Below are 55,294 nucleotides of genomic sequence, written 5' to 3'. Positions count from 1 at the left end.
GATCGCCTCGTGGTCCTCGGCGGTGACGGCCCGCTCCTGGACGCGGAGGATCTGCGGCGCGCGGGCCTTCGCGTTCTCGACGGTCTCGCCGTCCACGCCGCCGCGCGCCGCCTCGCGGTTGTCGACCCCGGCGACGTACGGGACGGAGCTGCGCAGGACCCGGATCGCGCCGCGCGCCACGTTGCCGGCGGCGCCGCCGCCCGTGCGGTAGCGGGCGAGGCGGATGTGGGCGCCCTTCGGCGGCACCGCCCCGTACGCCCGCATGGTGCCGTCCGCCTCGCGCACCTCGGGCGGGAAGGCGAACCGGCCCCCGACGGCGTCGATCCGCACGTGCCGGTCGCCCGGACCGGAGGCGCCGAAGTGCTCGACCGGGGTCCAGGTCTGCCAGCCGCCGTCCGACGACACCTCCACGAGCGGCGGTTCCCCGTCGAGCAGGACGGGCGTCCGGGGCGCGGCGAACGTCTGGCCCGCCACCCCCTCGGAGGTCCCGAGCGGCACGTCGTGCACGGTCTCCGCGTGCTCGACGCCGGCCGTGCCGCCGACGGTGAAGACCTCGGCCTCGCGGATCGTCGGGGACTCGGAGTAGAAGGGCTGGCCGGGGGCGGCCTCGGTGACCCGGCAGCGCAGCCAGCCCGCGCGGATGCCGGCGGTGACGGACTCGGTGTGCCCGGCGGGCACGAACACCGTGATCTCACCGGGCTTGTTGAGCCCGCCGGTGGAGTCGACGCCGGTCGCGCACGGCACCCAGCGGGCGCCGTCCCACGCCTCCCAGAGCAGCGGCGGCTGCCGGGGGTCGACGCCGACGCCCTCGACCCGGCTGTCCAGGCGTACGGCGACGATGCAGCGGGGCACGGCGGTGGGCAGCCCGAAGAGGAGGGCGTCGCCGGGCTGGGGCCGGGCCTGGAAGCAGGGGATGTCCCGGCCCTCGGCGAGCGGCGCGGTGCGGTCGGTCTGCTCGCCGGACGCCGGGACCGTGACCAGCCGGACGAGGGAGCTCGGCACGATCGCCAGGTCCTCGCCGGTCGAGAAGACGACCGCCTCCTCCGTCTCGCCGCGCGCGGTCGCCACCTCCGTGCCGGCCGGGAGGCGCACGGTGTCCGGCTGCGGCGCGGACAGCCAGAAGTCGACGTCGGCGCGGGCGGCCGTCGGCGGGAACAGCTGCACGCCGAGCAGGTCCAGGAACGCGAAGTAGTTGCGGTCCGGCACCCGGTTCAGCCGGTACAGGAGCTGGTCGACCATGTACGCGAACGTCTCGATCAGGGTGACGCCGGGGTCCGACACGTTGTGGTCGGTCCACTCGGGCGAGCGCTGCTGGACGTACCGCTTGGCCTCGTCCACGAGCTGCTGGAAGCGGCGGTCGTCCAGATTGGGCGGGGTCAGGGACATCAGCGGGCTCCCGCCTCGGGGATCGTGTAGAAGGGGAAGACGAGGTTGCGCAGGTCGTTGGTGGACCGGACGGTGTAGTGCACGTCGATGTAGAGCGTGCCTTCCTCGACGGTGTCGTACGCGACGACCACGTCCCGGACCTCGATGCGCGGCTCCCAGCGTTCCAGGGACGTGCGCACCTCATGGGCGATGCGCCCGGCGGTCGCGCCGTCACCGGGGGCGAAGACGTACTCGTGGATGCCGCAGCCGAACTCCGGGCGCATGGGGCGTTCGCCGGGTGCGGTGCCGAGGATCAGGCCGATCGACTCCTCGATCTCCTGCTCGCGCTCGACCATGCCGATGCCGCCCGTGGCGCCGACGCGCAGCGGGAAGCCCCAGCCGCGCCCGATGAACCCGTGCTCGCTCATATCGGGCCCCCGATCAGGACGTTGGGCGCGCCCATGGCGATCTTCGCGCCGCAGCTGGTGGTGTCGCCCATGCGGGCGGCGGGCAGCCCGCCGATCAGGACCGCGCCGCCGACGGCCGCCGCCGGGTTCGGCATGACGACGTTCCCGGGGCCGAGCAGGGCGTGCGGGGGCACGGCGCACACGTGCAGGCTTCCGGTGACGGCGGCCGGCTTGCCGCCGATCAGCACGGTGGCGACGGCGACCGCGCCCGGGGGCGGGGTGCCGATGACGCCACCGTGGACGGTGGGGTCGCCCGTACGGGCTGCCTGGGGCATGGCTGTTGGTCTCCTCGGTGGGGCGGGGCGTCAGTTGATGCGGACGAGTGCGGCCTTCAGGACGGCGAGCAGACCGCCGTCGACGGTGACGCCGGTCTTGCCGTTGATGGTCACCTGCTTCCCCTTCACATGGACATCGCCGACGCCCGCGTCGAGCGTGATCCCGGTGCGGCCGAGCGAGACGGAGCTGAGCACCCGGGAGGTGCCGCGCGCGTACACCTTCAGCGCGATCTCGCCGCGCCGCTCGTCGAGCACGACCTCCAGCTGCTCGTCACCGGTGGCCAGCCGGACGCCGGACGGGCCGCGCGGGGTGTCGAGCAGTTCGATCCGGTTGCCCGAACGGGAGACCAGCGAACGGCGGTTGACCTTGCCGCTGGTCGGGTCCACGAGCGGGACGTCGTGCGGGGACGGCTTGTCGACGCCGTTGTAGAGGCCGCCGAGCACGTACGGGCTGTCGATCAGGCCCTGTTCGAAGCCGACCAGCACCTCGTCGTTGACCTCGGGGCTGAACACCCCGCCGCCGCCCTGCCCGCCCCACTGCACCGTACGGACCCAGTCGGTGACGTAGGTGTCGTCCAGCCAGGGGAACTTCAGCCGCACCGAGCCGCGTTCCTTGCCCCGGCCCTCGCGGATGTCGGTGACGACGCCGATCGCCAGGCCCGGCATGCGGGGGCCGGGCAGGGGTGCGCCCTGGCCGCCGGTGAGGCCGGTCAGCGAGCGGTCCGGGTCGGTGCTGACCAGGACGGTCGTACGGTAGCCGTCCTGCGGGTCCAGGGTGTGGTGGGCGGCGGTCGCGGTGTAGCGCCCGGCGAACGCGGGGCCGACGTTGCCGAGGGCGACCGGTTCGCCCGCCCGCAGCTTCGGGTTGCCCTCGGCGACCGCCTCGATCTCGCCGAAGCCGGAGGCGACCCGTCCGGCCACGGCACCGGCGACCGCGCGGGCCTCGGCCTGCGTGCGGTACGGGGTGTCGGCGACGGTCATCCGGGCGTTCTTCCCGAACAGGGCGGCGGCCGACGACGGGTTGGTGCCCGGGGTCACGGTGGTGGACCGCACGGACTGCTCCCGGGCGACCAGCCGGACCTTGTTCTCCACGTCCCAGCCGCGCACCTCCACGCTGTCCGCCCCGTCCGCCCCGGTCAGCACGGCCCGGAGCGCCAACAGGTTGCGGCCGTATTCCAGGACCATCGGGTGTTTCGCGGCGGAGGTGGACGGGGACGGCGCCGAGGCGGCGGGCTTCGGCTTCACGAACTGGAGCACGCCCTTCTCGTCCACCAGGACGTGTGCCCCGCACTCCCCCGCGAGGTACTGGAGGAAGTCCCAGTCCGAGATGTTCGGCTGGGTCAGCTGCTTGTACATGACCGGGGCGGCCTCGACCTTCCCGCACGGCAGCCCGGCCCCGGCGGCGACCTTGCGGACGATGTCGGCGGCCTTCATGTTCCGGTACGCGACCACCTTGCGGCCGCGCTTCAGCCGGTGCGCCTTGGAGAACGCGCGGACGACGGTGAACGAGCCCGTGGTGTCGCTGTCGAGCTCCAGCGCGGTCACCTCGCCCGTGAACAGCCGCTCGCGCGCCCGTTCCTGGACGGTGACCACGGAGATCTTCAGCTCGGTGCCGATTGTGATCCCGGTGGCGGTGAGCAGCGTGTGGTACGGGTCGCGGTACGTCAGGACGGCACTGGCGGGCAGCCCGATGTTCTCGTCCACCGCGCAGCTCACCAGCTGGGCGGCCCACGCCTGGGGCAGCTCGGCGGGCGCCTCCACGATGGGGTCGGCGGCGAAGGAGCGGGCGGGGCCGGTCATCGGGCCGCCTCCGGTACGCCTTCCTCCGCCGCGCCGTCCTCCAGCGCGGGCACCAGGAGTTCGCTGCCCGGGGGCAGGTGCATGGGGTCGTCGATGCCGTTGGCCTCGGCGATCGTGCGCCAGGCCGTGGCGTCGCCGTACTCGCGCCAGGCGAGCAGCGGCAGGCTGTCCCCGGCGACGACCGTGTGGGTGCGCCGCGCCTCCCGTGAGCCGGACGTCGGGTTCTGCCCGGCCGGGTCGACGCTCGCCTCCTCGATGGACAGCGAGCAGGTGGCGCGCAGCGGCTTCCCGTCCACGTCGAAGAGCGTGTACGACACGGAGAGGCTGGACAGCACCCCGTCGAACGAGGTCGTCGTGGACGTCCCCCAGTCGAACCGCACCCAGGGGCTCGACGGCTTCTTCCGGCCCAGGCTGCTCGGGGTCGGCACGCAGGCCGTCATCAGCTGCTCGACCGCCTTCTCCACGGAGTTGTCGTGGGTGGCGGTGGCGTCCAGGAACACGTCGAGCGACAGCGAGCGGGGCCCGCTGCCCACGAACTCGGGCAGCGCGGACTCGCCCGCCGTGCGGGACGGGGTGCGGCGCCACTCGGTGGACTTGCGGAGGGAGAGCGTCGCCGGGTTGAACTGGAGCGTGAGCTGGGCGAGGGTCCCGCCCGGCTTGGCGCCGACGTCGGACGGCGGCTCCATGATGGTCAGCTGTGCGCGGGTACGGCTCGTGCGGGCTGCGGCTGGCACGGGGTCCCTCCTTCCACGACGTGTTCCCGACGGTTCATCAGGAGGTCACCAGACCCTCGTGCGCGATCTCCAGCGTCTCGACCGCCGCCTGGGAGCTGGCCGGGTCGAAGGACGGCCCCTGCCAGCGGACCGGCACGATCCCCTGGATCTGCCAGCTGACGATCCGGGTGAGGTTGGGGCGCAGGGCGACGATCTCACCGTCCTTCCGCTCGACGCGCTGCGTCGTCTCGTTCAGCCAGCGCGCGATCTTGAGCGTGTCGGCGGTGACCGGGCGGGTCAGGGTGATGTTGGTCCAGGTGATCCGCCCCGGCAGCTGCCAGGTGTACCCGTTGTTGCCGCCCTCGGCGTACTGCTCGATCTCCACCTCGGCGCCCAGGCCGGAACAGGTGTGGAACGCGCCGAGGTCGCTCCCGCCGATGGTGAGCTTGAAGAACACGCTCGTCGCGAAGATGTTGTCCGTCATCCGTTGCTTTCCTTCTCCAGCGCTTCCCTGTCAGCGGCGGCCGTCGTACGGACGTCCGGAACGTTCGCGGCCCCGCCGCAGATCGGCCCTGAGCAGCCGGGCGACGGGGTCGATGAGGCGTCGGGCGAGGTCTTCGACGTCCACGTCCGGGGCGGGCTCGGCGGGCCGTTCGGGCGCGGGACCCCGGGCGGGCTGCCGCTGCACGACGGTCACCGGCACGCCGGCGAGACCGGCCTGGGCCACGGCACGCTGCACCGCCTGCGTGTCCGCCTGCGTGTTCCCCTGCGTGGGCGGTGACTGGCCGGTCCGGGGAGCGGACGGCCGTACGGCGAGGGGCTGCGGTACGCCGGCGGGGGCGCCCGCCTCCGGCTCGGGCCCCGGGGCGGGGGCCCCGGTCTCCGCCACGACCGGCATCGCGAGGCGCTGCACGGGGGCGGCGGAGCCGCCGGGGCGGGGGGTGCCGGGCGGGTGCGGGCGGACGACCGGGGCCCGGTGGGCGGACTCCGGTGCGAGGGCGGCCGGCACGGCGGGTTCCTGCGGCGCGGCGGACCGGGCGGCCGGGAGCGGCGCGTGCGGGCGCGGCGCGGCGACCGGGTCGGCGGCGACCCGCTGGACGACGGGCTGCGCCGCCGCCTCCGGGCGCGGCGTGTCACGGCGCCAGGTGGCCGGTACGACGGGCCTGGTCGCGGCGGCGGACTCGGGGGCGGTGAACCCGTCGGCGGCGCCGGTACGCACGGTGAGGGTGCGCGCCGCGAGGAGCGCGCGGGCGCGCTGGACGGGGGCGGGCCCGGGCCCGTGGCGGGAGGGGACGCGCTGGACCCGGACGGGCGCGGTGCCGGCGGCGCGGTGCGCGGAGGGCGCGGCGGGGCCGGGCCGCGGGGCGGCCGGCTGGGCCCGGGGCGGACCGTCGTCGGCGGTGGCGCGGTGCGCGGGAGGCGTGGCGCGCAGGGGCATCGCGGAGGGCGCGGCGGGGCCGGACTGCGGGGCGGCCGGCTGGGCCCGGTGCGGGCCGTCGTCGGCGGTGCCGGCGGTCGGCGGGAGGGCGGCGAGCGGTGCGCCGAGACCGCCCCGGGTGCGGGCCTGGGAGCCGGGGCCGGTGGGCGGGGTGGCGGCGCCGTCGGACGTCTGCCGCTGGACGACGGGCAGCGCGCCCGGTCCGCCCGCGTCACGGGCGGTGGACGGGGCGAACGGGGCCGCGTCTGCGGGGAGTTCGCGGAGCGGCTTGCCCAGGGTGGGACGCGTGCCGCGCACGGGGGCCGGGGAGGCGGACGACCGCCGCACCACGGACGGGCCGGCCGGTCCCTCCGGGGCCGCGGCGGAGTCGCCCGCCAGTCGCTGGACCACGGGAAGGCCGGGCCCGGCGGGGACACCCGGCGCGGGCCGCCCGGGGTCGGCGGAGTCGTCGGCCTGACGCTGGACGACGGGAAGCCCGGCCCCGGCCCGGGCGCCCGTGTCCCCGGCCGACGCCGACTGCCCGCCCAGGGTGGGCCGTACGGACTGCGGGGTGGACGCGGGCGCGTCCGCCTCGCGCTGCACCACCGGCAGGGCGGGCCCGGCCTGGGCGCCCGTGGTTCCGGCGGGAACGGCCAGGGACGACCGCCCACCCGACGCCGGAGGCACGGAGCCCCCGGCCGCCGCCCCGCTGGACGCGTCCGCCTGCCGCTGCACCACCGGCAGAGCGGGGGCGCCTCGCACGGGCGGCTCCGGCGCGGCGGGCTCCTCCGCCTCACGCTGCACCACCGGCAGGGCAGACCCGCCCGGCGCGGTCACGGGCGGCTGCCCGTCCAGGGTCGGACGTACGGGGGAACCCGCCCCCGGGCCGGTGGACGCGGACACGTCCGATTGCCGCTGCACCACCGGCAAGGCGGGGGCGCCCGACACGGGCTGCTCCGACGCGGCGGACTCCTCCGCCTCACGCTGCACCACCGGCAGGGCAGACCCGCCCGGCGCGGTCACGGGCGGCTGCCCGTCCAGGGTCGGACGTACGGGGGAACCCGCCGCCGATCCGGTGGACGCGGGCGCGTCCGCCCGACGCTGAATCACCGGCCCACCGGGCGCGGTCACGGGCGGCTGCCCGTCCGGGGTCGGACGTGCGGAGGACCCCGCCGCCGGACCGGAGGACACAGGCACGTCCGCCTGACGGTGCACCACCGGCAAGTCGGGGGCCCCCGGCGCGGCGGGCTCCTCCGCCTGACGCTGCACCGCCGGCAAGACCGGCCCACCCGGCACCGCCACGGGCGGCTGCCCGTCCAACGTCGGACGTACGGGGGACCCCGCCGCCGGACCGGTGGGCGCAGACACGTCCGCCTGGCGCTGCACCACCGGCAGGCCCGGTGCGGACCGGGGTTCGGCCGAGGGCTCGTCCGGGCCGGGGCGCCCGGGCGTGGCGGACGCGTCCGCCCGGCGCTGGACCACCGGTAGCTCCGGTCCGCCGGCGGAAGGCCGTCGCACCTCCGCGTCCGCCCCGGGCGGCAGCGCGCCCAGGGGGTCGCCGAGCCCACGGCGTACCGGAGGTGTCCCCGCGTCCGGCGCGGGCACCGCCGTGGAGGCGAGGGTGGACAGGGTGCGCGGGGTCGTCGACGGGCGGCGCGCCACGATCAGCGAGGGCGCGGTGCGGCGGGCGCGTACCGGTGCGGGGGACGCCTGCGGGGGCGCGGGCGGCGTACCGGCCCCGGACGGGCGGGACGCCGATCCGGGGACGGCCGGGACCACGCGCCTGGGCGCGGCCGGGCGCGGCGGGGCCTCCCCCTCACCCGCCAGCGGCGCCAGCGGCGCCAAGGGCGCGTCCGCCGCGCGCAACACCAGCGGCGCCTCCGCGGGGCGGTTGCGGGGCGTGCTCGGCGTCCGGGTCACCCCGTGGATGCGCCCCACCGGGGCGGACGGGAGGACCGCGTGGCCCAGGTCGTTGTCGCTGTAGGCCACGTTCTGCCAGGACGCCAGGCGGGACCGGAAGCGCAGGCCGTCGCTGACGCCGATCGAGGAGCGGGCGACGGTCACCGTCGGCGGCGCGACGCGGCGCCAGCCGCCGTCCCAGTCCGAGCCGGGACCAGCTGAGCCGGGACCGGCCGGACCGGAACCCGCCGGGCCGGGACTCGCCGTGCCGGGACCAGCCGTGCCGGGACTCGCCGGGCCGGGGCCAGGGGAGGCGGCCGCCTCGGACCCCGCGCCGGGACCCGGCGCCCGGTCCGCCGCGGGGGCGCCCGCCGCCGGACGCTTCCGGAACCAGCCCCTCAACTCCACGCCCTCACCCGCTCTCGTTCACGCGGGTGTTGATCCGCGCAATCTCCCTCACCCATTCCTGCCGCTCACCATGGGTGAGGTCGAGGATCTCCTCGCGCTGCCAGTGGAAGTGGTAGGCGATGTACGCGATCTCCTCCCGCAGCCGGGAAGGCGCGTACGTCACGATTCCCCCAGGCGCTCACCCGACAGGTCCACCTCGAACGAGCCCTGGCACAGCGGACAGGTGACCGCCGCGTGGGTGTGCCCCTCGCTGTTGATGCGGCGGTAGAAGTCCTGGAGGAACGCCACGTCGGTCGCGTACATCCGCTCGACCACCCCCGCGTGCACGTCGGTGATCGTGCCGAGGCGGGTGATGACCTGGCTCAGGAGCACCACGCTCAGGTACGCGGGGTTCTCCTTGACCCGGAGGTCGATCTGCGGACGCAGCTCGTCGCGGGCGGTGGCGAGCCGCATGGTCCCGGTCCGGTGGGTCCGGCCCTCGTCGTCCATGTAACCGCGCGGCAGCTCGAAGTCGAACTCGTCGGGCCGGCGCGCGGCCGGGGGCGGCGCGGGCGCGGGGGCCGGGGCGGCCTCGGGCTGCGCCGGCGCGGCGGCGGCGAGGCTGTCCAGGACCTCCTCCAGACCGCCGCCGGAAACGGTCCTGCGCCTCATTCGACCACGATCTCCTCGAAGGTGATGGTGACCGTCTCGGTCGCCGCGCTGGACTCGCCGGCCTTCAGCGAGGGGCCCTCCCAGCGGCTGGCCCAGCCCTGCATCAGCTGGATGCGGCGGACGGTGTCGCCCTTGGAGTCCTTGATCTCGATGGTGAGGTTCTGCCGCGCGGTGTCGACGGCGCCGTTGTTCAGCGTCTCCTTGATCCACTTGGTGAACTCGCTGCTCTTGTCGAGTCCCCGGGTGATCGTCACCTCGCCCGCCTGCCGCGCGCCGGGCTGCTTGCGGATGATCTGCTTGCCGGTGGAGGTCACCTGCCGGACCTCGACCACCTCTTCCTCGACGGTCAGGCCGCTGATCTCCTGGATGGACTCCACGAGATAGCCGCCGAGCTGCACGCCGAAGACGTGGGTGGAAAGAGCGTCGCCCTCTGCCATGACTGTGTGTCACCTGTTCCGTTCGTTGTCGTCTGCTGAGTTACTGCGGGAGAGGGACTGCGGTCACTCGTCCACGAGACTCGTGCTGTCCGAGAACTGCGAGAGCCGGAAGACGACGAACTCCGCCGGCTTCACCGGCGCGACGCCGATCTCGCAGACGACCTGGCCGAGGTCGATGGACTCCTGCGGGTTGTTGTCCCGGTCGCACTTGACGTAGAACGCCTCCTCCGCCGTACGGCCGAAGAGCGCGCCCCGGCGCCACTCCTCGGAGAGGAACGCGGTGACGTTGCGCCGGATGCTCGACCAGAGGCGGTCGTCGTTCGGCTCGAAGACGACCCACTGGGTGCCCAGGAGGATCGACTCCTCCAGGTAGTTGAAGAGCCGGCGGACGTTGAGGTAGCGCCAGGCCGGGTCCGAGGAGAGGGTACGGGCGCCCCAGATGCGGATGCCCCGGCCGGGGAACGCACGCACGCAGTTGACGCCGATCGGGTTGAGCAGGTCCTGCTCGCCCCGGCTCAGGCGGAGTTCGAGGTCGAGCGCGCCCCGGATGACCTCGTTGGCGGGGGCCTTGTGCACACCGCGTTCGCCGTCGCTGCGGGCCCAGACGCCCGCCACGTGGCCGCTCGGCGGCATGAGGGTCTGGCGGCCGGTGGCCGGGTCGAGGACCTTCAGCCAGGGGTAGTACACGGTCGCGTAGCGCGAGTCGTAGCCGGCGTCGTCGTTGCGCCAGGTGCGGACCCGCTGGGCGTTCATGCCGGGCGGGGTGTCCAGGACGGCGACCCGGTCGCCCATCTGCTCGCAGTGCGCGATGAGGGCGAGCTGTACGGCCCTGACCCCCTCGTCGTCGATGTCGCCGCGCTGGTGGGCGCTCATCAGGTCGGGGACGGCGACCATGGTGATCTCGTCGATCGCCTCGAGGGCCGCGATGCCCGTACGCGCCGACGCGTCGCCCACGTACTCGGTGGGGCCGGTCCGGCCGGTGGTGCTCGCGTCCGGGGCGGCGGGCGCGAGGGTGAGGCTCTGCTTCTCGGGGCGGGACTGCGCCGCGCCGGGCTGCTCGGTGACCTCGATGAGCTTGGACTGACGGGCCTGGGTGACGAGGTAGCCCTTGACGTTCTTGCGTACGGAGGTGTCGAAGGTCTCGACCACCTTGCCGCCCTGACGGACCAGCAGGCGGAAGCGGTCCTCCGGCGGGTTCTCGCCCTCGGCGTCGGCGACCTCGATGGAGATGCCGTCGCCGGCGCCCTGGCGGGCCGAGACGAGGAAGCCGCCGATGGCCACGGAGGGGGCCGTGGCGGGCGCGTCGTCCCGCGGGGCGTCCTCGGCGGGGCCGCCGATCCGGACGATGTACGCGGCGCCGCCGCCGTTGCTGAAGAAGCCGTGGACGGCGAGCGTCAGATACGTGTCCGGGGTGAAGGTGCCGAACGTCGAAACGTACTGGTCCCAGCTGGTCACCAGCGTCGGCCGGTGGAAGGGGCCGGTCTCCGCGAAGCCGACGAAGGCGGCGACCGCGGTGCCGACACCCTCGATGGGCCGTGCTCCGGACTGCACCTCCTCCACGTAAACACCTGGGGTGAGGTACGACGGCATGCTCGCTCCTTCGGCTGGTCAGTCGTTCGCCCGCCCAGTCTTGCCAGGGCGTACGCGGGGGCAGTAGGTCTCAAAGTCCTGGCCGGGGGGCAGGGCGGCTGCCTTTCCGGGGCGGTGCGTCCGCACACCGGGCGCGAGGGATTGGTTTCAGCCAGAAAGTACCGGGCCGGCCCGCGAGATCGGCTGGATTTCTTCGGTCGCTCCGGGGAACCGATGGAGTCCCGATCCGCTCCACCGAGCGCACGGCCGGGTGGTCCAGTCCATTTACCGCACACGGAAATGACCTGGAATCACCCGGGAAACGCCGGAATTGGCCCGCTGCCCGCGCTCCGCGCATTTGCGCGTCCAGTCGTTCCAGGTGTGTCCGGGTGTGTGAAGGGCCACATCCGGATGAACGCCGGGTGGCGCATCCTCGCAGGTGAGAAACCCGTCTGTTCATACAGGCGGAACAGAAGGCCAGTAATCCGGCGCTATCGTTCCTCTCGCGAAACATCGCTCAGCACACCGCTGACATTGAGCACTTGGTGACATCCGGAAGCCTGCTTACCGGTGGCCGGTGTCCCAGGCTTTGCGCAGGTCACGGAAACGGTGACCGCCGCCTTCTCCGGTATCTGAATGGGGGTGACCCAGTGATAGTCCTGGTTCCTGAACGTCTCCAGGGCAATGGTGGTGATCTTCCGCTGCCCGAAGGAGATCGTCAGCAGCCCTTCGTCGCCCTGGAAATTGGCCACGACGATGTCCGTGACACCGAAAGTCTTGCCTTCCGGGACCACATAGGTGCCGGTCTTCCGGCCACCCGCGCCCGTCTGCACGTCGATGGTCTGGGAGCTCTGCTGGCCGCCGGTCCCGCCGGTCCCGCCGGAGCCGCCCGTCCCACCCGTGGAGCCGGCCGGGCCGGAGCCGCCCGTGGCACCGCCGGACCCGTCGGCGCCGCCCGCACCCTGCCCCTTGCCCTGGGGCTCCTGCTGCCCGCCGCCGGAGGCCGAACCCTCCTGCCGGGGCTGCCGGTTCTCCTCCTGCGCGGCCTTGGCGCCCGCCTCCTTGGCGGTGCTGCGGACGGCCGGGCGCACCAGCGCGAACCAGGCGAGCAGCAGGGCGATGATCGCGGCGAGCAGGATCAGCAACCACTTCGGGAACAGCGGGAGTTGGGCGAACTCACCCGGCAGCGGCTCCGGCCGCCCCACCCGGGCCTCCTCGGCCCCGGCGTCCTCCGGCTCCCCGGCCACGACCTCGAACGGCCAGGCGGCCGGCGCGCCGAACCAGATCAGCTTCCGGGCCCGGACCCGGAGGGCCGCCTCGGCGGACTCGCCCGGCTCCAGCTTCCGGCGCTCCGGCGTGAACGCGAGGCGCAACTCCTCGCCGGGCTGCCGGGCACTCAGCGACACCTCCGTGGGAGCGTTCCCACGGTTCTGTACGACGGTACGGAAGCGGGCCCCCAGCCAGCCCCGGCGGCGCCCCGGCTCCAGGCGCGCGCGCAGCTCGTGGAACGGCTCGACCACCACCGTCATCTCCGGGACGGCCACCGACTCGGGGTGCTCGGCGGGCAGGACCCGTATGCCCAGGGGCTTCTCACCGGCCAGGACCTCGTGGGACCGGGGCGGCGCGAACCGCACCGTGACGGTCTCGGAGGTGCCGGGGTAGAGGGAGACCCGGGCCGGTTCCACCGTGGTCCACGCCGCACAGTCGCCGACCACGTCGAGGGTGTACGCCTCGACGATGTCCCCGTCGTTGCGCACGGTCAGCGTGGTCGTCGCTTCGGCGCCGGGCGACACCGTCACCGTGGGCATTGCGAGTTCGGCAGATGTGGTCACCCTGCGACGCTAGGCCGCACCGCACCCCCGGCAGCAGGGGCGCGAGGGCAATGTGCGGGCAGGGGCGGTGCCCCGGGGGCACACCCGCGCCGGGTGCCCGCACCGCATCCCCGCGCCAGGTCGCCCTGCGCCGCCCGGACGAGCGCGTACCCGACCTCACGCATCGGAAACCGGCGGAAGCGGCCCAGAAGGACGAGAGCATGACCACGATCACGACAGACATGACGACGACGGGGGCGGCGGGCCCGCGCGGCCTCGCCCCGCCCGAGCAGCCCGCGCCCGGCATACCCGCCCCGGCGTCCGGCCGGGTCTCGGTGGCGGTGTACGCGGAGGACCTGATCCTCCGGACCGGGGTGGTGCAACAGCTGCGCCGGCGCCCGGAGATCGAGCTGGTCCCGGACGAGGAGGCGGACCGGGCCCAGGTGTCCCTGGTGGTGGTGGACGTGGTGAACGAGCCCGCCGTCCAGCTCCTGCACCGCCTCCAGCGCAACACCGCGACCCGGACGGGCCTGGTCGTCGGGTACTTCGAGGCGGGCGCCCTCCAGACGCTGATCGAGTACGGGGTGGCCGCCGTGCTGCGGCGCGGGGAGGCCGACCAGGACCGGCTGGTCCACCTCGTGACGGCCATCGCGAAGGGCGAGGGGGTCCTTCCCGGAGACCTCCTCGGCAAGCTCATCGACCACGTCAGCAGCCTGCACCGCTCGGTCCTGGACCCGAGGGGCCTCTCCCTGTCCACGCTCACGACACGGGAGGCGGAGATGATCCGGCTGGTGTCGGAGGGCTACGGCACGGCGGAGATCGCGCAGAAGACCTCGTACTCCGAACGCACCGTCAAGAACGTGCTGCACGAGGTCGCGACCCGGCTCAACCTGCGCAACCGGGCGCACGCGGTGGGGTACGCGATGCGGCACGGGCTCATCTGACGCGCACCCGGGCCGACCGCGCACCGGGCACCGGGAGGGCAGCCGCCGTTGCCCCCTCGGTGCCTCCGCCCGCCCTCCGGCGGGCGGACCGAACTCCGCGGGGGCCGGGGCGCCTTGACGAGAGAACGGTCCGGGGCGGGCCGCCGGGGCCGCGGCAGCCGCAAAGGGCACCCGCTCTTCCCCCGCCCCGGGTACTCCCGGCCCTGTTCCACCGGCCCCATGGACGGGATGCTCGTCGTGGAGAACCATCGATTCAGACTGCGAGGTGGACTGTGGGCGGTCCGAAGGGTCCCCGGCTGCGCCGGCTCGGCGGGGCGGCGGTGCTGCTGGCGCCGTTGCTGGTGGCGGGTTCCGTGTCCGCTCCGCAGGGCGCCCAGCCGGCCGCCGCGGCGTCGAAGGCGGTGGCCGACACCGGGCGGATCGCCTTCGCCGGTACGGGGCACCGCAGCCTCGGCACGGTCGCGTCCGAGAAGACCACCGAGGACCTGTTCGAGAGCGACGACCCCGCCCACTACGACCAGGACGCGTACGGGCGCGGCGACGCGCTCGTCTTCACCAGCCTGCGGGACGAGACGCGCCCCCAGGTCTACCTGCGCCGCGCGGACGGCGGCGTACTGCGCCTGACCCACGGTGTGGACGCCGCGCATCCCGAACTCTCCTACGACGGGAAGACCGTCGTCTTCGACTCGCCCGGGAACGGCGGCAGCCGGGACCTGTGGTCGGTGCCCACCGACGGCTCCGGGAAGCTGCGGCAGCTGACGGACACCCCGGACGAGGAGACGTCCCCGACGCTCTCCCCGGACGGCACCCGCATCGCGTACGCGAGCGACGGCGGCCCGGAGCCGGGCACCCAGATCTACGCACGCGACCTCGACGGCGGCACGGTGACGTGCCTGAGCGACAGCACCGAGGGCGACGCGGACGAGCCCGAGTGGAACCCGGTGAAGGACGGCACCCACGGCTCGCTCGTCGCCTACACGCTGCACGTCGAGCCCACCTCCGACACGGACACCGGCCACCGGCTGCGGGTCACCACCGACGGGTCCGGGACCGCCCGGCCCGTGCTCACCGGTCTCGGCAAGGACTGGGGCTCCCGGTCACCGGCCTGGCTGCCCGACGGCGAGGGCCTGCTCTTCCTCAGCCCCAACACGGACTGCGGCTGCTCCGTCTACGACCACGTCTACCGGATCGGGTCCCTCGGCGACCCCACCCCCCGCATGGTGCTCGACGAGGACCGCGAGGTGGGGACCCCGGCGGCACTCGGGCCCCGGGACTCCTGGTCCGCGGTCGTCACCCGCAGGACCACCGAGGACGCCGCCCTCGTCACGCTCCAGGACATGCGGCAGGACGGCTCGGACCCCCGTGACCTCCGGGTCGGCGTGCTGCGCGAGGACCCCGCGGCCCGGACCAACACCAGCGACGACCCGGCCGACGACCCGCTGTTCCACCCGGCCGACGGGCACGACCCCTGGACCGAGCGGCAGACGTACACCCCCGACGGGCGCCGGATCGCCGTGACCCGCTTCGAGGAGCTCGACGGGCAGCGGGTCCAGCGGATCTGGCTCGTCGACACGGACGGGAAGCACCCGTCGCCGATGGAGCTGGACGGGCGCGGCCCCGGGGACCGCGACACCGACCCCTCGTTCTCACCGGACGGCACCCGGCTCGCCTTCACCCGGTCCACGCCCGGCGCGGACGGTGCCTGGACCAGCCGGGTGCTCGTCGCGGAGGTGGCCTCCGGGCGCATCACCGGCGAGGTCGTGGCGCCCGCCGGCGAGGTCACCGGCGCCGACGCGCAGCCCGCCTGGTCGTCGGACGGCACCGTGCTGGCGTTCACCCGCGCCGAGGTCGTCCGGGGCCTCGGCGGCATCAAGCACGTCTGGACCGCCCCGGTGGAGGACCTGAAGCAGCAGCAGGACCTCAGTCGCCTCGGCGGCTGCCCCGGCGAGTGCAAGGTCATCGACGACAGCCCCGCGTTCTCGCCGGACGGGAAGTCCGTCGCCTTCAACCGCAAGGACCGCGCGGACCAGATCAACCAGCGCGCCAGCGTCGTCGTCGTCTCGCCGGACGGGAAGAACTGCCGGGTCGTCCTGCCGGCCGGCCGCAGCAACGACCCCGCCGCGTGCGCGGCGAAGATCCCGGACGTGGAGACGACCGGCCCGTACCAGCCGCGGGACGTGGCCTGGTCGCCGGACGGCTCCCGGCTGGTGCTCAGCCACCGCCGGGGCCGGGCGCCCAGCTCCCCCGAGCAGCTGTCGGAACTCGACCTGGCCACCGGCGCCCTGACCCCGCTCACCGCGGAGCTGCCCGGCCGTCAGAAGGAGCCCGCGTTCCAGCAGAAGGTGGACCTGACCGTCACCGCGCCGCCCACCGCGCCGACCGTGGAGACCGGGTCCTCGGTGTCCGTCACGGTCACCGTCACCAACAACGGCCCGGCCCCCTCCCCCGGGACCACGCTGGTCGCCGACCTCCCGCCGGGCGTCCGGCTGGAGGGCATGACCACCCCCGACGGCCCCTGCGCCACCACGTCGCCGAGCTGCGACCTCGGCGTGCTGGCGCCCGGCGCCGAGGTACCGGTCACCGTGCGGCTCATCGGCGTCACCAACGGGCCCTGGCAGCTGGGCTGGTCGGTCAACGGAGCGGTGGTCGACCCGAACCCCACGGACAACGCCACCGGAACCTCCGTACGCGTCCGCACCACGCCCGACGTGCCCAGCCCGCCGCCCTCCGGACCGGCGACCCCGCCCAAGCTGCCGCCCCCGGCCGCGCAGCCGCCCGCACAGCCGCCGGCGCCCGCGCCGGAGGCCGGTCCCGGGGTCGTCGTCCGCGCACAGCCCAGCCCCGGCTACGTCGGCGGCCGGGTCGTGGTGACGTACACCGTCCGCAACGGCGAGAACGCCCTGGCCACCGGTCTGCGGCTGCGGCTCGGGCTGCCCTCCCGCATCCCCGTGGCCACGCTCCCGGCGGGCTGCACCGGCGGGGTGTGCGCCCTGCCCGACCTGGCGCCGGGCGCCTCCTCGGTGCTGCGGGTCGTCCTCGCCCCGGACCGCGCCGTCACGACCCGGATCACCGGCACGCTGACGACCACCGGCACCGACGCGGACCGGGGCGACAACGTCTCGCGCATCCCGCTGCGCATCCTCCAGCCCCGGATCGTCTCGGTGCCGGAGATCGGCAAGCCCGGGTTCGTCACCTCGGTGCGCGGCAAGGACTTCCCGCCCGGCGTGCCCGTGAAGCTGACCTGGAAGCCCGGGATCACGGTCGCCGCCGCGCCCACCCTGCCCGGCCGGGACGGCACGTTCATCGCCCAGCTCCTGATCGTGGTCAAGGACCGGACCGGGCCGCGCACGATCACCGCCTCCGGCCCCGGTTTCTCGCCGGTGAAGACGGACTTCCTCGTGGTGACGGGCAACCTGGTGCCGCCGGACGAGATGGGGCGCCGGTGATCCACGAGGTGGACGAGGCGCTGCGGCTGCTGCTGGTGGACGCGGGCCTTGAGGACAGCGGCGTCGATCTGGTCTTCGACGCCCCGACGAGGGACTGGTCCGCCCGCCGCAACGCGCCCACGGTGAGCGTCTTCCTCTACGGCATCCGCGAGGACGCGACGCGCCGCCGCAGCGGCACGTCCGAGGAGTACGACGCCGAGGGCCTGGTCACCGGCCGCCGCACCCCCGCGCGCTGGTTCGAGCTGACCTACCTGGTGACGGCCTGGACCAACCGCCCCCAGGACGAGCACCGGCTGCTCTCCGAGGTGTTGCGCTGCCTGATCCGCACCCGCGCGCTGCCGGCCGGCACCCTCACGGGCAGCCTCGCCGAGCTGGGGCTGACGGTCGAGATGGAGGCCGCCTCGGCCGGCTCGGGCGACCGCCCGTCCACGGTGGACGTCTGGTCCGCGCTGGGCGGCGAGCTGAAGGCCGCGATCGACGTACGCGTATGGGCCCCGCTGTCCGGCGAGGTGGAGCCGGCCGGCCCGCCGGTCACGGAGGGGCTGCTCGTACGCACGGCCGCCGCCGTGGACGGCGCGGCCACGGAACCGGGCCGCCGGCTGCGGTACGGGGACGGCGCGACGGACCCGGCGGGCGAGGGCTTCGCGGCCGAGCGCGAACGGCAGCTGCCGCCGGGGCGGCGGCGGCGCGGGGGCGGTGCGGCCCGGTGACCACCGCACAGCGGCTTCCGGCGGCGGCCGACACCGCCGTCGCCGAGCTCTGGGAACGGCTCGGGCACGTCGAGCGGCGCGTCCGGGCCGCCGTCGCACTGCGGCACGAGGGCGATCCCACGCCGGACGACCCGTTCCGGGGGCAGTACCTCACGCCCGCCGCGGCCGAACGCGTCCTGGACTCGCGCGACGCGTTCCTGCCCGTGCCGGACCTCGGGCCCGGCGCGGCGCCCGGCGCGCCGTCCGGCAGCGGGCGGATCGCGGAGCTGGCCGGGCGGTTCGGGCTGACCGGCCCGGACCTCGACCTGCTGCTCGTCGCCATGGCGCCGGACATCGACGCACGGTTCGAACGGCTGTACGGGTATCTCAACGACGACCTGACCCGGCGCCGCGCCACGATCGGCCTGGCGCTCGAACTGTGCGGGCTGCCCGGCGCGGGCCCGGGACGGTTCCGGTTCGCGCCGTCCGCGCCGCTCGTCGCGGCCGGCCTGGTGGAGGTGCTGGAGCCCGAACGCCCCCTGCTCTCCAGGGTGCTGCGCGTCCCGGACCGGATCACCGCGCATCTGCTCGGCGACGACGAGGTGGACGCCCGGGTGCACGGCCTGGTCCGGGTGGCGGAGCCGGACGGGGAGCCGGACATCGGGCCGGTCACCCGGCGCGTCGCGGCGGCGGCCTCCACCGGGAGCGGGTTCACGCACCTGCTGGACCGGGGCGGCGACCCGGCCCGGCTCGCCGTCGGGGCGCTCGCCGCGTCCGGGCTGCGCCCGCTCGTGGTGGACCCGGCGGCCCTGGCGGCGGCGCCCGAGCCGGAGCGGGCCGTCCGGATGCTGGCCACCGAGGCCCGGCTGAGCGGCGGCGGTCTCGTCCTCGGCCCGCTGGAGGCCCTGGCCCCGGAACAGCCCAAGGGCGCCGCCCTGGTCGGGGCGCTGTGCGCGGCGGTCGGCGGCGGCTCGCCGCTGGTCGTGTACGGGCGGAAGCACTGGGACCCGTTGTGGGCCGGGGAGAGCCCGGTGACGCTCGCGGTCCCGCCGCCGGACCCGGCGGACGCGGTACGGCGGTGGCGCGGCGCGCTCGCCCGGGCCGGTGCCGCCGACGGGCTGGCCGCCGGGACGGAGGAGGCCGACGCCCGCCTCGCGGACGCCACCCGGGCGTACCGGCTGGACTCCGGCCAGATCCGCCGGGCCGCCGATGTGGCCGCCCGGCTGGCCGCGCAGCAGGACCGCCCGGTGGACGCCGCCGACCTGCGGACCGCCGTCCGGGCGCAGAACGGCGCGGGGCTCGCCCGGCTGGCCCGGCGCATCGAGCCGACCGTCGGCTGGGACGACCTCGTGCTCCCCCCGGCGACCCGCCGCCAGCTCTCCGACCTGGCCCTGCGCGCCCGCCACCGCGACCAGGTGCTCGGGCGGTGGCGGATGCGGCCGGGCGGCGGCCGGGGGCGGGGCATCGTCGCGCTGTTCGCCGGGGAGTCCGGGACGGGCAAGACCATGTCGGCCGAGGTCGTCGCGGCGGACCTGGGCATGGAGCTGTACGTGGTCGACCTGTCGTCCGTGGTCGACAAGTACGTCGGTGAGACCGAGAAGAACCTGGAACGGATCTTCGTGGAGGCGTCCGAGGTCAACGCGGTGCTGCTGTTCGACGAGGCGGACGCCGTCTTCGGGAAGCGCTCGCAGGTCAAGGACGCGCAGGACCGGCACGCGAACGTGGAGTCGGCGTACCTCCTCCAGCGCGTCGAGTCGTTCGACGGCATCGCCGTGCTCACGACCAACCTGCGGGCCAACCTGGACGAGGCGTTCACCCGCCGCCTGGACGTGGTCGCCGACTTCCCCGTACCGGACGCGCAGCAGCGCCTCGCGCTGTGGGAACGCTGCCTGGGTACGGAGGTCCCGCGCGCCCCGGACCTCGACCTGCCCACGTGCGCGGAGCGGTTCGAGCTGACCGGCGGCTCGATCCGGGCGTGCGCGGTGACCGCCGCGTACCAGGCGGCGGAGTCGGGCCGTCCGCTGGACACGGAGCAACTGGTCGGGGCGGTGCTGGCGGAGTACCGGAAGCTCGGACGGCTGGTCCTGGAGAGCGAGTTCGGGCCGTGGCTGGAGCGTACGAGGCGGCGCGGATAGCCGTACCGGGCTCCGTATCATCAGGTGCATGACTGCCGAGCCCGCCCGTTCCGCCGCCCGTATGCGCGCATCCGACGCCGACCGCGAGGCGGTGGTCGAGCGGCTGCGTGAGGCGGCGGCGGAGGGGCGGATCGACCTGGACGAGCTGGACGAACGCCTCAACCTCGCCCTCACGGCCAGGACGTACGGCGAACTCGCGCCGATCACCGAGGACCTGGGCGGGCCGGCCGCGCGGGACACGGGCGAGCCGCTGACGGTGCGGGGCGGCATGCACAAGGTGCGGCGGACCGGCGGCTGGAAGGTCCCCGCGCGCATCGTCGTGTCGGGCGGCCTCGGCGGCGCCCTCCTCGACTTCAGCGGCGCCGAGTGCCGGGTGCCCGTGGTCGAGCTGGAAGTGGACGCGCAGATGGGCGGGGTCCGCATCGTGGTGCCGGACGGCTGGGGCGTGGACACCGACGCGCTGGACCTGGCCTTCGGGGGCCTGAAGTCGAAGGTCAAGGGCGAGCGGGCACCGGGCGCGCCCCTGCTGAGGATCACCGGCTCCTGCGGCGCGGGCGGCGTCCGCATCCGCCGCCCGGGCCTGCGCGAGCGCCGCGCGAAGCGCTGAGGCCGGTCAGAGCGGGCGGACCGTGAGGATCTGCTCCGCCCGGCCGACCGGTCCGTCGACGTCGTGCAGGACCGTGCTGGTAAGCCCCTGGCCGGTGGGGCCGAAGACGACCGTGGTGTCGAGGCCGGTCCAGCGGCCCCGGGGCTGGCGGTGCAGATGGATCGTCAGGTCCACGTTGGGGAACATCCACTCCGTGGGCTGCTCGCGTACGGCGATGCCGTTGGCGGTGTCCACGAGCGCCACGTACGAGGCCAGCGGGCCGGCGGTCTCGCCCGCGACCAGGTCGAGCGGGGTGGAGATCCAGGCGGTGGTGCGGCCGGGCAGCGGCGGGGCGAGCGGGCGCACGTCGAGCGACGCGATGTAGCCGCCGGGCCAGAGGTCGGCCATCGGCCACGGGGCGAGCGCCTCGGGCGGGGTGAGGCGGGCGTCCTCGCCGTCGGCGACCCCGGTCGTGTCCACGGGGGCGAGCGACCAGGCCCTGGCCCGTACGACCGGGCGGCCCGCGATGAGGGCGACGGCCTCCACCAGCTCGATGGTGCGGCCGGGGCGGACGGTCTCCACCCGGATCTCGCACTCGTCCAGGGCGAGCCGGCCGAGGATGTCGAAGCTGATCCGGGACAACAGCAGCCGCTCGCCGGGCCGTTCCGCCAGATGGCGCTCGACGGCGTGGACGAGGAGCCCGCCGAACGGGCTGAAGTGCACCTCGTCCGTGCTCCACGCGCCGCTCGCGTGGGCGGTCGGCTTGTAGCGGTGGGCGTCGATGCGCTCGTAGTAGCTGCCGGTGTTCAACGGATCGCTTCCCTCACGGCCGTACGGATCGGGCACCGACAGCCTGCCACCGGGGGTGTTCCGGCCGGCGCGCGGGTACCGCGCTCCGCACCCGCGTTCGAGCGTGATCAATTCGCAATCGATTCCGGTCTTGACCGAGACCCATCAAGGAGTCACGCGATTACGCTCCGAAGCATGTCCGACAGCGCACCCACCGCCGGTAGCACGTCCCCGGCCCCCACCGACCTCACCGAGGACCGCCCCGTCTACGTCATCGGCGGCGGCCCGGGCGGACTGGCCGCGGCGGCCGCCCTGCGCGCGCGGGGCGTCCGGGCGGTCGTGCTGGAGAAGTCCGGGGACGTGGGCGCCTCCTGGCGCGGCCACTACGACCGGCTGCACCTGCACACCACCCGGCGCTGGTCCGCGCTGCCCGGCCTGCCGATGCCGAGGAGGTTCGGCCGCTGGGTCGCCCGGGACGACGTGGTGCGGTACCTGGAGAAGTACGCCGAGCACCACGAGCTGGAAGTGATCACCGGCGTCGAGGTCTCCCGGATCGACCGGGCGGCGGACGGCACCGGCTGGCGGCTGAGCGCGAGCGGGGGCCGCGAGCTGACCGGGCGCGCCGTCGTCGTCGCCACCGGCTTCAACCACACCCCGCGGCTGCCGGACTGGCCCGGCCGCGAGACGTTCACCGGGGACCTCCTGCACGCCTCGGACTACCGCTCCCCGGCCCCGTACGCGGGCAAGGACGTCCTGGTCGTCGGCGTCGGCAACACGGGCGCGGAGATCGCCGTGGACCTCGTGGAGGGCGGCGCCGCACGGGTACGGCTCGCGGTGCGCACCGCCCCGCACATCGTGCGCCGCTCCACGGCGGGCTGGCCCGCGCAGGCGACCGGCATCCTGGTCCGCCGGCTGCCCGTCGCCCTGGTGGACCGGGCCGGCCGCCTGATGGCGCGCGCGGCCGTGCCGGACCTGTCGGCGCACGGGCTGCCCCGCCCCGATACGGGCCTGTACTCCCGCGTCAAGGAGGGCGCGATCCCGGTCCAGGACGTCGGTCTGATCGACGCGGTGAAGCGCGGCCGGGTACAGCCCGTGGCGGCCGTCGAGTCGTTCGACGAGGACGCGGTGGTCCTCGCGGACGGCACCCGGGCCACCCCGGAGGCCGTGATCGCCGCGACCGGCTACCACCGCGCCCTCGAACCGCTGGTCGGCCACCTCGGCGTGCTGGACGGCCGGGGCCGCCCGGTGGTCCACGGCCCCCGCACCCCCAAGCAGGCCCCCGGCCTCTACTTCACCGGCTTCACCAACCCCATCAGCGGCATGCTCCGCGAACTGGCCCGCGACGCGGAGCGGATCGCCAAGCGGGTCGCCCGGCGGGCGCGGCGCTGACGGACCCCGTGCGTCCCGCCGGACCATGACTTTCGGCAGTGCCGCCGCCGCGCCGGGGTGCGTACGGTCGCGGGATGGAGAGAGCGATCGTCAGCGGCGCGGTCCGGCGGGCCGCCGCGCCGGGGAACCTGCTGACCGTGGCGGCGGCGGCCTGCGTCGCGCTGAGCGCGGTCAGTCCGTGGTGGGCGCTGCCCGCCGCCGTGACCGCGTTCCTCGCCGGGCGGGTGCCGGGCAGGACCGGGCCGACCCTGCTGGTGCTCGTCGCGGTCGTCGCGGGCGGGGTCGTGGCGGTCGCCCTCGTGCCGTCCTGGGTGCTGATGGCGGGGCGGTTCGTCGCGGTCGTGGCGGTGGCCGCGATGCTGCCGTGGTGCGCGGGGCGGTTCTGGTGGCAGTACCAGGAGCTCGTACGGGCCGGCTGGGAGCGGGCGGAGCGGCTGGAGCGGGAGCAGCGGCTCGTCGCCGAGCAGGCCAGGGCGCGGGAACGGGCCCGGATCGCCCAGGACATGCACGACCTCATCGGCCACGATCTGAGCCTCATCGCCCTGTCGGCGGGCGCGCTCAAGCTGGCGCCCGGCCTGGACGGGGCGCACCGGGAGGCGGCCGGGGAGATCCGGGCCCGGGCGGCGGCCTCGGTCGAACGGCTCGGCGAGGTCATCGGCCTGCTCCGCGAGGACGGCGGCGGCCGGGCGGACGAGGAGCCGCCGGGCCCGCCCGGCACCGGCATCCGCCGGCTGGTCGCGGAGGCCGCCGCCACCGGCCTCCCGGTCACCCTGCACACCGAGGGCGACCCGGCCGCGATGCCGCCGCAGGCCGCGCGGGCCGCCCACCGCGTCGTCCAGGAGGCCCTGACCAACGCCGCCAAGCACGCCCCGGGCGCCCGGGTGGACGTCCGGCTGACCCACACGGCCGGGACGACGACGGTCCGGGTCGGGAACGGCCCCGCACCGGCCGGGCGGCAGGGCGTCCCCGGCACCGGGCGGGGCCTGCCCGGCCTGGACGAGCGGGTGCGCCTGGCGGGCGGCACCCTCACCCACGGCCCGTACGAGGACGGCTTCGCGGTGACCGCGCACCTCCCGCACACCCCGCCCGCCCGGCTGCCGGCCGCCGCGCCCGCGCCCGCGCCCGGAGCGCTCCCCCCGGAGCACCGGCACGCGCGCGGGCGCGCCCGGCGGGCGCTGGCCCTCGCCGTGGTCCTGCCGCTGGCGGCGTGGGCCGGGCTGAGCGCGGCGCTCCTGGGCTGGGACATCCACTCGGCCCGGCAGTCCGTCCTGGACCCCGGCGACTTCGCCCGGCTCCGGGTGGGCCAGGACCGGGCGTCGGTCGAGCGGCTGCTGCCCGCGCGCGAGACCACCCAGCGGCCGGTGGCCGGTGAGCCGCGCGGTCCGGGCGTCAGCTGCGCGTACTACGCGATGACGGCGGACCGTTTCGACGACCGCTCCGGAGACGCCTACCGGCTGTGCTTCCGGGACGGCAGGCTGATGTCCAAGGAAGCGCTCACCCCGGGCGCGGAATGACCATGACGGAGGGACCACCCATGATCCGCGTCCTCGTCGCCGACGACGAACCGATGATCCGGGCGGGCGTGCGGGCCGTCCTCACCACCGACCCGGGCATCGAGGTCGTCGCGGAGGCGCCCGACGGGCACGAGGCGGTGGAGCGGGTGCGGCTCCACCGCCCGGACGTGGCCGTGCTCGACATCCGGATGCCCGGCACCGACGGCATCGAGGCGGCTGCCGAGATCCGGCGCGCCGTGCCGGGGACGGGCGTCGTGATGCTGACGACGTTCGGCGAGGACGACTACATCCTGCGGGCCCTCGGGGGCGGCGCCGCCGGCTTCCTGATCAAGTCCGGCGAGCCGGAGGAGCTGATCGCCGGGGTCCGGGCGGTCGCGGACGGCGCCGCCTATCTCTCACCGAAGGTCGCGGCCCGGGTCGTCGCCCATCTCTCGGCGACCGGCGCCGGTGCCCTGGCCGGCCGCCGCACCGCCGCCCGGGAACGGGTGGGCGCGCTCACCGCCCGGGAACGCGAGGTGCTGGCCCTGCTGGGCGCCGGGCTGCCCAACGCCCGGATCGCCCGCCGGCTCCACCTGGTCGAGGGCACGGTCAAGGCGCACGTCAGCTCGATCCTGGCCCGGCTCGGGGTGGAGAACCGGGCCGCGGCGGCGGTCGTCGCCCACGAGGCGGGCATCGTTCCGGCCGCCGGACCGGCCGAGGAGCGCTGACACCGCCGCCCCGGACAGGGGCAGGAGCGCCAGGAGCAGGGCCGCGACGAGCGCCCCGCCGAGGACCGCCCCGGCCAGCACGTCGTGCGGGTAGTGCGCGCCGACCAGCACCCGGGACACCGCCGCCACGACGGCCACGGGGAGCGCGAGGGCGGCGAGCCCGGGCCGGAGCAGCGCCAGGCCCACCGCGAGGCCGGCGGCGAGGGTGGCGTGGTTGCTGGGGAAGGACCAGTCGCCGGGCGCCGGGCACTCGGCGATCCCCGCCGCGCCGCGGAGCAGGACCCGGCAGGGGCGCTCCTCGTCCACCACCAGCTTCAGGGCCTCGCTGACCGCGTACGCGAGAACGGTGCCCGCTCCGGTGAGCACCGCTCCGGCGACGGTGCGGTGGTCCGCCCTGCGCACGGCGCTCCAGCAGACCCAGGCCAGCAGCAGCCCGAGCACCACGAGCGTCCCGTCGCACACCACCTCCAGCAACGACCCGGCCCAGGAGGGCGCGCCGGCCAGCGCGTCGGCCACCGACCGGTAGGCGTCCGCCGATACCCCGTCCGTGACCTCCACGGCCCGCTCCGCCCCCAGCCCGCCGGGCGCGAGGCCCACGACGGCGGCCCCTCCGCCTGCCAGCACGGCGCAGGCGAGCCAGGGCCGTGCGGTCGGGGTGCTGGGTGCGGTGTCTCGTGCTCTGCGTCTCATGGGACCCGAACCTAGGGGCGGGGCACGCCCGGAACCCGAGGCGAACGGCAGGACCCACCCCTGACGAAGGTAGGGGGCCCGCCCGCCCCCGGGTCAGCGGGTGAGGGTGTACCACTCCGGGGCGTCGAGGTCGCCGTACTGCCGGTTCAGCTTCGGGTGCTCCGGGGTCCCGCCCACACGCCAGCCGGAGTCGTCGAACGCGTCGAAGTCCTCGAAGCGGCAGCGTTCGATGCGCACCTTGAGGCGCTGACCCCAGGTGGAGGAGTCACCCGGCTCGTACGCCCACCGGCCCGTACCGGTGCAGCGGTATGCGGCGGAGTCCGCGTCGGCGTGGTCCTCGTACGCGGAGTCATGGTCCGTCAGCCGCTCGGCACGGGCGGTGCCGTCGGCGGACAGCCGCAGCGTGCCGCCGTGCCCGTCGCTCCAGGTCCCGGCGAGCTGCGCGGCGGTCACCTCCGGGGGGCTGTACTCGGTGACCAGCCCGGCCGCGAACACCCCGGCGCCCACGAGGGGCACGGCCACCGCCGCCAGCGCGCCGTACCCGAGGGTCCGCAGGAGCCGTCGGCCGTGCAGCGCCGAGTCCCGGGCGATCAGGGCGGCCCCGGTCAGCAGCGCGGCACTGGTCAGCCAGGTGAGGGCCAGGGTGCCGGTCCCGGTGGTCCAGATCCCGACGACGGCGGTGACCGCGACCGCCGCCAGCGCCGCGACGGCCGGCACCCACCACCAGACGTCCCGCCCGGTCACGCGCCCGCTCAGCCGGCGGGCCGCCCACACCAGGGGCAGGACGACCGCGAGGCTTCCCCACAGCGCGGCCGGGCCGCCGACGCAGACCATGAACGGCACGGCGAGCAGGGCCCCGCCGGGCCCGTCGGGCTGGGCGGGCGACTCGACGGTGGTGTCCACCATGCCGGAGACCTCCATGACGAGGAACGCCCCCATGAACAGGGCACCCGCCCCCGCCACGATCGACCGCCCCGACCACACGGGCGGCGGCCCGTCCGGCACCTCGGCCGGTCGCCGGTCCGCCCACGGCCTGCTCGTGTCCCACGCGGTTCTGCTCGACATGAGAACCCCCCTCCCACGCCGCATTCTCGCCCTACGCCACCAGCGCCGCCCCCTCGGGGCCCCTCACCCGCCGGATCACCAGGACCATCAGCGCCGCCACCGCGCACAGCGCCCCCGCCGCGTACCAGACGACGTTGTATGTGCCGAAGTAGTCGCGCGCCACGCCGCCGAGGAAGGCGACCAGCGCGGCGCCCACCTGGTGCGAGGCGAGGACCCAGCCGAAGACGATCGCGCTGTCCTCCCCGTACTGCTCCCGGCACAGGGCCAGGGTCGGCGGGACCGTGGCGACCCAGTCCAGGCCGTAGAACACGATGAAGAAGACCATCGGCGGCTCCACGGTGGCCTGCATGAGGAGCGGCAGGAAGAGCAGCGAGACGCCGCGCAGCGCGTAGTACACCGCGAGCAGCCGGCGCGCGTCGAAGCGGTCGGTGAGCCAGCCGGAGAAGACCGTGCCGATGATGTCGAAGATCCCGATGACCGCGAGGAGCGAGGCGGCGGCGGTGATCGGCATGCCGTGGTCGTGCGCCGAGGGCACGAAGTGCGTACGGATCAGGCCGTTGGTGGAGGCGCCGCAGATCGCGAAGGACCCGGCCAGCAGCCAGAACGGGCCGGTGCGGGCCGCGTCGAACAGCACCCGGACGGCCCGGCCCGCCGCCCCGCGCACGGGCGCCGGCTTCTCGGTGTACTCACCGCCGTACGGGGCGAGCCCCACGTCCGCCGGGTGGTCGCGCATCAGGAGCCACACGAACGGGACGACGACCAGGGCGGCCAGCGCCACCGTGACCGACGCGGGGCGCCAGCCGTGCCGGTCCACGATCCACGCGCAGAGCGGGAGGAAGACCAATTGGCCGGAGGCCCCGGCGGCGGTCAGGACGCCGGTCACCAGGCCGCGCCGGGCGGTGAACCAGCGGTTGGTGACCGTCGCGGAGAACGCGAGCGCCATCGAGCCGGTGCCGAGCCCCACGAGGACGCCCCAGTAGAGCATCAGCTGCCAGGCGGCCGTCATCCACACGCTCGCCAGCGCCCCGGCCGCGACCGCGCTCAGCGCCACGGCCACCACCCGGCGGATGCCGAACCGGTCCATCAGCGCGGCGGCGAACGGCGCGGTGACCCCGTACAGCGCCATGTCGATGGAGACGGCCAGCCCGATCTCCCCGCGCGACCAGCCGAACTCGTCCTGGAGCGGGTCGAAGAGCAGGCCGGGCAGGGAGTTGAAGGCGGCGCCGCCGATGATCGTCACGAAGGTGACGGCGGCGACGATCCACGCGCGGTGGACGCGCCACCGGCGGGGCCCGCCGGGGGCGTTCGGCAGCGGGGCGACGGGGACGGCGCTCTCGGTTGTCGGATTCACCCGCTCAGCATCCGGGCGCGGGGCGCTTCCCCACGAGTGGCCCGAAGGCCACGGTTCGCAAGGATCGGGCCACCACCCTGTCGCTCTCCACACACGCGTACGATCGCGTGCACACCGATCCGTCCAAGTCCCGGGGGAACTCCATGCAGTGGGCCGAACGCCAGCGCTTCAACCACGCGTCGTCGCTGATGCAGGGCTGGGGCACCCTGCTGCTGCTCATCGCCTGCGCGCTGTGGGTCCGGGTCGGCTTCCTGATCTGGGACACCGAGGACACGCTGTACTGCTTCCGCGCCTCGTCCATCTGCGAGATGGACACCACCATGCCCGAGCAGCTGACCCTGCTGGGCATTTCGGCACCGCTCGCGGTGGCCGGTACGGGGCTGATCGTCGCCGGAAGTGTGCGCCGGCAGACCAGCGCACACGTCCTCCGCGTCATCGAGATGCAGCAGTCCGAGGAGCGGGCGCGCAACAAGTAGTGCTCGGCGTCAGCCGATCCGTTCCAGGCGGCGGATCGGGCGGGCCGCGAGCAGCACCCCCACCGCCAGGATGTTGACCACCGCCCCGGCGAACAGCACCTCCGCAGCGCCCAGTTCGTCCGCGAGCGGGCCCGCCAGCGCGCGTCCCGCCGCCACCATCAGGAGCGATCCGGCGACGTCGTACGCGTGCAGGCGGTTCAGGGATTCGGGCGGCACATGGGTCTGGACCGTGGTCGACCACATCACCAGCCAGAACGCGGAGGCCGCGCCCGCCACGAACTGCCCCGCGCCCAGGGCCGGTACGGAGAGGCCGAGCCCCAGCACCACGAGGTTCGCGCAGACGCCGGTGAGCGCGACGGCGCCCGCCGCGAGGGGCCGGCGGGGGCGCAGCCGCAGGGCGAGCAGGCCGCCGACGACACTGCCCGCGCCGCTCACCGCCATCATCGCGCCGTACGTCCCCGAGCCGTGCGCCTCGGTGACGCGGACGGCGGTGAGCGGGAGCATCGGGCCGAGCACGGCGAAGCCGTACACCGTCCAGACGGCGATCACACCCCAGAGCCAGCTGCGCGCGGTGAACTCGCGCCAGCCGTCCACCAACTCGGCGAGGAACGAGCCGCGCGGCGCCTCGTCCGAGGGGGCCGGGGCCAGGCGGAGCAGGAAGAGGCACGCCCCGGAGACCAGGAAGGTGGAGGCGTTGGCCGCGTAGACCGCGCCGGCGCTCGCCAGGCCGACCAGGACGCCTGCGAAGGCGGGGCCCGCCATGGTCATCAGCGCCTCGGAGACGCGGAGTACGGCGTTGGCGCGCTGCACGTCCGGGGCGACGCGCGGCACGGTGGAGGCGACACCCGGCTGGAACAGCGCCGCGCCGACGCCGGCCACCGAGCTGAGCGCGTACACCGCCCACAGCGGCGGGTTGCCGGTCGCGAAGGACACGGCGAGCACGGAGGCGCCGACGAGCCGCAGCGCGTCGGCGATGATCATCATGCGGCGCGGCGTGAACCGGTCCGCGAGGACGCCGCCGAAGAGGACGAACACGGCGAGCGGGCCCATCCAGCAGGCCAGCGCGTAACCGACCGAGGAGGCCGGCCGGCCGGCGTCGAGGAGCCCCGCGGTGAGGGCGACGGGGATCATGCCGTCACCGAAGACGGCGGCGGTGCGGGCGACGAAGAACAGCCTGAAGTTACGGTTCCAGAGCTGCCTGCCGGGCTCCTCGGACAAGGGTGGCAGGGGTGGGAGAGGGGACGGGCCGACGGGGGCGGCCTGGGGGTCCGTGGCGGGAATGCGCACGGAGTCTGCTGACTTTTCCTTCACACCGGAGACATGTATCAGCTTATGGTCTATACCAGCTAGGGCCTTTTCGCAGGGGCCTCGCCGGGCTGAAGGGAGTCCGCTGTGCCGCACCGGATCGTCGTTCTCGCCCTCGACGGGCTGCTCCCCTTCGAACTGGGCATCCCCCAGCGGATCTTCGGGCGCTCGCTCGGTACCGAGCCGCTGAACCGGGGCCGGAAACTGTACGACGTCGTGACCTGCTCGGCCCGGCCGCCCGGCCCCGTCCTCACCGACGCGGACTTCTCGATCGTCGTGGAGCACGGCCCCGAGGCCCTCGCCACGGCGGACACGGTCGTCATCCCGGCCAGTTACGAGCTGGGCCCCGTCTACACCGAAGGCCGGCTCACCGACGAACTGGCCGCCGCGTTCGCGCACATCCGGCCGGGCACCCGGATGGTGTCCATCTGCACCGGCAGCTACGTCCTGGCCGCCGCCGGGTATCTCGACGGGCGCCCCGCCACCACGCACTGGGCCTCCGCCGACCATTTCCAGCGGCTCTTCCCCGGTGTCCGGGTCGACCCGGACGTCCTGTTCATCGACGACGGGGACGTGCTGACCTCCGCCGGGGTCGCGGCCGGGATCGACCTCTGCCTGCACATCGTGCGGCGCGACCACGGGACCGCGGTCGCCAACGACGTCGCCCGGCGCACGGTCGTGCCGCCGCACCGGGACGGCGGCCAGGCGCAGTACATCCAGCGGCCCGTGCCGGACACCCAGCTCGCCACGACGACGACCGCGCGGGCCTGGGCACTGGCCCGGCTGGAGCGGCCGATCCTGCTGCGGGACATGGCCCGGCAGGAGTCGATGAGCGTACGGACGTTCACCCGGCGGTTCCGCGAGGAGGTCGGCGTCAGCCCCGTGCAGTGGCTCACCCAGCAGCGCGTGGAGCTGGCGCGCCGGCTCCTGGAGTCCACGGACCTGTCCATCGACCAGGTCGCCCGGGACTCCGGCTTCGGCACCTCCACCTCGCTGCGGCAGCACCTCCAGGCGGCGCTGGGCGTCTCGCCGACGGTCTACCGCCGCACGTTCCGCTCGACGACGGCGGGGGGCCGGGTCTAGGAGGCGGCCGGGCTCGGTTCGGCGCCCGGGACGGCCCCGTGGGCACCGGGCTGGAGCCGGCCCTGGATCAGCGGGACGCCGCGGTCCACCTCGCACCAGATCCGCTTGCCCGCGCCCTCCGGCTGCCAGCCCCAGCGGTCGGCGAGGCCGTCGACCAGCTCCAGGCCCCGGCCACCGGTGTCCTCACCCCGCGCGTGGCGCTGCTGCGGCGGGCGGCAGCTGGCGTCGGCCACCTCGACGCGCACGGTCCCGGCGCCGCCCGGGGCGCCCGCCGGGCCGAAGAGCATGCGCAGCACGGCCGGGCAGCCGGTGTGCACGACCGCGTTGGTGACCAGCTCGGAGATGAGCAGGATGAGGGTCTCGGCCAGCGGCTCGTCGTCCCTCACACCGGAACCGGCGAGCCGTGAGCGCGCCCATCTGCGGGCCCGTCCGACCTCCGCGGGGTCGGGCCCGACCTCCAACTGAACCTGAAGCACCTGCACCGCTCACACCATCCGAACCGGCGGACACATCGCCTCGCGCCTCCACAGGATCACGGAACGTGATTCCCTTGCACGACAGCATGGTTGACGTACAGTCACCGCAACAAGCGCTTCGGGCATATTCCAGCGCGAAGGAGTACGCGTGGTGCATACTGTGCGACGCACATCGCGGGGAGTCGAACAGCACCTCACGCCGAGCCGACGCGCCGCACGGGCCGCGTCCGGACCGCCAGGTTCCAGAACCACTCGCATCCCACGGAGGGTACCCGAGGCGGGCGCCGACTCCACGCCGTGACGAAATCACGCGAAGGACCCGGGCCCGCACCGGCGCCGGACGGTCGCGCTGTGTCACGCCCAGGGGCCGGGCGCCCCCGGGCGTGCGGCCCCTGGCTGACGCGGCACTAGTCCGGCTCGATCACCGTCACGTACGCCGCCAGCGCGGCCACGGCGTCCTCCTCGACGACGCCGCCGTCCCGGTCCGTGTCCAGGCTCTGCGCGGCGAAGGCCGCCGCGTCCGGGCTCGCGCCGAGGACCTTCAGGGCCCGCTCCACGGCCGGCACCGGTGCTCTGCCGTCGCCGGACGGCCCCGCCGCCACCGCGAGCGCCGCGCGCAGGAACGGGCGGGCGATCTCCGCGAACCGCTCCGGGTTGTCGCGCAGCCGCTTCACCGCGCCGCCGACGAACTCCTCACGGGTGACGCGCTGGTCCCCGTCCACATCGGCGATGCCCGCCATGCCCTGCCAGAACGCCTCGGCGCCGTTGTAGAGCGCCTGGCCCTTGTCGCAGCGGGCCGTCGTACCGAACTCGGTGAGCAGACGGGCCGCGGCGGCGTTGAAATCCGCGCGATCGATGTATCCGTTGCCGTCCTGGTCGAAGGCGGCGAAGCGGAAGGCGATCTTGCGCTCATACTCTGCGCTGTCCATGCGGGGAGCGTACGACGCCCGCAGGCGTCACGTGTCACTTACCCGGCTCAGCCCTGTGACAGGTCCGCACGGACCGGTGCGGCGGCGACGGGTTCAGGCCGTCAGCGGCTCGGCCTCCTCGTCCACGGCCGCGTCCCAGTCCGGGTAGACCTCGAACAAGCGGCGCACGCCGAGGGCGGCGAGCACGCGGTTGACGTGGGAGCCCTCCTCCGCGCCCCGGGCGGGCAGGATCAGGCGCAGGCGCCCGCCGCAGGACCGCATCAGGCGGCGCAGGGCGATGAGCACCCCGACGCCGCTGGAATCGCAGAACAGCACACCGGACAGGTCCAGCACCACGTCGTGGCGGCCCACGGCCACCACCTCGTGGACGGACTGGCGGACGGTGGCCGAAGTCAGCAGGTCCAGTTCGCCGCCTATGTGCAGCACGGTCCATCCGCCCCGCTCGGTCTCCGAGACTTTCAGGGTCACGCGACTGGGCCTCTCGTTCCGGGGATTCCGGGGCAGCCCGGTGATCCGGAAGTTTGCGTTCCTCCTCTGGCGGCTGCCCCCGTACGCCCCTCGCGAAACACCCGTCTCGCAAAGACGGCGTGTTCTCCCCCTGGGACGTACTTGTCGTAAAGGGGCGTGCTCCCCCGGGGCGGCCGACTACATTCGGACAGGACGAGTGGGACGGGGACGCACAGGTCCGACGGCGGGAGGGCTGGGGGGCAGATGGCCGAAAACGCACCACCCCGCTGGGACCGCGGGATGCAGCAGCGGCTGTCGCGCGGCGAGGCGGCCGCCCTCGGCGAGATGTACGACCGGTTCGCCGCCCTCGTCCACAGCCAGGCCAACCGGATGCTGGACGACGAGGACGCCGCCGGGGCGGTCACGCGCGAGGTCTTCGGCTACGTCTGGGAGAACCCGGACATGTACGACCCGAAGCAGGGCTCCATGCGGGCCTGGCTGGCCTTCCTCACGCACCGCGAGTCCGTGCGGCGGCTGCGCGCCGCGGCGCCCGACGGGGACCCCGGCGAGCCCGACGATCCGGGCGCCCTGGACGAGCGGGTGCGCCGGGCCACCGCGGCGGCCCGGGCCGACTACATCGTCTCCTCCATGCCCGCACCGCTGCGGGCCGCCCTGGAGCTGGCGTACGTGCAGCGCCGCGACTACCGGCAGACCGCGGCGGACCTCGGCGTCACCGAGGACGAGGCGCGGCGCCGGCTGCGCCTCGGGCTCCAGCTGCTGTCCACCGCGCGGACCCGGCCGGCGGAGGGCGCCCCGCCGCCCGGATACGGGAGGGCGCTGTGAGCGGCGGCGCGGGCGGCGGCCGGGACGAGGAGGGCCGCGACGAGGTGCGCGGCGCCCGGCGCATACCGGGCCCCAGGGCCGCCGCGGACGACTTCGGCGACCTGGACCGCGTGGCGCCGCAGGAGCCCCCGGCGCCCGCGCGTCCGGAACGGGAGGCGGCACCCGAGCCCCCGGCGCCCGCCCCGGTCCTCCCCCACCGCGTGCTGCAGGCCCTCCTGGGCGCCTGGGCGCTCGCCGCGTGCTCCGCCGAGGAGACCGAGGCCGTCGAGGCGCACCTCACCGTGTGCCCGCCCTGTGCCGGTGAGGCGCTCCGGTTGCGGGACGCGGTCGGGCTGCTGCACACGGACCGGAGCCTGGATCTCGATCCGCTGCTGCGGGCCCGGGTGCTGGACGGCTGTCTGAGCCGGCGGCCCGCGAAGGTCCCGGTGCCCGGCTGGGCCGCCCCGTACGACGCCGAGACGGCGCGGCTCGACGCGCTGCTGCGGGACATCGACGCCGCCGAGTGGCACGCCCCGGTGCGGCTGAAGTGGTTCGAGGACGAGCGGCGGACGAGCCGCCGGACCACCGTCGCCGGGGTGATCGGGCACCTGATGAGCGTGGACGGCCTGGTGGGCGCCGCCCTGGGGCTCGACGACCCGCTCCCGGGCGCACCGCTCGCCCCGACCGCGCGCACCGAGGCGTACTGGTCGTCCGCCCGGCGCCCGCCGACCCGCGCGGTCCGTGAGCCGTGGCGCGAGCAGAGCCACACGCTGATCCGGACCGTGTCGTTCGTGCGGCGCGACGCGTCGGAGCTGTCCGTGCCGTACGGGCACTTCGCGCTGCCGTTGCGGGACGCGATGCTCGACCGGGCCTTCGAGTGCTGGGTGCACGCGCGGGACATCGCGAAGGCGGTGGACTACCCGTACGAGCCGCCGTCCGCCGGGCATCTGCACCGCATGATCGACCTGGCGGTCCGGATGCTGCCGAGGGCGCTCGCGGCACGGCGCCGGGCGGGGCTCGCCGGACCGGCCGGGCCCCCGGGGCGCTCGCTGCACCTGGAGATCGAGGGCTCGGGCGGCGGCGACTGGTACATCGCGCTGGACTCCTCCACCGCCCCCGGGTGCGCCGAGCACGCGGTGGCGCAGGTCGCGCTGGACGGGGTGGAGTTCTGCCGGCTGGTGGCGGGGCACGTGCCGCCCGTGGAGGCGGCGGCCGGGCAGTGCGGGGACCGCGGGGCGATCGGCGACGTGCTGTCCGCCGCCGCCTCGCTCAGCCGCCTGTAGCTCCGCCCCGTACGGCGCTCAGTCGAAGACGACCGTGCGGCGGCCGTTGAGCAGGATGCGGCGTTCCGCGTGCCACTTCACCGCGCGGGCCAGGGCCTGGCACTCCACGTCCCGCCCGATGGCGACCAGCTGGTCGGGGGTGACGCCGTGGCCGACGCGCTCGACCTCCTGCTCGATGATCGGGCCCTCGTCCAGGTCGGCGGTGACGTAGTGGGCGGTGGCGCCGATGAGCTTCACGCCGCGCGCGTGCGCCTGGTGGTACGGCTTGGCGCCCTTGAAGCTCGGCAGGAAGGAGTGGTGGATGTTGATGATCCGGCCGCTGAGCCGCTTGCACAGGTCGTCGGAGAGGACCTGCATGTAGCGGGCCAGGACGACCAGCTCCACGTTCTCCTCGCGGACCAGGTCCAGCAGCTCCGCCTCGGCCTGCGGCTTGTTGTCGCGGGTCACCGGGATGTGCCGGAAGGGCACGTCGTACGAGGCGACGAGCTCGGCGAAGTCCGGGTGGTTGGAGACGACGGCGGCGATCTCGACCGGCAGGGCGCCGATCCGGGACCGGAAGAGCAGGTCGTTGAGGCAGTGGCCGAACTTGCTGACCATGAGCACGATCCGCATGCGCTCCGAGGCGCGGTGGATCTGCCAGTCCATGGCGAAGGAGTCGCCGATCGCGGCGAAACTGGCCCGCAGCTTGTCGACGGTGACCGGGGTGCCCGCCGAGAAGTGGACGCGCATGAAGAACAGGCCCGTGTCGTGGTCCCCGAACTGCTGGCTGTCCTCGATGTTGCAGCCGGTCATGAAGAGGTAGCTCGACACGGCGTGCACGATGCCCTGTTTGTCGGGGCAGGACAGCGTGAGGACGTACTGGTCGGGGGCAGGCTGCGGCGCGGTCATCCCCGTAGCGTGCCACAACCTGGCCCGGTCAGGCCGTCCTGGTCAGAATGCGGAGGACGTCCAGGGAGCGCGGCGGGGCGTCGGGGTCCTCGCCGTCGTTGGTGGAGAGCAGCACATGCGCCTCACGGGCGGCGGCGACGGCCTCCGACCAGCCCGGGTGCTCCAGGTAGACGGAGACGGGCGCGTCCGCTCCGACCTGGTGCAGGATGCGCAGCACCCGGAGTACGGCGGCGTCCACCAGGGCGGCCTCGGTGGCGTCCCGGAAGATCGTGCCGACGTACTTCTCGGCGGACCAGTTGTCGAGCCAGGTGTCCTCGACCAGGCGGTACACGGCGTCGGTGACGTCGCCGTACCCCTCCCGGCCGGCCAGCCAGCAGTCGCGGTGGAAGACGGGGTCGGAGAGCATGTGCAGCGCCGAGCGCACGTTGCTGCGCCAGCGCCACCACGGAAGGTCGTTGAGCGGCATGCCGCCCATGGTGGAGGAGCGACGGCCGCGACGGGAAGAGTTCTCGGAACCTGGCTGCACGGTTGTCGATCGTACGTTCCCTTTTCGGCGCCCCCGACCGGCCCCTGGCGTTCACGGTGACGTCACCGGCCGTTGACGGCACCACACCACGGCGTTACCCGGGGCGGGGAAAGGTCTCGGTCCATGACCGGACGGCGACGCCCCCTTCCCTCCCGCTCCTTCGGATCGCTCACCGGTGCGGTGACGGCCGGGGCCTTGCTGCTGTCCGGCTGCGGCGCGCTCCCTGGGGGTTCGGGGGACTCCAGGGAGCCCGTCACCGTCGTGACCTGGGCGCCGAGCGGCGCGGCCGGGCCGGACACCGAGAACATGGCGGGGATGACCGCCATGGCGCAGGCGTACGGCCGCTGGATCAACGAACAGGGCGGGATCGACGGACACGAGCTGCGCGTCCTCACCTGTGACGAACAGGACGCCTGGACCGGGGCCGGGGACTGCGCCCGCAAGGCCGTCGAGGAGAAGGCGGTCGCGGTCGTCGGCTCGTACAGCCGGCACGGGCGGGCGTTCATGGCCCCGCTGGAGGTCGCCGGCATCCCGTACATCGGCGGGTACGGCGCCTCCGAGGAGGAGTTCCGCAGCTATGCGTCCTACCCGGTGACCGGGGGCCAGTCCGCCCTGCTCGCCGGCACCGCCGAGCAGCTGGCGCGCGACTGCGACCGGGTCTCGCTGGTCCGCCCGGACACGCTGGCCGGGGACAGCCAGGCGTGGCTGCTGCGCACCGGCCTCAAGGGCGCCGGACGGCCGGTGCCGCTCGACATACCGGCCGCCGAGGGCGCCACCTCGTACGACGCCGAGGCGGAACGCGCACTCTCCGGGGCGGGCGCCGCGGGCGGGTGCGTGACGTCCGTGCTGGGCGACCGCACGGAGACCTTCTTCGACTCGTTCCGGCGGCTGGAACCGGAGGGCGCCGAGGTGCGCGTGGCCTCCGTGCTCGGCAGTGTGGGGCAGCCGCTCATCGACCGCACCGGCGGCCGGAACAGCCCGTTCGAAGGGGCGTACGTCACCGGCTGGTACCCGCCCCCGGGCGACGCCAGGTGGGACCCGATGCGGAAGGTGATCCGCGAGCACGCCTTCGGCGACGACCGGATCGACCCGGACGACACGGGCGTGCAGACCACGTGGATCGCGTACACCGTACTGAAGTCGGTCATCGAGTCGATGCACGAGTCCCGGATCACCGCGTCGAAGCTCACCAGGGCGCTCGGCAAGGGCGCCCGCGCCGACACCGGGGGCCTCACGCCGGTGCTGCGCTGGCGCTACGAGGACATGATCGGCTCGCGGTCGTACCCGCGCGTCGTCAACAGCAAGGTGACGTTCCAGGTGGTGCGCGACGGGCGGCTCGTCGCCGCGCGGAAGGACTTCGTGGACGTCACGGAGACCATGGCCGAGGCCAGCGCGACCCGCTGAACCGGCCCGGGCGCGCCGGGCCGGTCCAGCGGGCCCCGGTCAGAGCTCGGTCGCCTGGCGCTCGGTCAGGCCGTACTTCTCCGCGATCTTGTTCCACAGCCCGGACGCCTCCCGCTTCGCCTTGCTGGCCTCGCCGCTCTTCACGGTGGCCTGCTTGGTGTGCGAGGTCGTCTTGGCGTGCCCGTGCTTGCAGACCTTCTTGCTCTTGGCCTGCACCGCCCAGGCGGCGTAGTGGTCGTCGGCGGACGCGGACGCCTGCCACGCCGTGGTGAGCGCGGACGTCAGCCGGTCGTGGTCCGGCAGTTCGTCGACGGACAGCGCCTGGAGCCGCGTGACCAGGTCGCGGCGCGCCTTCGCGGCGCCCTTGAGGTCGGAGACGGCCGTGTCCAGGTCGGTGCAGGACTTGGTCTTCTCGACCGCCCCGATCACCGCGGCACGGCTGTTGTTGCTGTCCGCGAGGAGCTTGTCCAACGCCTCGGCCTGCGGCTTCGCCGGGTCGGCGGCGGGCTGCTCCTTCTTCTCGGACGGTTCACCGGCGGCCGGTGAACTCGCGGACGCCACCGGCTGCTTGCCGTCCTCGTCGTCGCCGCCGCTCATCAGCGCGCCGGCGCCGAGGCCGATCACCGCGCAGCCGACGACGACGGCCGCGATCAGCGGCACCGCGCCGGACTTCTTGCGCCGCCCGCCGTCGCCCTCGTCCCGCCCCGGCCCGTCCTGGGGGCCGCTGTACGGGGGCGGCTGCTGGAAGCCCTGCTGGGGCGGCGGGCCCGCCTGGTACGGCTGCTGCCGGGGCGGCTGCTGGTACGGGGGCTGCTGGGCCGGGTCGAACCGGGGCATCTGCTGCGTCGCGCCGTCGGGTGCGTCGCTGCGGAAGAGGTTGTCGAACTCGGCGGGCGGCTGCCGCTCGCCGGGCGCCCCCGGCCGGATGCCGTACGGCGCGCCGCCGGGCACCGGCGGGATGTACTGGGTCGCCTCGGCGTCCCCGCCGCCGCCCTGCGGGCCCTGCGCGGCGCCGCCCAGGAACCGGGTGGACTCCGCGGGGTTCTCCGGCGGCAGTCCGCCGGGCGCCGGGCCGCCGGGGACCGGCGCGATGAACTGCGTGGCGTCGGCGTCCCCGCCCGGAACCGCCCCGGGCCCCGCCTCGGGCGGCAGCGGCTGCGCGTACGGCTGGGGCCGGGCGGGCGGCTGCTGGGTGGGCGGCTGCTGGGCGGGCGGGGGCGCGGCGCCCTGGTGCCCGCCGTACAGGCCGCCCTGGTTGCCGCCGTAAGCGTCCTGTCCGTACCCGCCGGGCTGCTGTCCGTACGGTCCCGGCTGCTGCGGGCCCGCCTGATACGGCTGCTGCCCGTACGCGTCCTGCCCGCCGTCCTGCGGGCCCCACGGCTGTCCCCACGGCCGGCCGTCGGCCGGAGGGGCCTGGTCCGCCGCTCTTCCCGGGGTCCAGGGCTCGCCGCCGTCCGAGGGCAGCACGACACCCTCGTGCGCGGGTCGTACAGCAGGGGGCTGCTGCTCGTCGCCCTGTCCGCTCTGTGTCACCGGGACTCCTACGTGCGTGTCAACTAGGTAATCGTCGACTCACGCTATCGGGTGGCAGCCGCGGTGTGCCAAGTGCCCGCCGACCGCTGCCCACCTGTGACCCGGGGTGTAACACCGCGGCCCCTCGCAACGCAGATGAAGGGGCGCGGTCCGGGGCTCACCCGCCCCGGCTCACGCCGCCTGGAGTTCGAGGCGCGCCCCGAACTCCCGTACCGCGGGCTCGTCCCCGTACGGCAGGAGGCGCTGCTGGAGGTCCTCCAGGTACTCCGCGCCCCGGGTCGAGCGCACCGTGCCGAGCAGTTCCATCGCCCGGGTCCCCGTGTGGCACGCCTGCTCGACCTCGCGCAGCTGCACCTGGGCCGTGGCCAGCAGCGCGAGGCCGATGCCCCGGCGCCGGGCCCGGGACTCCGGGTGGCCGTCCAGGGACTCCTTCGCCCGGCGCGCGGCGGCGTCCGCCTGCCCCAGGTCCCGGTGGCAGTGCGCGAGTTCGTCCGCGAGGTAGGCGTGGTCGAAGTGGGCGATCCAGTCCGGGTCGTCCCCGCTGTCCGGCTCGGCCCGCTCCAGGGCGGCCTCGGCCCGGCCCGCGGTCTCCAGGCAGGTGCGGGCGTCGCCGAGCAGCGCGTGGCCGCGCGCCTCCGCCGCGTAGAACATCGCCTCCGCGCGCGGGGTGACCCGGCCGCGCGCGCCCTCCTGCGCGGCCCGCGCCAGCTGGGCGATCTCGCGCGGGTTGCCGAGCTGGGCGGCGAGGTGGCTCATCGAGGCGGCCAGCACATAGCCGCCGTAGGCGCGGTCGCCGGCCGCCTGGGCGAGGCGCAGGGCCTGGATGTAGTAGCGCTGGGCCAGGCCCGGCTGGCCCGTGTCGACGGCCATGTAGCCGGCGAGTTCGGTGAGCCGGGCGACCGCCGCGAAGAGCTGACGGCCCGTCGATTCGCGGTACGCCCCCGAAAGCAGCCCGGAGACCACGCTGTTGAGGTAGTGCACGAGGACCGGGCGCACATGGCCGCTGCCGAAGCGGTGGTCGAGGTCGACCAGGGCGGCCGTCGTCGCCCGCACCGCCGCCACATCCGGCATCCCGACCCGGGACCCGGCGGCCCGGGCGACCTGCGGGTCCGCGCCGGTGATCAGCCAGTCCCGGCTGGGCTCCACGAGCGCGGACGAGGCGACCGCCGACCCGGTGAGGAAGTCGCGGCGGCCGACGTCGCTGCGCCACAGCTCGCAGACCTGCTCGATCGCCCCGATCACCGTCGGCGCGAACTGGAGGCCGACGCCCGAGGCGAGGTTCTTGCCGTTGGCCATCCCGATCTCGTCGATCGTGACCGTACGGCCGAGCTTGCGGCCCAGCGCCTCGGCGATGGTGCCCGGCGCCCGGCCGCGCGGCTGCTGGCCGCGCAGCCAGCGGGCCACGGAGGTCTTGTCGTAGCGGAGGTCGAGGCCGCGTTCGGCCCCGACCATGTTGACCCGGCGGGCGAGGCCCGCGTTGGAGCATCCGGCTTCCTGGATGAGCGCCTGGAGCCGTTCGTTCGGCTGACGTGCGACGAGTGGCCTGGCTGCCATGTGTATCCCCCTGAGGCCGCAGTGATAGGTGGCGGGATCACTGCCCGGCATATGTCCGAGAAATGCGCTGATTCATCGTGTTGGTCACTTTCCGCGCGACTTACCTCATTCGTCACGGCCGGTCACTAAAATGCCGCGCCGAACCGCACCGGCCGGACGTCCCGTAACCAGCTACCCGCCCAGGGCCCGCGCCTCTCCCACGCGCCCCCGCCCGTGCATCCGTGCGCCCCGTATGCGGAACCACGCACCGGGCGGCCGTAACTCTTCGTGAAGCCCGTAGTTGAGCCGGACGTGGAAGAGCCCATCGGAGTCATGGAAGCCGCACAGGTCCCCCGGCAGCGCGTGGAGCAGCTGCTCGACGCCGCCGTGCGGTACACGGAGGAGAGGCACTGGGACGTGTGCCCGGGCACCTGGCTGGAGCCGTCCGGCGGCGGGCGGTGCTCGTGCGGCGAGGAGGCGTGTGCCGCGCCCGGCGCCCACCCCGCCGGGGACGACTGGGCGGAGGGCGCCACCGGCAGCGGAGCGGCGGCCCGCCGGCTGTGGAGCAGGCGGCCGGGCGCCGCGGTGCTGCTGCCGACCGGGCGGGCGTTCGACGCCGTCGACGTGCCGGAGTCGGCGGGCTTCCTGGCGCTCGCCCGGATGGAGCGGATGAGCCTGCCGCTCGGCCCGGTCACCCGCACCCCCGACCGCCGCATGCAGTTCTTCGTGCTGCCCGGCGCCGCCGCGAAGGCGGAGGACCTGGCCCGCAGGGCCGGGTGGAACGCCGCGTCGATCGGCCTGCGCGGCGTCGGCGAGGGCGGTTACGTCGTCGCGCCCCCGACCCGGGTCGGCGGGGCCGGTGCGGTGCAGTGGGCGCGCACCCCCACCACCGCCAACCGCTGGCTGCCCGAGGTGGAGGAGCTGATCGGCCCGCTCGCGTACGCCTGCGGGCGGGCGGCGGCCGACGCGCGCTAGGCCGCCTTCCGTAGGGTGGTCTCCGGGTACGACACGTACGTACGGGGACTTCGAAAGGCGTGCACATGCCGGACCGGGCGGAACACGAGGGCACCGGAGGGACCGAGGCACCGCCCGCGGTGCGGGTCCAGGGGCTGTGGAAACGGTTCGGCGAGCAGACCGCGGTCGCCGGCATCGATCTCGACCTGCCGGCGGGCAAGTTCATCGGCCTGGTGGGGCCCAACGGGGCGGGGAAGACCACCACGCTCTCCATGGTCACCGGGCTGCTCCGGCCCGATCAGGGGCGGATCGAGATCGGCGGGCGCGACGTCTGGGGCGACCCGGTCGAGGTGAAGTCCCGGATCGGGGTCCTGCCCGAGGGGCTGCGCCTCTTCGAGCGGCTGTCCGGCCGTGAACTCCTCGCTTATACCGGCCGGTTGCGCGGACTGCCCGGCCAGGAGGTGGACAGCCGGGCGACCCAGCTGCTCGACGTGCTGGACCTGGCGGGCTCCCAGCACAAGCTGGTCATCGACTACTCGACCGGGATGCGCAAGAAGATCGGGCTCGCCGCCGCCCTGCTGCACAATCCCGAAGTGCTCTTCCTGGACGAGCCGTTCGAGGGTGTCGACCCGGTCTCGGCACAGACCATCCGCACGGTCCTGGAGCGCTACACCCGGTCCGGGGCGACCGTCGTCTTCTCCAGCCATGTGATGGAACTGGTCGAGTCGCTGTGCGACTGGGTGGCCGTCATGGCCGCCGGCACCATCCGCGCCCAGGGCCCCCTGGCCGAGGTGCGCGGCGAGGCGCCCTCGCTCCAGAACGCGTTCCTGGAGCTGGTCGGTGCCGGCGACCGCGACACCGGCGCGACCCTGGACTGGCTGGGCGGCGACCGATGAGCGTGCTCGACGCCCCCGCCGGCACCGGCCCCCGGACCGGGGCCGCGACCGGTGCGACGGCGCTGATCCCCGTGTTCGCCCGGCTCAAGCTGGCCCTGCTCCGCAACGGGCTGCGCCAGTCCTCCGGGCGCCGGGCCGCCTACCTCGCCTCGGTCGCCGGGGCGCTGCTCATCGCCGCCGGGCAGCTGGTCGGGCTGGTCCTGCTGCGCGGCCACGCCCACGCGGACTCGGTGGTGGTGCTGCTCACCGCCGTACTGGCGCTCGGCTGGGCGGTGATGCCGCTGTTCTTCTCGGCCGGCGACGAGACGCTGGACCCGACCCGGCTGGTGATGCTGCCGCTGCGGCCCCGGCCGCTGATCGTCGCGCTGCTGGTCTCCTCGCTGATCGGGATCGGCCCGCTGTTCACGCTGTGCCTGGCGGCCGGATCGGTGGCCGCGCTGGCCGAGGGGGCGGGCGCGGTGGTCTTCGCGGTGCTCGCCGTGCCGCTGACCCTGCTGGTCTGCGTGGCCCTGGCCCGGGCGGTCGCCGCCGCCAACACCCGGCTGCTCACCTCCCGCAAGGGCCGCGACCTGGCGGTCCTCAGCGGCCTGCTGATCGCGGTGGGCATCCAGGTCGTCAACTTCGGCGCCCAGCGCCTCGGGCAGGCCGGCGGGCTCTCCTCGCTCGACCCGGCGGCGGACGTGGTGCGCTGGCTGCCGCCCGCCTCGGCCGTCGGGTCCGTGGGCTCCGCCGCCGAGGGGGCGTACGGGCGGGCCGTCGTCCAGCTGCTGAGCGCGGCGGTCGCGCTGCTGGTGCTGCTGTGGCTGTGGCAGCGCAGCCTGACGAAGCTGATGACCGCGCCGGACGGTTCCACGACCGCCGCCGCCGGGCCGGACCGGGAGAGGTCCGGCCGGATCGGCGCGGGCCTGTGGGCGCTGCTCCCCGAGGGCCGCACCGGCACGGTGATGCAGCGGGCCCTGCGGTACGTGGCGCGGGACCCGAAGACGAAGGCCGCCTGGGTGACCGCGCTGGCGATCGGGCTGATCGTGCCGCTGATCAACGCCCTCCAGGGCCAGGGCACGGTGTACTTCGCCTGCTTCGCCTCCGGGATGCTCGGCATGCAGATGTACAACCAGTTCGGGCAGGACACCTCCGCGTTCTGGATGGTCGCCCAGACGATCTCCTCGTCGCGGGACGCGTACGCCGAACTGCGCGCCCGGGCCCTGGCGCTGCTGCTGATCACGCTCCCGTACACGGTGCTCGTGGCGGTGGTGACGGCGGCGCTGCTCGGCGACTGGGACCTGCTGCCGGGGGTGATCGGCCTGTCGTTCGCGCTGCTGGGCGCGATGCTGGCGACCGGCGCGGTGGCCTCCGTGAGCTTCCCGTACTCGGTGCCGCAAGAGGGAGCGTTCAAGAACGTGGCGCCGGGGCAGGCCGGGATCGCCTGGATCTCCATCCTCGGCGGCATGGTCGCGGCGGCCGTGCTGAGCGCCCCGGTGATCGCGCTGACGATCACCCTGCACGTCACGGACCGGACCGACCGGCTGTGGCTGCTGCTGCCGGCCGGCGCGGCGTACGGGGTGCTGATCGCCTGGGGCGGGCTGCGGCTGGCGGCCCCGCGCCTGGCCCTGCGGCTGCCGGAGATCCTGACGGCGGTCAGCAAGGGCTGAGAGCGGCGTTACGGGGACACGGGCTCGCGGTCGTCCCGGGCGTCCTCGGACAGCTGCTCCAGGAAGGGTTCGACCGCGGCGCGCCAGCCCTCCGGCTGGTCGAAGTGGACGAGGTGGCCGGCGTCGGCCACCTCGGCGTACCGCCCGCGCGGCAGGACCCGGACCATCTCCTGCGCCTCGGCCCGGCCGAGCTCGCCGTCCAGGCCGCGCAGCACCAGCGTCGGGCACCGGACCTGGGCCAGCTCCTCCCAGTGTGCGTCGAACACCCAGGTGGCGCGGGACTCCAGCATCTGGCGCCGGGAGAAGACCGGCCACCAGCCGCCGTCCCGCTCGGCCATCACCTCGGCGTAGAACGCGCCCCGGGACGGGTTGGGGCGCTCCACCCACGGGTCCTCCTCGCCGAACCACCGCCGCACGGCGTCGGGCGAGGCGAAGGGGAGCGGCCAGCTCCCGAACCAGTCCTCCCACTCGCGCTGCGAGGCCGCGCCGAGCGCGGAGGCCCGCATGTCGCAGACGACGAGCGCGCGGACCAGGTCGGGGCGCTTGGCGGCGAGCTGCCAGGCGGTGAGCGCTCCCATGGAGTGGCCGACGAGGGTGACGGGGGCGAGCCCCAGCTGTTCGATCACCGCCTCGGCGTCCGCCACGTAGGCGTCGCGGGTGTAGGGGCCGTCGGCCGGTTTCGCGCTGTCGCCGTGGCCGCGCTGGTCGAGGCCGACCGGCCGGTGCCGCTCGGCGAGCCACTCGGCGGTGGACGCCCAGTGCGAGGCCCGGCCCATCAGGCCGTGCAGCAGTAAGACGGCGGGGGCCGGGGCGCCGTCCGCGCCCGCCCGGGGCGGGTCGGCGAACTCCCAGGCCGCGAGGTGTACGCCGTCCGATCCGGTCACTTCGATGCGCCGCGCCATAGCTTCTGGCACCCCCTTCTCTCCCTGGGTCACCGGGCGGGTCGCCGGGTGGTCGTGTCGGCCAGACTATCGAACCTCTATTCGAAAACCGGGATCTGCCGGCCAACACCGCTCGTTCGAGTGACTGCTTCCCAGGATTGGCGACGGCAGCTGCGGGGAGATGTTCTCCAGGAGGCGGGCCGCTCGGGGATGAGGGCTCGCGGGACCGACCTAGGGAGCTCGGGGCTCCAGGTCGGACACAGGGAGGGACAGGCCCCGGCGCCTTGCGGCGCCGGGGCCATCCGCTTGTGTGCGTACGACGGGTGCATCGCAGCTCCCCTCCCCGGCGGCACGGGCGGCGGCCCACACGCTCAGCCACCCCTCCGCCACAGCGTGGCACGGACCGCGCCGGAGCGCTGCGGTTCCGTACGGAAAAAACAGAAACCGGACACCGGCGGCTGCCGGTGCCCGGTCCCCCGGAACGGTCTCGAACGGTCTCGAACGGCCTTCACGCGGGGTCTCCCCGCAACGGCTCCTACCGCTTGGCGACGAAGACGTGCGAGGCGATCTCGGAGTCCAGCTCCGCCGCCTCGCCGCTGCTGCCGACCAGCACCCCGCCGGGCGACTGCGTCACGCTCACCACGGAACCGGGCTGCACGCCCGCCCGCCGCAGCGTGTACATCAGCTGGGCGTCCGTCTGGATCGGCTCCCCGATCCGGCGGACCACCACCGTCTTGCCGTCGCTGCCCGGGTCGAGGTCGGACAGGCTGACCATGCCCTCGTCGAGGAACGGGTCGGCCCCGGCGTTCTCGCCCAGCTCCTCCAGGCCCGGGATCGGGTTCCCGTACGGCGACTCCGTCGGGTGGCGGAGCAGCTCCAGCACCCGGCGCTCGACCGCCTCGCTCATCACGTGCTCCCAGCGGCACGCCTCGGCGTGGACCTGCTCCCACTCCAGGCCGATCACGTCGACCAGCAGGCACTCGGCCAGCCGGTGCTTGCGCATGACGCGGGTCGCGAGGCGGCGGCCCTCCTCCGTCAGCTCCAGGTGCCGGTCGCCCGCGACCTGGACCAGGCCGTCGCGCTCCATCCGCGCCACGGTCTGGCTGACGGTCGGACCGCTCTGGTCCAGCCGTTCCGCGATCCGGGCGCGCATGGGGACGACGCCTTCCTCTTCGAGTTCGAGGATGGTGCGGAGATACATCTCCGTGGTGTCGATCAGTCCGGACATTCGTGCCCCTCGATGCAATCGTGCGCTGGCCCTGACCCCAATTCTGACGCATCGCGCCGGTAACCGTGCCGTGCCGTCGCCAGGGGGGCCGTGCGGTATTGACAGGTCACTGGTCCAGACCGCAACGTGATCGGCGTTACGGACGCCCCCTGGACACCCCACCCCGCCGGAAAGGTCCTCCTCGATGAGCGAAAGCAAGCTGGCCGGTCAGTTCCTCGATGCCGCGATCGGCCTGCTGGGGAGGGTGCGGGACGAGGAGGCCGGGAACATCGCGGCCGCCGGTGCCGCGATCGCCGACACCGTCGAGGCGGGCGGCCGGCTCTTCGCCTTCGGTGCCGGGCACTCCTCGCTCGCCGCGCAGGACGTCGTCTACCGGGCGGGCGGGCTCGCCCTGATGAACCTCATGGCGGTGCCCGGAGCCCTCGGCGTGGACGTCATGCCCGCGACCCTGGGCTCCGCCCTGGAACGCGTGGACGGCCTCGCGGGCGCGGTACTCGACTCCAGCCCCGCGAAGTCCGGCGACGTGCTCGTGATCATCTCGCTCTCCGGCCGCAACGCCCTGCCCGTCGAGATGGCGCTCAACGCCCGCGCGCTGGGCCTGAAGGTCATCGGCGTCACCTCGGTCGCGTACGCGGAGGAGACCCGGTCCCGGCACAGCTCGGGCGGCTTCCTGCGGGACCACTGCGACATCGTCCTGGACAGCAAGATCGCGATCGGCGACGCGGAGCTGGAGGTGGACGGCATCGAGGCGCCGTTCGCGCCGGCGTCCACGGTGGTCACCAGCGCGATCATGCAGAGCATGATGGCCGCGGCGGCGGAACGGCTGCTGGAGCGGGGCATCGAGCCGCCGTTGCTGCGGTCCGGGAACGTGGACGGCGGGCACGAGTGGAACGGGCGCGTGATGGCGCGGTACGCGGACCGGATCTTCTACCGGCACTAGGGCCTGTCCGGCGGATCTTCGTGGAGCAGCCCGCGGCGTCTGGTGCGTGCTCTCGGCGCGCGCCCGCATCACCCTCGTACTGGACGTACTTGGGTGATTCGGGCGTGCGGCGAGAGTGCGTGCCAGGCGTCGCGGGCCCGCGACGATCCGCCGGACAGGCCCTAGGGGCGTCCCGGTCCGGGAGGCGCCGTTTCCCGGCGGCAACGGTTCCGTCCTCAAACGCCGGACGGGCTGGGATTGCGCGACCGTTCCGTCCTCACGCGCCGGGCGGGCTGGAGAGGTGCAGGTCCACCGAGGTCGCGACCCGGGCCGCGACCGTCTCCGCGTACATCGCGTCCGGGCGTTCGAACGCGGTGCGGTGGGACGAGCGGAGGAACGTCACCACGCCCAGCGTGCGACCGCGGCTCCGGAGCACCGTGGAGAGGGCGTGGACCGCGTCCGGGGGCCACTGCCGCTGCCGGGCCCACTCGCCGTCCGTACGCCCCGCCCCCGCCGATGTGCGCACCGAGCCCGTGCGGTCCACCGCCTGCCGGGCCGGGTGGCCCGGCGCGTACGGCAGGGGGACGCCGCCGCCGGCCACCGGGAGGCAGGGGCCCGGCGCGTCGGCCGGGGTGGCCGCCGCCCGGACCAGGCGCTCCCCCGCCACCAGGTCGACCAGCGCGTGGTCGGCGAACCCGGCCAGCGCGAAGTCGAGCGACGACAGCGCGGCCTCCATCGGGTCCTCGCACTCCGCGGCGGACCGCGCGGCGCGGTGCAGCTGGTTGGAGCGGAACCGCAGCCGGTCCGCCTCCTGGGCGGCGAGCCGGGCCTCCGTGACGTCCTGGAAGACCCAGCCGGCGCCCAGCGGCACGGGCTCCTCGGTGAGCGGGGAGGCCAGCCGCAGGAAGCCGCTGCGCCAGCAGCGACGGCGGGTGCCCTCACCGCCGCGCAGGGTCACCCACAGCTCGGCGGGCGGGCCCGGCGCCCCCTCGGCCAGCACGTGCTGAAGGGCGCCCTCCAGCTCCTCGACCCCTTGGGCGATCAGCTCGCCGAGGGGCCGCCCGAGCGGGGTCGTACGGCCGCCGCCCAGCGCGCGGGCCGCGTGGGCGTTGACCACGGTGGGGCGCAGGTCCACGTCGACCAGGACGACGCCCCAGGAGGCGTCCTCCAACAGGGCCTCGCTCAGGGCGATGGCCCGTTCCAGGTCGATCTGGGCGTGGACCTCGCTGAACGCGCAGTACACCCCGGCCGGTTTCCCGTCCGCGCCCCGGACCCCGGCGGACTGGGTGCGCACGAGGACCCGGCCGCCGTCCTTGCGCAGCAGCGCGAACTCGTGGACCTGGCGGCCCGGCGCGCCCATGACGGCCATCAGCCGCCCCTGCACCTCGTCCGCGTCGGCCCGGCGCACGGCCCATCCGGCGAAGCCCGGACGTCCCACGGCCTCCTCGGCGGACCAGCCGAGGACGCGCTCGGCCTCGCGGTTCCAGTGGGTGACGGTGCCGTTCGCGTCGAAGGCGCAGAGCGCCGCGTCCATGCCGTCGAGGAGGGCCGCCAGCAGCTCCGCACCGGCCGCCCCCCTGCTCGTGGAAGCACTCATCCCGGTCCCCCTGCGAGAGGTGTCCGCCATAGCCGCACGTCAGACCATTGAACTCGAACGTGACCCAGGACACAGGGACTTTTCCGGAAATCGATCCGCCGTTAATTCGCTTGCCCGGCCCGGAGCCGGTTCCTAAGGTGGCTGTACACGCGAAAGGAGGTGATCCGAAAAGTGCAGTCTTATCGGATTCGTGAGGTGGCTGCGGGCTGACAGCCCGTCGTCGCACTTCGTGCACCTCGGCGGGCTGTCCGCCGAAACCCAAGCAGTCACCGACCCGCAGGCTCGCCGGTAGATCCGGCCGGCTCCCTCCGCGAGGAGGGAACCAGAGCCTGCGGGTTTCCGCTGTTCCCGGGCCCTACGGCCTCACGGGCACAGCCGCTCGACCCGCCACGTGCCGTCCTCGCCGCCCTCGCGGACGTAGCGCAGCCGGTCGTGGAGCCGGTTCTCGTGGCCCTGCCAGAACTCGATCGTCCCGGGCACGACGCGGAAGCCGCCCCAGTGCGGGGGCGCCGGGACCTTCTCGCCCTCCGGGTAACGGGCCGACAACTCCTCGTAGCGGCTGACCAGCTCCTCGCGGCCGCCGATCACCGTCGACTGGTCGCTCGCCCAGGCGCCGAGCTGGGAGCCGTGCGGACGGGTGCGGAAGTAGGCGACGGTCTCCTCGCGGGCGACGCGGACCGCGGTGCCGGTGACGATGACCTGGCGGGCCAGCGGGTGCCAGGGGAAGAGCAGCGAGACGTACGGGTTGGCCGTCAGCTCGCGGCCCTTGCGCGAGCCGTAGTTGGTGAAGAAGACGAAGCCGCGCGCGTCGTACATCTTCAGCAGCACCGTGCGGGACGAGGGCCGGCCCTCGGGGGTCGCCGTGGACACCACCATGGCGTTCGGCTCGTGGAGCATGCCGCCGGCGGCGACCTGTCGGAACCAGAGCGCGAACTGGTCCATCGGGTCGGGCGCGAGCGAGTCCTCGGTGAAGGTCTCGGATCGGTATTGCTCGCGCATCGCGGCCGGATCGGTGGTGGAATCGAAGGAGGAGTCTGGGGTGGGCACGGTGCCATCCTGCCGCAGCGGGCGGCCGGACGGGCAGGAGATCCCCCCGGCCCAGCCGTCGATCCGAGGGAGCCGCCAGATGTCCGACTTCGTACCCGGACTCGAAGGAGTCGTCGCGTTCGAGACGGAAATCGCCGAACCCGACAAGGAAGGCGGTTCGCTCCGGTACCGGGGCGTCGACATCGAGGATCTCGTCGGCCACGTCTCCTTCGGCCATGTGTGGGGGCTGCTGGTGGACGGGGCGTTCGAGCCCGGCCTGCCGCCCGCCGAGCCGTTCCCGATCCCCGTGCACTCCGGTGACGTCCGGGTCGACGTGCAGGCCGCGCTGGCGATGCTGGCCCCGGTCTGGGGGCTGAAACCGCTGCTGGACATCGACGCGGAGACCGCCCGCGAGAACCTGGCGCGGGCCGCCGTGATGGCGTTGTCGTACGTGGCGCAGTCGGCGCGCGGACAGGGCGTGCCGATGGTCCCCCAGCGGGAGATCGACAAGGCCGAGTCCGTCGTGGAGCGGTTCATGATCCGCTGGCGGGGCGAGCCGGACCCCCGGCACGTGAAGGCCGTCGACGCGTACTGGACGTCCGCCGCCGAACACGGCATGAACGCCTCGACGTTCACCGCCCGGGTCATCGCCTCGACCGGGGCCGACGTGGCGGCCTCGCTGTCCGGCGCGGTGGGCGCCATGTCCGGCCCGCTGCACGGCGGCGCCCCGTCCCGGGTGCTCGGCATGATCGAGGAGATCGAGCGGACCGGCGACGCCACGGCGTACGTCAGGAAGACGCTGGACAAGGGCGAGCGGCTGATGGGCTTCGGCCACCGCGTCTACCGGGCCGAGGACCCGCGCGCCCGGGTGCTGCGGCGCACCGCCGAGGAACTGGGGGCGCCCCGGTACGAGGTGGCGCGGGCGCTGGAGAAGGCGGCCCTGGAGGAGCTGCACGCGCGGCGCCCGGACCGGGTGCTCGCGACGAACGTGGAGTTCTGGGCGGCGATCATGCTGGACTTCGCCGAGGTGCCGGCGCCCATGTTCACGTCGATGTTCACCTGCGCGCGTACGGCGGGCTGGTCGGCGCACATCCTGGAGCAGAAGCGCACGGGCCGCCTGGTGCGCCCGTCGGCGCGTTACGTGGGCCCGCGCGCGCGGAGCCCGCACGAGGTCCCGGGGTACGCGGAGCTGCACAGGCCCTGAGGCCGGGCGGGACCGCATGCCGTGTGCGGGGGACAGCACGGCATGCGGCCGTTCTGGGGGGTGGCGGAGCGCCTTACGCGGCCTGGGGCGCCCACTCGACGCCGTAGCGGGCGAAGATCAGCTGGATGTCGTCGCCGTTCGGCAGGTGTCCGGCGCCGCCCTGGAGTTCGGCGGCGATCAGCCCGGTGACGTCGCCGACGCTCTCCAGCGACATCGCCTTCTCCGGCGGGAGCGGGTCGAGTCCGAACAGGTCCTCCAGGGTGAAGGCGAGTTCGGCCAGGGCCAGCGAGTGGTAGCCGAGGTCGGAGATGAGGCGCTGCTCGGGCCGGCTGTGCTCGTTCTTCTGGGGGGCGACGAGCAGCACGAGCCTGCTCACCAGGTCCTCCACCGAGCCGGAGTCGATCACGGTGCTGCTGTCAGTCATGGGACTTCTCCACGTTCGGGTGCCGGCCTGATCCGGACGAAAGGCCCTGGCCATGTTCCGGCCGGTGATCACCGGACTCCAGGCAACAACTCCGGCAAGGGCGCGGCAACTCCGAGCGGAATTCCCCCTTCCGGAGCGTGGCCCAGTTGCCTGCCGCATGCCGGGCCCCATGCCTGGAAGGGGCTGGGCCACCGCTGCCACAATGCTGTCCGACCGTGACCGGACAGCAGAGGTGGACCGCATGAGTGCGACGGGACGGCCGCAGGACGAACGCTGGATATCCGGCCGGCTCGCCGTCGGCACCGCGCACACCCGGCTGATCTGCGTACCGCAGGCGGGCGCGGGCGCCGGGGCCTTCGCGGGGTGGCGGCGGCACGTCCCGCCGGGCATCGAGCTGGCCCCCGTGGAGCTGCCGGGCCGGGGCACCCGGCAGGACGAACCCATGCCGGACGGGTTCGACGAGCTGGCCGAGCGGCTGCTGGCCGGCCTGACGCCCGAATTCACCATGCCGTACGCCCTGTTCGGGCACAGCTTCGGCGGGGCGCTGGTCTACGAACTGAGCCGCCGGATCGCGGCGCGGGGGCTGCCCGCCCCGGTCGCGACCCTCGTCTCCGGCTTCCGGGCCCCGCACATCCCGCCCCCGGCGACCATCTCCCAGGCGTCCGACGACGGCCTGCTCGACTGGCTGCTCCGCAACGGCGGGCTGCCCGAGGAGATCCTCGCCTTCCCGGATTTCCTGCGCCAGATCCTGCGCCCCATGCGCACCGACCTCCGGTTCGCGGAGAGCTACCTGCTCGCCGAACCGGACCCGCTGCCCGGCCCGTTGCACGTCTTCGGCGGTAGCGACGACGAGGTGACGCGCGCCGACGGGCTGCCCGAGTGGCGGCACTGCGCCGGAGCCGCCTTCTCGCTCACGCTGCTGCCCGGCGGTCACCACTTCCCCCACACCGACCCCGCCGCGATGATCGCCGCGCTGACGGACGCCCTCGCGCGCACCGCGTGACCCGTACCCCCACCCCCCGACCCCAAGGGAACGCCCATGCTCAGCCTGCTCGCCCACGGCTCCGCCGCCCCCACCGCGCAGCTCGCGGCGGTCCACGCCGACGGGAGTGGTGACTTCGCCATCGTGTTCAACACCGTTCTCGTCGTGGGGATCACGGTGGGGGTGCTGATCACCCAGTTCACCGCGCGTGAGGTGCGGCCCCGGATGTACCTCTGGTGCGCGCTGCTCATGGCGCGGGGCTGTGTGCCGCCGGGCCCGAGCGAGGCGACGAAGGGCGGCATCGGCTTCCTGGTGCTCGCGCTCGCCGTCTCCGTCGTGTTCGGCGCGCTGCGCGCCCGGTCGATGCCGATGTGGCGGGACACCGCGGGCAGGGTGATCCGCAAGGGCGGCATGGGCACGATGTGGCTGTGGCTGGCGACGATCGCGGCGCGGCTGGTGGTGGGCGCGATCGCGCATGTGACGACCGGTGAGCCGATCAACGTCAACGCGCTGTGGCTGGGCATGGGTGTGACGCTGCTCGTCCAGCAGTACTTCCTGGGCCTGCGGGCGAAGGACTCCACCCTGCCGGTACGGGAGTCGGCCGCGCCGGCCCCCGGTCCCCGGACCTCGGAGTGACGGGCGGGTTGCTGCCCGCCGGTGTGATCCTGGTCGAGTCCTTCGGTGACACGGGGGCGGCGGCCGGGATTCGCCTTTTCCCGGAGGAGGAGGCGCTGATACCGGATGTGGTCGAGGAGCGGCGGCGCGAGTTCACGACCGTACGGGGCTGCGCCCGCGAGGCGCTGCGGCAGCTGGGCAGGGAGCCCGTGCCGCTGGTACGGGAGGGGCGCGACGGGCCGAAGTGGCCGGACGGCCTGGTGGGCAGCCTGACGCACTGCGTGGGCTACCGGGCGGCCGCCGTCGCCCCCGCCGGGGTGTGCCGGGCGGTCGGGATCGACGCGGAGCCGGACGCGCCGCTGCCGTACGGGGTGGCGGGGCGGGTGCTGGGCGCCGGGGAGCGCGCGGCCGTCGCGGAGCTGGGGCGCACCGGGGCGCCGGTGGCCTGGGACCGGCTGGTGTTCTGCGTGAAGGAGGCGGTGTACAAGGCGTGGCATCCGCTGACCGGGCTGCCGCTGGGCTTCCTGGACGCGGAGGTCTTCCCGGCGGCGGACGGCACCTTCACCGCGCGGGTGCCGGGCGGGCCGGTGCCGGGCGGGCCGCCGTTCCCGGAGCTGCTGCGGGGCGCCTGGGCGGCCGGGCGCGGGCTGCTGCGGGTGGGGCTCGCCGTACCGGCCCCGGTACCGGACGGCGGTACGGGGCCGGCGGCGGCTCAGGCGGAGGTCAGGGCGGCGGAGGGCTGAGGGGTGAGGGTGACCGGGAGGCTCGCGAGGCCGTTGAGGAAGTTGGAGTAGACCCGGCTCTCCTCACCGGTGACCGCCAGCTCGGCGGCGTACTCGCACAACCCCTCTACCACGGCGGAGAGTTCGGCCCGGGCCAGGTAGGCGCCGATGCAGAAGTGCGCCCCGTGGGCGAAGCTCAGGTGCTTGTTCGGGGTCCTGGCCAGGTCGAAGCGGTAGGGGTCCGGGAAGACCGTCTCGTCGAAGTTGGCGGAGGCGTTCCAGACGGTGACGACGTCGCCCTCCTCGATGAACTGCCCGCCGAGGAAGGTGTCCTGGGTCGCGGTGCGTCCGCTGTGCAGGGCAGGGGTGGTCCAGCGCAGGATCTCCTCGACGGCCGGGGCCACCGGCACCTCGCCGTCGCACAGGGCCCGCCACTGGTCCGGGTGGTCGACCAGGGCGCGGAAGCCGCCGATCATCGCGAGCCGGGTCGTCTCGTGGCCGCCCATGATGATGCTGTAGCAGTTGAAGATGATCTCCTCGTGGGTCAGCGGGCGCCCGTCGACCTCCTTGCTGACGAGCAGGCTCACCACGTCGTCGTACGGCTTCTCGCGCCGCGACTGGGCGAGTTCGGAGAAGTAGAGCAGCAGGTCGTTGCGGGAGGACCAGGTGCCCTCCTGGGTGGGGGCGCCGTCGGTGGAGGAGAGCGCCGAGGACGTCAGCTCGATGATCAGGCCCCGGTCCTTCGGCGGCACGCCGAGCAGGTCGCAGATCGCGGCGAGCGGGATGTGCGCGGCGACGTCGGTGGCGAAGTCGCAGCTGCCGCGCTCCACGGCCTGCCGGATCAGCTCGCGGGTGGAGCGCCGCACGCTGTCCACGACGACGTCCAGCGAGCGCGGCGAGAACGGCTTGCTGAGCACGCCCCGGAGCGCGGAGTGCGGGCGGCCGTCGGTCACGGCGAGCATCCGCCCGGCGGCGGAGTCCCCGCCGTGGAGGAGGGTGTCGAGCACGTTGCCGTGCTCGGAGGTGAAGGTGCGGCTGTCCTTGTAGACGGCGGCGACGTCCTCGTAACGGGTCACCACCCAGAAGCCGTCGGCCTGTCCGGCCGGCGGGTGCCAGTGCACCGGGGACTCGGCCCGCAGGTGGCTCCACAGCTCGCGCAGGTCGTACGTGGCGTGCAGCCGGGGATCGGACAGGTCGGCCGTGTCGAGGTGCGCCGGGTCGAACACGGGGCGCTCGGTCATGATCGTTCCATTTCTGCGGTCGTGTTCTGCGGTCGTGGGCGGTCCGGGGCCGCCGGAGGTGAGGGTCCGGCGGCCCCGGGCACGGCCCCGGGCTATCCGGTGTGGCCCGGGAAGAAGGCCGTCGTGGCGCCGGC

Annotated in this window: 52 protein-coding genes and 1 pseudogene (2 of these 53 only partly in view); 22 read left to right on the top strand and 31 right to left on the bottom strand. The window is 74.5% G+C overall.

Translation table 11 applies throughout. The features are described from left to right. The 12 genes from ACFUJY_RS11770 to ACFUJY_RS11715 all read right to left on the bottom strand — a co-directional run. A protein-coding gene (locus ACFUJY_RS11770; RefSeq protein WP_383297801.1) for a putative baseplate assembly protein crosses the window boundary here: on the bottom strand, positions 1–1,386 show its 5' portion. 576 nt of this gene lie to the left of the window's left edge; the window shows 1,386 of its 1,962 coding nt (coding positions 1–1,386); its start codon is at positions 1,384–1,386; its stop codon lies beyond the left edge, outside the window. Then, positions 1,386–1,793, bottom strand: a complete 408-nt coding sequence (locus tag ACFUJY_RS11765) for a GPW/gp25 family protein (protein WP_383297800.1) — start codon at positions 1,791–1,793, stop codon at positions 1,386–1,388. Before ACFUJY_RS11765 ends, ACFUJY_RS11770 begins: the two co-directional genes overlap by 1 nt. Continuing rightward, positions 1,790–2,107 (bottom strand): PAAR domain-containing protein, encoded by a 318-nt coding sequence (locus tag ACFUJY_RS11760; RefSeq protein WP_383297798.1) that lies wholly within the window; start codon positions 2,105–2,107, stop codon positions 1,790–1,792. Before ACFUJY_RS11760 ends, ACFUJY_RS11765 begins: the two co-directional genes overlap by 4 nt. A 30-nt stretch (positions 2,108–2,137) precedes the next feature. Continuing rightward, complete coding sequence (locus ACFUJY_RS11755) at positions 2,138–3,907, bottom strand: VgrG-related protein (protein ID WP_383297796.1); 1,770 nt, start codon at positions 3,905–3,907, stop codon at positions 2,138–2,140. Then, a complete protein-coding gene (locus tag ACFUJY_RS11750) occupies positions 3,904–4,593 on the bottom strand; it encodes a LysM peptidoglycan-binding domain-containing protein (RefSeq protein WP_383298080.1) in 690 nt (229 codons plus the stop codon). Before ACFUJY_RS11750 ends, ACFUJY_RS11755 begins: the two co-directional genes overlap by 4 nt. Positions 4,594–4,678: 85 nt before the next feature. Then, positions 4,679–5,104 (bottom strand): phage tail protein, encoded by a 426-nt coding sequence (locus tag ACFUJY_RS11745; protein ID WP_164401809.1) that lies wholly within the window; start codon positions 5,102–5,104, stop codon positions 4,679–4,681. Between the two features lie 30 nt (positions 5,105–5,134). Beyond that, positions 5,135–8,101: a hypothetical protein gene (locus ACFUJY_RS11740; protein ID WP_383297794.1), complete on the bottom strand. Its 2,967-nt coding sequence runs from the start codon at positions 8,099–8,101 to the stop codon at positions 5,135–5,137. Positions 8,102–8,348: 247 nt separating this feature from the next. Further along, a complete protein-coding gene (locus ACFUJY_RS11735) occupies positions 8,349–8,507 on the bottom strand; it encodes a DUF6760 family protein (protein WP_018101391.1) in 159 nt (52 codons plus the stop codon). Continuing rightward, the gene (locus ACFUJY_RS11730) at positions 8,504–8,995 is read right to left on the bottom strand and encodes a hypothetical protein (RefSeq protein ID WP_383297792.1); all 492 of its coding nucleotides are present in this window, start codon (positions 8,993–8,995) and stop codon (positions 8,504–8,506) included. The genes ACFUJY_RS11735 and ACFUJY_RS11730 overlap by 4 nt, the downstream gene beginning before the upstream one ends. Then, positions 8,992–9,432, bottom strand: a complete 441-nt coding sequence (locus ACFUJY_RS11725; protein ID WP_018101393.1) for a phage tail protein — start codon at positions 9,430–9,432, stop codon at positions 8,992–8,994. The genes ACFUJY_RS11730 and ACFUJY_RS11725 overlap by 4 nt, the downstream gene beginning before the upstream one ends. A gap of 63 nt (positions 9,433–9,495) precedes the next feature. Further along, complete coding sequence (locus tag ACFUJY_RS11720; RefSeq protein WP_383297791.1) at positions 9,496–11,022, bottom strand: phage tail sheath family protein; 1,527 nt, start codon at positions 11,020–11,022, stop codon at positions 9,496–9,498. 470 nt (positions 11,023–11,492) lie between these two features. Next, complete coding sequence (locus ACFUJY_RS11715; RefSeq protein WP_383298078.1) at positions 11,493–12,809, bottom strand: hydrolytic protein; 1,317 nt, start codon at positions 12,807–12,809, stop codon at positions 11,493–11,495. Positions 12,810–13,033: 224 nt separating this feature from the next. On the opposite strand from ACFUJY_RS11715, the gene ACFUJY_RS11710 reads away from it, so the two are divergent. From ACFUJY_RS11710 to ACFUJY_RS11690, 5 genes are all read left to right on the top strand, one after another. Continuing rightward, a complete protein-coding gene (locus tag ACFUJY_RS11710; RefSeq protein WP_383297789.1) occupies positions 13,034–13,756 on the top strand; it encodes a response regulator transcription factor in 723 nt (240 codons plus the stop codon). Between the two features lie 272 nt (positions 13,757–14,028). After that, complete coding sequence (locus ACFUJY_RS11705; protein ID WP_383297788.1) at positions 14,029–17,202, top strand: hypothetical protein; 3,174 nt, start codon at positions 14,029–14,031, stop codon at positions 17,200–17,202. Further along, positions 17,199–17,912 carry a DUF4255 domain-containing protein gene (locus tag ACFUJY_RS11700; protein WP_383297786.1) on the top strand — a complete coding sequence of 238 codons (714 nt, stop codon included), beginning with the start codon at positions 17,199–17,201 and terminating at the stop codon, positions 17,910–17,912. The genes ACFUJY_RS11705 and ACFUJY_RS11700 overlap by 4 nt, the downstream gene beginning before the upstream one ends. Further along, positions 17,909–20,026 carry an ATP-binding protein gene (locus ACFUJY_RS11695; RefSeq protein ID WP_383297784.1) on the top strand — a complete coding sequence of 706 codons (2,118 nt, stop codon included), beginning with the start codon at positions 17,909–17,911 and terminating at the stop codon, positions 20,024–20,026. The genes ACFUJY_RS11700 and ACFUJY_RS11695 overlap by 4 nt, the downstream gene beginning before the upstream one ends. A 28-nt stretch (positions 20,027–20,054) precedes the next feature. After that, positions 20,055–20,633 carry a DUF1707 domain-containing protein gene (locus ACFUJY_RS11690; protein ID WP_383297782.1) on the top strand — a complete coding sequence of 193 codons (579 nt, stop codon included), beginning with the start codon at positions 20,055–20,057 and terminating at the stop codon, positions 20,631–20,633. A gap of 6 nt (positions 20,634–20,639) precedes the next feature. Here the strand turns inward: ACFUJY_RS11690 and ACFUJY_RS11685 are convergent, their stop codons facing one another. Next, on the bottom strand, positions 20,640–21,422 hold the full coding sequence (locus ACFUJY_RS11685) for a thioesterase family protein (protein ID WP_383297780.1): 783 nt from the start codon (positions 21,420–21,422) through the stop codon (positions 20,640–20,642). Positions 21,423–21,596: 174 nt separating this feature from the next. Between ACFUJY_RS11685 and ACFUJY_RS11680 the strand changes: the two genes are divergently transcribed. The 3 genes from ACFUJY_RS11680 (at position 21,597) to ACFUJY_RS11670 (ending at position 25,011) form a co-directional block, all read left to right on the top strand. Then, the gene (locus ACFUJY_RS11680) at positions 21,597–22,790 is read left to right on the top strand and encodes a flavin-containing monooxygenase (RefSeq protein WP_383297778.1); all 1,194 of its coding nucleotides are present in this window, start codon (positions 21,597–21,599) and stop codon (positions 22,788–22,790) included. Positions 22,791–22,864: 74 nt separating this feature from the next. Further along, the gene (locus ACFUJY_RS11675) at positions 22,865–24,304 is read left to right on the top strand and encodes a sensor histidine kinase (RefSeq protein ID WP_383297776.1); all 1,440 of its coding nucleotides are present in this window, start codon (positions 22,865–22,867) and stop codon (positions 24,302–24,304) included. A gap of 20 nt (positions 24,305–24,324) precedes the next feature. After that, positions 24,325–25,011, top strand: coding sequence for a response regulator (locus ACFUJY_RS11670; protein ID WP_383298076.1), 687 nt, complete (start codon positions 24,325–24,327; stop codon positions 25,009–25,011). A 93-nt stretch (positions 25,012–25,104) separates the two neighbouring features. Here the strand turns inward: ACFUJY_RS11670 and ACFUJY_RS11665 are convergent. After that, positions 25,105–25,317, bottom strand: a pseudogene (locus tag ACFUJY_RS11665) (phosphatase PAP2 family protein); the annotation flags it as partial. Here ACFUJY_RS11665 and ACFUJY_RS11660 point away from each other — a divergent pair. After that, positions 25,226–25,537 (top strand): hypothetical protein, encoded by a 312-nt coding sequence (locus tag ACFUJY_RS11660; protein ID WP_383298090.1) that lies wholly within the window; start codon positions 25,226–25,228, stop codon positions 25,535–25,537. The pseudogene ACFUJY_RS11665 and the gene ACFUJY_RS11660 sit on opposite strands and share 92 nt — an antisense overlap. A 257-nt stretch (positions 25,538–25,794) precedes the next feature. On the opposite strand, the gene ACFUJY_RS11655 is transcribed toward ACFUJY_RS11660, so the two are convergent. Then, positions 25,795–26,766, bottom strand: a complete 972-nt coding sequence (locus tag ACFUJY_RS11655) for a hypothetical protein (RefSeq protein WP_383297775.1) — start codon at positions 26,764–26,766, stop codon at positions 25,795–25,797. 31 nt (positions 26,767–26,797) lie between these two features. Continuing rightward, positions 26,798–28,117, bottom strand: coding sequence for an MFS transporter (locus ACFUJY_RS11650; RefSeq protein ID WP_383297774.1), 1,320 nt, complete (start codon positions 28,115–28,117; stop codon positions 26,798–26,800). 107 nt (positions 28,118–28,224) lie between these two features. On the opposite strand from ACFUJY_RS11650, the gene ACFUJY_RS11645 reads away from it, so the two are divergent. Next, positions 28,225–28,593 carry a hypothetical protein gene (locus ACFUJY_RS11645; protein ID WP_383297772.1) on the top strand — a complete coding sequence of 123 codons (369 nt, stop codon included), beginning with the start codon at positions 28,225–28,227 and terminating at the stop codon, positions 28,591–28,593. 9 nt (positions 28,594–28,602) lie between these two features. Here ACFUJY_RS11645 and ACFUJY_RS11640 read toward each other — a convergent pair whose 3' ends face one another. Next, complete coding sequence (locus ACFUJY_RS11640; protein WP_383297770.1) at positions 28,603–29,880, bottom strand: MFS transporter; 1,278 nt, start codon at positions 29,878–29,880, stop codon at positions 28,603–28,605. A gap of 105 nt (positions 29,881–29,985) precedes the next feature. On the opposite strand from ACFUJY_RS11640, the gene ACFUJY_RS11635 reads away from it, so the two are divergent. Beyond that, positions 29,986–30,981, top strand: coding sequence for a GlxA family transcriptional regulator (locus tag ACFUJY_RS11635; RefSeq protein ID WP_383297769.1), 996 nt, complete (start codon positions 29,986–29,988; stop codon positions 30,979–30,981). On the opposite strand, the gene ACFUJY_RS11630 is transcribed toward ACFUJY_RS11635, so the two are convergent. From ACFUJY_RS11630 to ACFUJY_RS11620, 3 genes are all read right to left on the bottom strand, one after another. Further along, positions 30,978–31,463 carry an ATP-binding protein gene (locus ACFUJY_RS11630; protein ID WP_383297767.1) on the bottom strand — a complete coding sequence of 162 codons (486 nt, stop codon included), beginning with the start codon at positions 31,461–31,463 and terminating at the stop codon, positions 30,978–30,980. The genes ACFUJY_RS11635 and ACFUJY_RS11630 overlap by 4 nt on opposite strands. A gap of 401 nt (positions 31,464–31,864) precedes the next feature. Further along, complete coding sequence (locus ACFUJY_RS11625) at positions 31,865–32,386, bottom strand: EF-hand domain-containing protein (protein ID WP_132902856.1); 522 nt, start codon at positions 32,384–32,386, stop codon at positions 31,865–31,867. Positions 32,387–32,479: 93 nt separating this feature from the next. After that, a complete protein-coding gene (locus tag ACFUJY_RS11620) occupies positions 32,480–32,854 on the bottom strand; it encodes an STAS domain-containing protein (protein WP_383297765.1) in 375 nt (124 codons plus the stop codon). Positions 32,855–33,097: 243 nt separating this feature from the next. On the opposite strand from ACFUJY_RS11620, the gene ACFUJY_RS11615 reads away from it, so the two are divergent. Together ACFUJY_RS11615 and ACFUJY_RS11610 are read left to right on the top strand one after the other, a co-directional pair. After that, positions 33,098–33,676 carry an RNA polymerase sigma factor gene (locus ACFUJY_RS11615; RefSeq protein WP_383297764.1) on the top strand — a complete coding sequence of 193 codons (579 nt, stop codon included), beginning with the start codon at positions 33,098–33,100 and terminating at the stop codon, positions 33,674–33,676. After that, entirely contained in the window at positions 33,673–34,938 is a 1,266-nt protein-coding gene (locus ACFUJY_RS11610; protein WP_383297762.1) for a zf-HC2 domain-containing protein, read from the top strand. Before ACFUJY_RS11615 ends, ACFUJY_RS11610 begins: the two co-directional genes overlap by 4 nt. 18 nt (positions 34,939–34,956) lie before the next feature. On the opposite strand, the gene purU is transcribed toward ACFUJY_RS11610, so the two are convergent. Together purU and ACFUJY_RS11600 are read right to left on the bottom strand one after the other, a co-directional pair. Continuing rightward, a complete protein-coding gene (purU, locus tag ACFUJY_RS11605) occupies positions 34,957–35,826 on the bottom strand; it encodes a formyltetrahydrofolate deformylase (RefSeq protein WP_383297760.1) in 870 nt (289 codons plus the stop codon). Between the two features lie 28 nt (positions 35,827–35,854). Next, positions 35,855–36,301 (bottom strand): hypothetical protein, encoded by a 447-nt coding sequence (locus tag ACFUJY_RS11600; protein ID WP_383298074.1) that lies wholly within the window; start codon positions 36,299–36,301, stop codon positions 35,855–35,857. Between the two features lie 174 nt (positions 36,302–36,475). Between ACFUJY_RS11600 and ACFUJY_RS11595 the strand changes: the two genes are divergently transcribed. Beyond that, positions 36,476–37,756 (top strand): ABC transporter substrate-binding protein, encoded by a 1,281-nt coding sequence (locus ACFUJY_RS11595; protein WP_383297758.1) that lies wholly within the window; start codon positions 36,476–36,478, stop codon positions 37,754–37,756. A gap of 39 nt (positions 37,757–37,795) precedes the next feature. Here ACFUJY_RS11595 and ACFUJY_RS11590 read toward each other — a convergent pair whose 3' ends face one another. Next, positions 37,796–39,223, bottom strand: a complete 1,428-nt coding sequence (locus tag ACFUJY_RS11590; protein ID WP_383298072.1) for a hypothetical protein — start codon at positions 39,221–39,223, stop codon at positions 37,796–37,798. A 237-nt stretch (positions 39,224–39,460) separates the two neighbouring features. After that, positions 39,461–40,843 (bottom strand): transcriptional regulator, encoded by a 1,383-nt coding sequence (locus tag ACFUJY_RS11585; protein WP_383297756.1) that lies wholly within the window; start codon positions 40,841–40,843, stop codon positions 39,461–39,463. A 312-nt stretch (positions 40,844–41,155) separates the two neighbouring features. On the opposite strand from ACFUJY_RS11585, the gene ACFUJY_RS11580 reads away from it, so the two are divergent. The 3 genes from ACFUJY_RS11580 (at position 41,156) to ACFUJY_RS11570 (ending at position 44,321) form a co-directional block, all read left to right on the top strand. Then, entirely contained in the window at positions 41,156–41,797 is a 642-nt protein-coding gene (locus ACFUJY_RS11580; protein ID WP_383297755.1) for a bifunctional DNA primase/polymerase, read from the top strand. Between the two features lie 65 nt (positions 41,798–41,862). Next, positions 41,863–42,672 carry an ABC transporter ATP-binding protein gene (locus ACFUJY_RS11575; RefSeq protein ID WP_383297753.1) on the top strand — a complete coding sequence of 270 codons (810 nt, stop codon included), beginning with the start codon at positions 41,863–41,865 and terminating at the stop codon, positions 42,670–42,672. Continuing rightward, positions 42,669–44,321 (top strand): transporter, encoded by a 1,653-nt coding sequence (locus ACFUJY_RS11570; protein ID WP_383297751.1) that lies wholly within the window; start codon positions 42,669–42,671, stop codon positions 44,319–44,321. Before ACFUJY_RS11575 ends, ACFUJY_RS11570 begins: the two co-directional genes overlap by 4 nt. Positions 44,322–44,329: 8 nt before the next feature. Here ACFUJY_RS11570 and ACFUJY_RS11565 read toward each other — a convergent pair whose 3' ends face one another. After that, a complete protein-coding gene (locus tag ACFUJY_RS11565; RefSeq protein WP_383298070.1) occupies positions 44,330–45,223 on the bottom strand; it encodes an alpha/beta fold hydrolase in 894 nt (297 codons plus the stop codon). A gap of 514 nt (positions 45,224–45,737) precedes the next feature. Continuing rightward, positions 45,738–46,430: a metal-dependent transcriptional regulator gene (locus ACFUJY_RS11560; protein WP_383297750.1), complete on the bottom strand. Its 693-nt coding sequence runs from the start codon at positions 46,428–46,430 to the stop codon at positions 45,738–45,740. A 184-nt stretch (positions 46,431–46,614) separates the two neighbouring features. On the opposite strand from ACFUJY_RS11560, the gene ACFUJY_RS11555 reads away from it, so the two are divergent. After that, positions 46,615–47,370: an SIS domain-containing protein gene (locus tag ACFUJY_RS11555; protein ID WP_383297749.1), complete on the top strand. Its 756-nt coding sequence runs from the start codon at positions 46,615–46,617 to the stop codon at positions 47,368–47,370. Positions 47,371–47,626: 256 nt separating this feature from the next. Here ACFUJY_RS11555 and ACFUJY_RS11550 read toward each other — a convergent pair whose 3' ends face one another. Next, positions 47,627–48,946 carry a PAS domain-containing protein gene (locus ACFUJY_RS11550; protein WP_383297747.1) on the bottom strand — a complete coding sequence of 440 codons (1,320 nt, stop codon included), beginning with the start codon at positions 48,944–48,946 and terminating at the stop codon, positions 47,627–47,629. Positions 48,947–49,309: 363 nt separating this feature from the next. Further along, positions 49,310–49,945: a pyridoxamine 5'-phosphate oxidase gene (gene pdxH / locus ACFUJY_RS11545; protein WP_383298068.1), complete on the bottom strand. Its 636-nt coding sequence runs from the start codon at positions 49,943–49,945 to the stop codon at positions 49,310–49,312. A 127-nt stretch (positions 49,946–50,072) separates the two neighbouring features. On the opposite strand from pdxH, the gene ACFUJY_RS11540 reads away from it, so the two are divergent. Beyond that, the gene (locus tag ACFUJY_RS11540) at positions 50,073–51,176 is read left to right on the top strand and encodes a citrate synthase 2 (RefSeq protein WP_383297745.1); all 1,104 of its coding nucleotides are present in this window, start codon (positions 50,073–50,075) and stop codon (positions 51,174–51,176) included. 73 nt (positions 51,177–51,249) lie between these two features. Here ACFUJY_RS11540 and ACFUJY_RS11535 read toward each other — a convergent pair whose 3' ends face one another. Then, positions 51,250–51,600 carry an acyl carrier protein gene (locus ACFUJY_RS11535; RefSeq protein WP_383297743.1) on the bottom strand — a complete coding sequence of 117 codons (351 nt, stop codon included), beginning with the start codon at positions 51,598–51,600 and terminating at the stop codon, positions 51,250–51,252. Between the two features lie 241 nt (positions 51,601–51,841). Here ACFUJY_RS11535 and ACFUJY_RS11530 point away from each other — a divergent pair, with 241 nt between their 5' ends. The 3 genes from ACFUJY_RS11530 to ACFUJY_RS11520 are packed head-to-tail and all read left to right on the top strand — an operon-like array spanning position 51,842 to position 53,940. After that, positions 51,842–52,603: a thioesterase II family protein gene (locus ACFUJY_RS11530; protein WP_383297741.1), complete on the top strand. Its 762-nt coding sequence runs from the start codon at positions 51,842–51,844 to the stop codon at positions 52,601–52,603. Between the two features lie 36 nt (positions 52,604–52,639). Next, positions 52,640–53,218, top strand: a complete 579-nt coding sequence (locus tag ACFUJY_RS11525; RefSeq protein WP_383297739.1) for a hypothetical protein — start codon at positions 52,640–52,642, stop codon at positions 53,216–53,218. Next, entirely contained in the window at positions 53,215–53,940 is a 726-nt protein-coding gene (locus ACFUJY_RS11520; protein WP_383297737.1) for a 4'-phosphopantetheinyl transferase, read from the top strand. The genes ACFUJY_RS11525 and ACFUJY_RS11520 overlap by 4 nt, the downstream gene beginning before the upstream one ends. Here ACFUJY_RS11520 and ACFUJY_RS11515 read toward each other — a convergent pair. Both ACFUJY_RS11515 and ACFUJY_RS11510 read right to left on the bottom strand, forming a co-directional pair. Next, entirely contained in the window at positions 53,910–55,160 is a 1,251-nt protein-coding gene (locus ACFUJY_RS11515; protein WP_383297736.1) for a cytochrome P450, read from the bottom strand. The genes ACFUJY_RS11520 and ACFUJY_RS11515 overlap by 31 nt on opposite strands. 92 nt (positions 55,161–55,252) lie before the next feature. Continuing rightward, positions 55,253–55,294, bottom strand: the 3' end of a protein-coding gene (locus ACFUJY_RS11510; RefSeq protein WP_383297733.1) for an SDR family NAD(P)-dependent oxidoreductase. The gene runs 705 nt beyond the window's last position; 42 of the gene's 747 nt are visible here — the last part of the coding sequence; the start codon falls outside the window, past its right edge; its stop codon occupies positions 55,253–55,255.

This window comes from Streptomyces sp. NPDC057249, assembly GCF_042669245.1.
GTDB lineage: Bacteria > Actinomycetota > Actinomycetes > Streptomycetales > Streptomycetaceae > Streptomyces.
This window is presented reverse-complemented; position numbering and strand designations above follow the sequence as displayed.

Excerpts from the sequence above, each read along its gene's own strand:
- ACFUJY_RS11765 (WP_383297800.1), bottom strand. The coding sequence starts at position 1,793 with ATGAGCGAGCACGGGTTCATCGGGCGCGGCTGGGGCTTCCCGCTGCGC.
- ACFUJY_RS11760 (WP_383297798.1), bottom strand. The coding sequence starts at position 2,107 with ATGCCCCAGGCAGCCCGTACGGGCGACCCCACCGTCCACGGTGGCGTC.
- ACFUJY_RS11755 (WP_383297796.1), bottom strand. The coding sequence starts at position 3,907 with ATGACCGGCCCCGCCCGCTCCTTCGCCGCCGACCCCATCGTGGAGGCG.
- ACFUJY_RS11750 (WP_383298080.1), bottom strand. The coding sequence starts at position 4,593 with ATGGAGCCGCCGTCCGACGTCGGCGCCAAGCCGGGCGGGACCCTCGCC.
- ACFUJY_RS11745 (WP_164401809.1), bottom strand. The coding sequence starts at position 5,104 with ATGACGGACAACATCTTCGCGACGAGCGTGTTCTTCAAGCTCACCATC.
- ACFUJY_RS11730 (WP_383297792.1), bottom strand. The coding sequence starts at position 8,995 with ATGAGGCGCAGGACCGTTTCCGGCGGCGGTCTGGAGGAGGTCCTGGAC.
- ACFUJY_RS11725 (WP_018101393.1), bottom strand. The coding sequence starts at position 9,432 with ATGGCAGAGGGCGACGCTCTTTCCACCCACGTCTTCGGCGTGCAGCTC.
- ACFUJY_RS11720 (WP_383297791.1), bottom strand. The coding sequence starts at position 11,022 with ATGCCGTCGTACCTCACCCCAGGTGTTTACGTGGAGGAGGTGCAGTCC.
- ACFUJY_RS11715 (WP_383298078.1), bottom strand. The coding sequence starts at position 12,809 with ATGCCCACGGTGACGGTGTCGCCCGGCGCCGAAGCGACGACCACGCTG.
- ACFUJY_RS11710 (WP_383297789.1), top strand. The coding sequence starts at position 13,034 with ATGACCACGATCACGACAGACATGACGACGACGGGGGCGGCGGGCCCG.
- ACFUJY_RS11690 (WP_383297782.1), top strand. The coding sequence starts at position 20,055 with ATGACTGCCGAGCCCGCCCGTTCCGCCGCCCGTATGCGCGCATCCGAC.
- ACFUJY_RS11680 (WP_383297778.1), top strand. The coding sequence starts at position 21,597 with ATGTCCGACAGCGCACCCACCGCCGGTAGCACGTCCCCGGCCCCCACC.
- ACFUJY_RS11675 (WP_383297776.1), top strand. The coding sequence starts at position 22,865 with ATGGAGAGAGCGATCGTCAGCGGCGCGGTCCGGCGGGCCGCCGCGCCG.
- ACFUJY_RS11670 (WP_383298076.1), top strand. The coding sequence starts at position 24,325 with ATGATCCGCGTCCTCGTCGCCGACGACGAACCGATGATCCGGGCGGGC.
- ACFUJY_RS11655 (WP_383297775.1), bottom strand. The coding sequence starts at position 26,766 with ATGTCGAGCAGAACCGCGTGGGACACGAGCAGGCCGTGGGCGGACCGG.
- ACFUJY_RS11625 (WP_132902856.1), bottom strand. The coding sequence starts at position 32,386 with ATGGACAGCGCAGAGTATGAGCGCAAGATCGCCTTCCGCTTCGCCGCC.
- ACFUJY_RS11615 (WP_383297764.1), top strand. The coding sequence starts at position 33,098 with ATGGCCGAAAACGCACCACCCCGCTGGGACCGCGGGATGCAGCAGCGG.
- purU (WP_383297760.1), bottom strand. The coding sequence starts at position 35,826 with ATGACCGCGCCGCAGCCTGCCCCCGACCAGTACGTCCTCACGCTGTCC.
- ACFUJY_RS11600 (WP_383298074.1), bottom strand. The coding sequence starts at position 36,301 with ATGGGCGGCATGCCGCTCAACGACCTTCCGTGGTGGCGCTGGCGCAGC.
- ACFUJY_RS11595 (WP_383297758.1), top strand. The coding sequence starts at position 36,476 with ATGACCGGACGGCGACGCCCCCTTCCCTCCCGCTCCTTCGGATCGCTC.
- ACFUJY_RS11585 (WP_383297756.1), bottom strand. The coding sequence starts at position 40,843 with ATGGCAGCCAGGCCACTCGTCGCACGTCAGCCGAACGAACGGCTCCAG.
- ACFUJY_RS11580 (WP_383297755.1), top strand. The coding sequence starts at position 41,156 with ATGGAAGCCGCACAGGTCCCCCGGCAGCGCGTGGAGCAGCTGCTCGAC.
- ACFUJY_RS11575 (WP_383297753.1), top strand. The coding sequence starts at position 41,863 with ATGCCGGACCGGGCGGAACACGAGGGCACCGGAGGGACCGAGGCACCG.
- ACFUJY_RS11570 (WP_383297751.1), top strand. The coding sequence starts at position 42,669 with ATGAGCGTGCTCGACGCCCCCGCCGGCACCGGCCCCCGGACCGGGGCC.
- ACFUJY_RS11565 (WP_383298070.1), bottom strand. The coding sequence starts at position 45,223 with ATGGCGCGGCGCATCGAAGTGACCGGATCGGACGGCGTACACCTCGCG.
- ACFUJY_RS11560 (WP_383297750.1), bottom strand. The coding sequence starts at position 46,430 with ATGTCCGGACTGATCGACACCACGGAGATGTATCTCCGCACCATCCTC.
- ACFUJY_RS11555 (WP_383297749.1), top strand. The coding sequence starts at position 46,615 with ATGAGCGAAAGCAAGCTGGCCGGTCAGTTCCTCGATGCCGCGATCGGC.
- ACFUJY_RS11550 (WP_383297747.1), bottom strand. The coding sequence starts at position 48,946 with ATGAGTGCTTCCACGAGCAGGGGGGCGGCCGGTGCGGAGCTGCTGGCG.
- pdxH (WP_383298068.1), bottom strand. The coding sequence starts at position 49,945 with ATGCGCGAGCAATACCGATCCGAGACCTTCACCGAGGACTCGCTCGCG.
- ACFUJY_RS11540 (WP_383297745.1), top strand. The coding sequence starts at position 50,073 with ATGTCCGACTTCGTACCCGGACTCGAAGGAGTCGTCGCGTTCGAGACG.
- ACFUJY_RS11535 (WP_383297743.1), bottom strand. The coding sequence starts at position 51,600 with ATGACTGACAGCAGCACCGTGATCGACTCCGGCTCGGTGGAGGACCTG.
- ACFUJY_RS11530 (WP_383297741.1), top strand. The coding sequence starts at position 51,842 with ATGAGTGCGACGGGACGGCCGCAGGACGAACGCTGGATATCCGGCCGG.
- ACFUJY_RS11525 (WP_383297739.1), top strand. The coding sequence starts at position 52,640 with ATGCTCAGCCTGCTCGCCCACGGCTCCGCCGCCCCCACCGCGCAGCTC.
- ACFUJY_RS11515 (WP_383297736.1), bottom strand. The coding sequence starts at position 55,160 with ATGACCGAGCGCCCCGTGTTCGACCCGGCGCACCTCGACACGGCCGAC.